General features: G+C 43.6%; 55 protein-coding genes, 1 tRNA gene and 1 riboswitch (2 of these 57 only partly in view). Of the genes, 37 read left to right on the top strand and 19 right to left on the bottom strand.

What is annotated here, in order from left to right; all coding sequences use genetic code 11:
- The 5 genes from FNC98_RS08995 to FNC98_RS08975 all read left to right on the top strand — a co-directional run.
- Positions 1-88: the end of an antibiotic biosynthesis monooxygenase family protein gene (locus FNC98_RS08995; RefSeq protein ID WP_143580911.1), read on the top strand. Its footprint begins 233 nt before the window's first position; only the last 88 of its 321 coding nucleotides appear in the window; its start codon lies beyond the left edge, outside the window; it ends in the stop codon at positions 86-88.
- On the top strand, positions 72-524 hold the full coding sequence (locus FNC98_RS08990) for a VOC family protein (protein ID WP_260680329.1): 453 nt from the start codon (positions 72-74) through the stop codon (positions 522-524). The genes FNC98_RS08995 and FNC98_RS08990 overlap by 17 nt, the downstream gene beginning before the upstream one ends.
- A gap of 215 nt (positions 525-739) precedes the next feature.
- Complete coding sequence (locus FNC98_RS08985) at positions 740-934, top strand: hypothetical protein (RefSeq protein ID WP_143580909.1); 195 nt, start codon at positions 740-742, stop codon at positions 932-934.
- Between the two features lie 233 nt (positions 935-1,167).
- Positions 1,168-1,560 carry a hypothetical protein gene (locus FNC98_RS08980; protein ID WP_143580908.1) on the top strand — a complete coding sequence of 131 codons (393 nt, stop codon included), beginning with the start codon at positions 1,168-1,170 and terminating at the stop codon, positions 1,558-1,560.
- Between the two features lie 69 nt (positions 1,561-1,629).
- Positions 1,630-2,550 (top strand): hypothetical protein, encoded by a 921-nt coding sequence (locus tag FNC98_RS08975; protein ID WP_143580907.1) that lies wholly within the window; start codon positions 1,630-1,632, stop codon positions 2,548-2,550.
- A 130-nt stretch (positions 2,551-2,680) separates the two neighbouring features.
- Here the strand turns inward: FNC98_RS08975 and FNC98_RS08970 are convergent, their stop codons facing one another.
- From FNC98_RS08970 to FNC98_RS08960, 3 genes are all read right to left on the bottom strand, one after another.
- Positions 2,681-3,160, bottom strand: a complete 480-nt coding sequence (locus tag FNC98_RS08970; RefSeq protein WP_143580906.1) for a hypothetical protein — start codon at positions 3,158-3,160, stop codon at positions 2,681-2,683.
- A 334-nt stretch (positions 3,161-3,494) separates the two neighbouring features.
- The gene (locus tag FNC98_RS08965) at positions 3,495-5,231 is read right to left on the bottom strand and encodes a thiamine pyrophosphate-binding protein (RefSeq protein ID WP_143580905.1); all 1,737 of its coding nucleotides are present in this window, start codon (positions 5,229-5,231) and stop codon (positions 3,495-3,497) included.
- A gap of 18 nt (positions 5,232-5,249) precedes the next feature.
- Positions 5,250-6,863, bottom strand: coding sequence for an FAD-binding dehydrogenase (locus FNC98_RS08960; RefSeq protein WP_143580904.1), 1,614 nt, complete (start codon positions 6,861-6,863; stop codon positions 5,250-5,252).
- A gap of 137 nt (positions 6,864-7,000) precedes the next feature.
- Between FNC98_RS08960 and FNC98_RS08955 the strand changes: the two genes are divergently transcribed.
- The 6 genes from FNC98_RS08955 (at position 7,001) to FNC98_RS08930 (ending at position 15,929) form a co-directional block, all read left to right on the top strand.
- Positions 7,001-8,014, top strand: a complete 1,014-nt coding sequence (locus FNC98_RS08955; protein WP_143580903.1) for a response regulator transcription factor — start codon at positions 7,001-7,003, stop codon at positions 8,012-8,014.
- A gap of 123 nt (positions 8,015-8,137) precedes the next feature.
- Complete coding sequence (locus tag FNC98_RS08950) at positions 8,138-9,118, top strand: universal stress protein (RefSeq protein ID WP_143580902.1); 981 nt, start codon at positions 8,138-8,140, stop codon at positions 9,116-9,118.
- Between the two features lie 138 nt (positions 9,119-9,256).
- Complete coding sequence (locus tag FNC98_RS08945) at positions 9,257-10,459, top strand: acetate kinase (protein ID WP_143580901.1); 1,203 nt, start codon at positions 9,257-9,259, stop codon at positions 10,457-10,459.
- Positions 10,459-12,570 carry a phosphate acetyltransferase gene (pta, locus tag FNC98_RS08940; protein WP_143580900.1) on the top strand — a complete coding sequence of 704 codons (2,112 nt, stop codon included), beginning with the start codon at positions 10,459-10,461 and terminating at the stop codon, positions 12,568-12,570. Before FNC98_RS08945 ends, pta begins: the two co-directional genes overlap by 1 nt.
- 923 nt (positions 12,571-13,493) lie before the next feature.
- Complete coding sequence (gene purU, locus FNC98_RS08935; RefSeq protein WP_260680328.1) at positions 13,494-14,468, top strand: formyltetrahydrofolate deformylase; 975 nt, start codon at positions 13,494-13,496, stop codon at positions 14,466-14,468.
- A 96-nt stretch (positions 14,469-14,564) separates the two neighbouring features.
- Positions 14,565-15,929, top strand: a complete 1,365-nt coding sequence (locus FNC98_RS08930) for a serine hydrolase domain-containing protein (protein WP_143580899.1) — start codon at positions 14,565-14,567, stop codon at positions 15,927-15,929.
- Positions 15,930-15,988: 59 nt separating this feature from the next.
- On the opposite strand, the gene FNC98_RS08925 is transcribed toward FNC98_RS08930, so the two are convergent.
- A tRNA-Val gene (locus tag FNC98_RS08925) sits at positions 15,989-16,065 on the bottom strand.
- Positions 16,066-16,208: 143 nt separating this feature from the next.
- Positions 16,209-17,582, bottom strand: coding sequence for an MATE family efflux transporter (locus tag FNC98_RS08920; protein ID WP_143580898.1), 1,374 nt, complete (start codon positions 17,580-17,582; stop codon positions 16,209-16,211).
- 48 nt (positions 17,583-17,630) lie between these two features.
- Between FNC98_RS08920 and FNC98_RS08915 the strand changes: the two genes are divergently transcribed.
- Complete coding sequence (locus tag FNC98_RS08915) at positions 17,631-18,260, top strand: riboflavin synthase subunit alpha (RefSeq protein ID WP_143580897.1); 630 nt, start codon at positions 17,631-17,633, stop codon at positions 18,258-18,260.
- Here the strand turns inward: FNC98_RS08915 and FNC98_RS08910 are convergent.
- The 3 genes from FNC98_RS08910 to FNC98_RS08900 form a co-directional block, all read right to left on the bottom strand.
- Positions 18,257-18,463 (bottom strand): CPXCG motif-containing cysteine-rich protein, encoded by a 207-nt coding sequence (locus FNC98_RS08910; RefSeq protein ID WP_143580896.1) that lies wholly within the window; start codon positions 18,461-18,463, stop codon positions 18,257-18,259. The genes FNC98_RS08915 and FNC98_RS08910 overlap by 4 nt on opposite strands.
- A 54-nt stretch (positions 18,464-18,517) precedes the next feature.
- Entirely contained in the window at positions 18,518-19,414 is an 897-nt protein-coding gene (locus FNC98_RS08905) for a fructosamine kinase family protein (RefSeq protein ID WP_143580895.1), read from the bottom strand.
- 215 nt (positions 19,415-19,629) lie between these two features.
- The gene (locus FNC98_RS08900; protein WP_143580894.1) at positions 19,630-20,343 is read right to left on the bottom strand and encodes a hypothetical protein; all 714 of its coding nucleotides are present in this window, start codon (positions 20,341-20,343) and stop codon (positions 19,630-19,632) included.
- Between the two features lie 336 nt (positions 20,344-20,679).
- Between FNC98_RS08900 and thrS the strand changes: the two genes are divergently transcribed.
- The 5 genes from thrS (at position 20,680) to FNC98_RS08875 (ending at position 25,111) form a co-directional block, all read left to right on the top strand.
- Positions 20,680-22,596 (top strand): threonine--tRNA ligase, encoded by a 1,917-nt coding sequence (thrS, locus tag FNC98_RS08895; RefSeq protein WP_143580893.1) that lies wholly within the window; start codon positions 20,680-20,682, stop codon positions 22,594-22,596.
- Between the two features lie 20 nt (positions 22,597-22,616).
- Positions 22,617-23,159, top strand: a complete 543-nt coding sequence (infC, locus tag FNC98_RS08890; protein ID WP_143580892.1) for a translation initiation factor IF-3 — start codon at positions 22,617-22,619, stop codon at positions 23,157-23,159.
- A 140-nt stretch (positions 23,160-23,299) separates the two neighbouring features.
- Positions 23,300-23,497: a 50S ribosomal protein L35 gene (gene rpmI / locus FNC98_RS08885; RefSeq protein ID WP_143580891.1), complete on the top strand. Its 198-nt coding sequence runs from the start codon at positions 23,300-23,302 to the stop codon at positions 23,495-23,497.
- Positions 23,498-23,515: 18 nt separating this feature from the next.
- Entirely contained in the window at positions 23,516-23,872 is a 357-nt protein-coding gene (rplT, locus tag FNC98_RS08880; protein WP_136737138.1) for a 50S ribosomal protein L20, read from the top strand.
- 135 nt (positions 23,873-24,007) lie between these two features.
- The gene (locus FNC98_RS08875; protein ID WP_143580890.1) at positions 24,008-25,111 is read left to right on the top strand and encodes a phosphoribosylaminoimidazolesuccinocarboxamide synthase; all 1,104 of its coding nucleotides are present in this window, start codon (positions 24,008-24,010) and stop codon (positions 25,109-25,111) included.
- A 339-nt stretch (positions 25,112-25,450) separates the two neighbouring features.
- Here FNC98_RS08875 and FNC98_RS08870 read toward each other — a convergent pair whose 3' ends face one another.
- Positions 25,451-26,428: a Solitary outer membrane autotransporter beta-barrel domain gene (locus FNC98_RS08870; RefSeq protein WP_185967916.1), complete on the bottom strand. Its 978-nt coding sequence runs from the start codon at positions 26,426-26,428 to the stop codon at positions 25,451-25,453.
- Positions 26,429-26,518: 90 nt separating this feature from the next.
- Here FNC98_RS08870 and FNC98_RS08865 point away from each other — a divergent pair, with 90 nt between their 5' ends.
- Positions 26,519-27,121: a glutathione S-transferase family protein gene (locus FNC98_RS08865; protein ID WP_143580888.1), complete on the top strand. Its 603-nt coding sequence runs from the start codon at positions 26,519-26,521 to the stop codon at positions 27,119-27,121.
- Positions 27,122-27,668: 547 nt separating this feature from the next.
- On the opposite strand, the gene FNC98_RS08860 is transcribed toward FNC98_RS08865, so the two are convergent.
- From FNC98_RS08860 to FNC98_RS08850, 3 genes are all read right to left on the bottom strand, one after another.
- The gene (locus FNC98_RS08860) at positions 27,669-29,276 is read right to left on the bottom strand and encodes a LysM peptidoglycan-binding domain-containing protein (RefSeq protein WP_143580887.1); all 1,608 of its coding nucleotides are present in this window, start codon (positions 29,274-29,276) and stop codon (positions 27,669-27,671) included.
- Positions 29,277-29,364: 88 nt separating this feature from the next.
- Positions 29,365-30,162: a hydroxyacylglutathione hydrolase gene (gloB, locus tag FNC98_RS08855; protein ID WP_143580886.1), complete on the bottom strand. Its 798-nt coding sequence runs from the start codon at positions 30,160-30,162 to the stop codon at positions 29,365-29,367.
- A gap of 82 nt (positions 30,163-30,244) precedes the next feature.
- Positions 30,245-31,009 (bottom strand): hypothetical protein, encoded by a 765-nt coding sequence (locus FNC98_RS08850; RefSeq protein WP_143580885.1) that lies wholly within the window; start codon positions 31,007-31,009, stop codon positions 30,245-30,247.
- Positions 31,010-31,216: 207 nt separating this feature from the next.
- Between FNC98_RS08850 and FNC98_RS08845 the strand changes: the two genes are divergently transcribed.
- The 6 genes from FNC98_RS08845 to FNC98_RS08820 all read left to right on the top strand — a co-directional run bounded on the left by FNC98_RS08845 (position 31,217) and on the right by FNC98_RS08820 (position 35,730).
- Positions 31,217-31,963 carry a class I SAM-dependent methyltransferase gene (locus tag FNC98_RS08845; RefSeq protein WP_143580884.1) on the top strand — a complete coding sequence of 249 codons (747 nt, stop codon included), beginning with the start codon at positions 31,217-31,219 and terminating at the stop codon, positions 31,961-31,963.
- 159 nt (positions 31,964-32,122) lie between these two features.
- The gene (locus tag FNC98_RS08840) at positions 32,123-33,661 is read left to right on the top strand and encodes a xylulokinase (protein WP_143580883.1); all 1,539 of its coding nucleotides are present in this window, start codon (positions 32,123-32,125) and stop codon (positions 33,659-33,661) included.
- Positions 33,662-33,748: 87 nt separating this feature from the next.
- A complete protein-coding gene (locus tag FNC98_RS08835) occupies positions 33,749-34,207 on the top strand; it encodes a YccF domain-containing protein (RefSeq protein ID WP_143580882.1) in 459 nt (152 codons plus the stop codon).
- Between the two features lie 19 nt (positions 34,208-34,226).
- Positions 34,227-34,559 carry a hypothetical protein gene (locus FNC98_RS08830; protein WP_143580881.1) on the top strand — a complete coding sequence of 111 codons (333 nt, stop codon included), beginning with the start codon at positions 34,227-34,229 and terminating at the stop codon, positions 34,557-34,559.
- Positions 34,560-34,668: 109 nt separating this feature from the next.
- A complete protein-coding gene (locus FNC98_RS08825; protein WP_143580880.1) occupies positions 34,669-35,427 on the top strand; it encodes a Nif3-like dinuclear metal center hexameric protein in 759 nt (252 codons plus the stop codon).
- Positions 35,428-35,493: 66 nt separating this feature from the next.
- Positions 35,494-35,730: a hypothetical protein gene (locus FNC98_RS08820; RefSeq protein WP_143580879.1), complete on the top strand. Its 237-nt coding sequence runs from the start codon at positions 35,494-35,496 to the stop codon at positions 35,728-35,730.
- Between the two features lie 26 nt (positions 35,731-35,756).
- Here the strand turns inward: FNC98_RS08820 and FNC98_RS08815 are convergent, their stop codons facing one another.
- Positions 35,757-36,752, bottom strand: coding sequence for an integron integrase (locus FNC98_RS08815; RefSeq protein WP_143580878.1), 996 nt, complete (start codon positions 36,750-36,752; stop codon positions 35,757-35,759).
- A 1,229-nt stretch (positions 36,753-37,981) separates the two neighbouring features.
- Here FNC98_RS08815 and FNC98_RS08810 point away from each other — a divergent pair.
- The 9 genes from FNC98_RS08810 (at position 37,982) to FNC98_RS08770 (ending at position 46,057) form a co-directional block, all read left to right on the top strand.
- Positions 37,982-38,227 (top strand): hypothetical protein, encoded by a 246-nt coding sequence (locus FNC98_RS08810; protein ID WP_143580877.1) that lies wholly within the window; start codon positions 37,982-37,984, stop codon positions 38,225-38,227.
- A gap of 473 nt (positions 38,228-38,700) precedes the next feature.
- Entirely contained in the window at positions 38,701-39,243 is a 543-nt protein-coding gene (locus tag FNC98_RS08805; RefSeq protein WP_143580876.1) for a methionyl-tRNA formyltransferase-like protein, read from the top strand.
- A gap of 102 nt (positions 39,244-39,345) precedes the next feature.
- The gene (locus tag FNC98_RS08800) at positions 39,346-39,636 is read left to right on the top strand and encodes a hypothetical protein (protein WP_143580875.1); all 291 of its coding nucleotides are present in this window, start codon (positions 39,346-39,348) and stop codon (positions 39,634-39,636) included.
- Between the two features lie 1,260 nt (positions 39,637-40,896).
- Positions 40,897-41,517: a hypothetical protein gene (locus FNC98_RS08795; protein ID WP_143580874.1), complete on the top strand. Its 621-nt coding sequence runs from the start codon at positions 40,897-40,899 to the stop codon at positions 41,515-41,517.
- Positions 41,518-41,619: 102 nt separating this feature from the next.
- Positions 41,620-42,030, top strand: a complete 411-nt coding sequence (locus tag FNC98_RS08790; RefSeq protein WP_143580873.1) for a hypothetical protein — start codon at positions 41,620-41,622, stop codon at positions 42,028-42,030.
- 446 nt (positions 42,031-42,476) lie between these two features.
- Positions 42,477-43,103, top strand: coding sequence for a suppressor of fused domain protein (locus tag FNC98_RS08785; RefSeq protein ID WP_143580872.1), 627 nt, complete (start codon positions 42,477-42,479; stop codon positions 43,101-43,103).
- A gap of 110 nt (positions 43,104-43,213) precedes the next feature.
- On the top strand, positions 43,214-43,531 hold the full coding sequence (locus FNC98_RS08780; RefSeq protein WP_143580871.1) for an immunity protein Tsi6 family protein: 318 nt from the start codon (positions 43,214-43,216) through the stop codon (positions 43,529-43,531).
- A gap of 579 nt (positions 43,532-44,110) precedes the next feature.
- Positions 44,111-45,487, top strand: coding sequence for a serine hydrolase domain-containing protein (locus FNC98_RS08775; RefSeq protein ID WP_143580870.1), 1,377 nt, complete (start codon positions 44,111-44,113; stop codon positions 45,485-45,487).
- 117 nt (positions 45,488-45,604) lie between these two features.
- On the top strand, positions 45,605-46,057 hold the full coding sequence (locus FNC98_RS08770) for a hypothetical protein (RefSeq protein ID WP_143580869.1): 453 nt from the start codon (positions 45,605-45,607) through the stop codon (positions 46,055-46,057).
- Between the two features lie 851 nt (positions 46,058-46,908).
- Here the strand turns inward: FNC98_RS08770 and FNC98_RS08765 are convergent.
- Positions 46,909-47,862 (bottom strand): class I SAM-dependent methyltransferase, encoded by a 954-nt coding sequence (locus FNC98_RS08765; protein ID WP_143580868.1) that lies wholly within the window; start codon positions 47,860-47,862, stop codon positions 46,909-46,911.
- A 164-nt stretch (positions 47,863-48,026) separates the two neighbouring features.
- Here FNC98_RS08765 and FNC98_RS08760 point away from each other — a divergent pair, with 164 nt between their 5' ends.
- A complete protein-coding gene (locus tag FNC98_RS08760; RefSeq protein WP_143580867.1) occupies positions 48,027-48,227 on the top strand; it encodes a hypothetical protein in 201 nt (66 codons plus the stop codon).
- On the opposite strand, the gene FNC98_RS08755 is transcribed toward FNC98_RS08760, so the two are convergent.
- The 4 genes from FNC98_RS08755 to elyC form a co-directional block, all read right to left on the bottom strand.
- Complete coding sequence (locus FNC98_RS08755; protein ID WP_143580866.1) at positions 48,213-50,696, bottom strand: ABC transporter permease; 2,484 nt, start codon at positions 50,694-50,696, stop codon at positions 48,213-48,215. The two genes, FNC98_RS08760 and FNC98_RS08755, sit on opposite strands and share 15 nt — an antisense overlap.
- Positions 50,697-50,719: 23 nt before the next feature.
- Positions 50,720-51,403: an ABC transporter ATP-binding protein gene (locus FNC98_RS08750; protein WP_143580865.1), complete on the bottom strand. Its 684-nt coding sequence runs from the start codon at positions 51,401-51,403 to the stop codon at positions 50,720-50,722.
- Positions 51,404-51,457: 54 nt separating this feature from the next.
- Positions 51,458-52,711, bottom strand: a complete 1,254-nt coding sequence (locus FNC98_RS08745; protein WP_143580864.1) for an efflux RND transporter periplasmic adaptor subunit — start codon at positions 52,709-52,711, stop codon at positions 51,458-51,460.
- A gap of 249 nt (positions 52,712-52,960) precedes the next feature.
- A complete protein-coding gene (elyC, locus tag FNC98_RS08740; protein ID WP_143580863.1) occupies positions 52,961-53,716 on the bottom strand; it encodes an envelope biogenesis factor ElyC in 756 nt (251 codons plus the stop codon).
- A gap of 249 nt (positions 53,717-53,965) precedes the next feature.
- Positions 53,966-54,137, top strand: a riboswitch (Lysine riboswitch).
- 143 nt (positions 54,138-54,280) lie between these two features.
- On the opposite strand from elyC, the gene lysC reads away from it, so the two are divergent.
- The gene (gene lysC, locus FNC98_RS08735) at positions 54,281-55,624 is read left to right on the top strand and encodes a lysine-sensitive aspartokinase 3 (protein ID WP_221932952.1); all 1,344 of its coding nucleotides are present in this window, start codon (positions 54,281-54,283) and stop codon (positions 55,622-55,624) included.
- A 532-nt stretch (positions 55,625-56,156) separates the two neighbouring features.
- Here lysC and FNC98_RS08730 read toward each other — a convergent pair.
- Positions 56,157-56,639 (bottom strand): glutathione peroxidase, encoded by a 483-nt coding sequence (locus FNC98_RS08730; protein WP_143580861.1) that lies wholly within the window; start codon positions 56,637-56,639, stop codon positions 56,157-56,159.
- A gap of 77 nt (positions 56,640-56,716) precedes the next feature.
- Here FNC98_RS08730 and FNC98_RS08725 point away from each other — a divergent pair, with 77 nt between their 5' ends.
- The gene (locus tag FNC98_RS08725; protein WP_143580860.1) at positions 56,717-57,595 is read left to right on the top strand and encodes an NAD(P)-dependent oxidoreductase; all 879 of its coding nucleotides are present in this window, start codon (positions 56,717-56,719) and stop codon (positions 57,593-57,595) included.
- A 51-nt stretch (positions 57,596-57,646) separates the two neighbouring features.
- Positions 57,647-57,671, top strand: the start of a protein-coding gene (locus tag FNC98_RS08720) for a hypothetical protein (protein WP_143580859.1). The gene runs 377 nt beyond the window's last position; only the first 25 of its 402 coding nucleotides appear in the window; the start codon lies at positions 57,647-57,649; the stop codon falls past the right edge of the window.

Raw genomic sequence — 57,671 nt, 5'->3', positions numbered from 1 at the left:
AAAGCTAGGGCAGGAGCGTTGGTATTCGGATTATCGCGTTCAGGTTGTACATGTTGAGCGGGAGTATAAATTTGCAAACCAAGATTAATCCTTTTCATTACGCCTTTAAGGTGAAAGATTTAGCAGGCACCAGAGCGTTTTATATCGATATTCTGGGTTGTAAAGAAGGGCGTTCGACCGATACCTGGGTTGATTTTGATTTCTATGGTCATCAACTATCAGCACACCTTGGCAAAGTTGAACCACTGGATTTCATCGGTAAAGTTGATGGCATCGATGTACCCATTCCACATTTCGGTTGTCTGTTAACCTATGAGCAATTTAATACGTTAGCCAAACGTTTAGAGAACGCGAATGTGGAATTTCTTGTTAAACCTCAAACCCGGTATGAAGGCAAAAGCGGCCAGCAGCAAACCATGTTTGTACTGGATTTCAGCGGCAACCCTTTGGAATTTAAATCCTTCAACGATGATTCAGAAATCTTCATGGGGTCAGAGTCAATTTCAAAAAAACAATATTCATAAATATCATTAGGTTAGTACCTATTGGTTGATGACTCTGACCCTTTAAATTTATATATACTTTTGAAGTTGTACGAACTCTTGCTCGCTAAACGATCCGATCTCAATAACTTGAAACAATAACTCGAGGAGTATCATTCAAGATGGTGTGGGACTTAAATTTTGCAATCGCCTGTGGCGTCATATCGACAATCATCTGTTGGCCGTTGTATAAGTACATGTTTAAGGCTATCAACCAAGCCAACAATGAATTTGATAAAGGTGCCAAGTCACTCAAGCTTTCAAATTTACGATCACAAGAAACAAAAGAAGGTTTTTGGTATGCGGCTGTCGCCGCCGCGATTCTGCCGAGTATTCCCAATATATTTGTTGCTTTTATAATTTATGCTTTGGTCAGCTTTATGTTGGGGTGATAATTTTTGAAATCTTCATGGGGTCAGAGTCAATTTCCAAAAAACAATATCTATATATATCATTAGGTTAGTGCCTATAGAGTGATGACTCTGACCCCATTATCATCCATAAAGGCTAAGCAAATCACTTGTTTGTCAGCTTAAATATCATGCATGCTTAAGAGGTTTACCTTAATCACCAGAATAGGTATGATGAGTTTCGTAAGTATCTGATAATAAACAAGGATTGTTTCATGTTTCGTAGTATTTTGATTTTAGCGTCTGCTGCTGTTCTGTCTGCCTGTGGTGGTAGCAAGGATGACACCGAAGAATGTCCAACCGTTGTCGAACCCGTCGTAATCCCAGCGATAAGTGTGAATTTCTTTGATATGGACATGGAAGCACTCAATGTCTGTGACGCCATCGTAACCATTTCCAGCCCTGACAATTCTGAAACCATTTATGGTTCTGCACTCAGTGATTGTGAAAACACTAATAGCATTGTCGGTGGTTATGATTTGGTTGGACACGACGTCCTTGTTGAAAAGGCGGGATTCGTCAGTCAATCCTTCGAAGAAATTACCCCTATCGAAACCACATGTTCCTACGAAACCTATGAGTTGGATGTGTATTTAGATAAAAACTAGTCGCCGCTATTGAATATATGGAAGCTTCCCCAATCAATTTACTTTACTAACTAAAAGAAAGGAGTTCTTATGAATGTTCGTGCTGTTTTACCTGTTTTAACCGGATTATTATTACTGGGCTGCAACGACGGCAATGATAGTGAAAGTATCGACAGTATTAGCTTTTCTTCGATGGCACTATCGGAATGCGTTAGCCAAAGCGCTTCCTATAATGATTACGAAAAAATTGGCGAGGTAGAAGTACTATCTTGTAGAAGCACGGATAGCGGATTGCTGGACCAAAATGCGCTTGAAGAAATGAGCCAGTTTTATAATCTGAAAACTCTGCATCTAGGTTATATGGGATCACAGGTTGATTTTGATGGCAGCCTATTTCCTAATCTACAAACATTCAGATGTGATGATTGCGGCATTCAGACCATGGATCTTAGCCAAAACCCAGAACTCACGTCATTTGAGATTTGGACAAATCGTTATCTTAACGAACTCGATTTTAGCCACAATCCAAACCTTACCAAACTCAATCTTGCAGGCGTCAGTATTATTGATTTGGACCTAGGCTCACAAGAATTTTTGCAAGAAGCTTATCTGGTGGGACGCAATCCCTACAGAGACTTACGTTTCCTGGATTTTTCAGAAGCAACGGCATTAGAAAAGTTAGATATGTTATTCATCGGGGCTGACTATCTGGATTTGTCCAACAATAAGGCTTTATCGTGGTTAGATATCCGCAATTCAAACTTGGAGTCTATTGTCATTGGCAGTCAAGTGCTACAACGTTATGCGGTGATGGATAGTTATTTATACAGCGTTGATGTTGAAGCTTTTCCAGAATTAAGATCTTTGGTTCTTTATGGTAACCAGATAGGTTATATAAATCTTGATCAAAACCCGAATCTGGAACTGGTAAATCTTGAGAAAAATCCTCTATCAACCGAAATGCTGAGCTATTTACAGTCCATTTCCTGGGTTGACAGAATCGTTTATTAATCAGGATTCTATCTACTAGAAAGGGTAAGAAAAATAGCGTTATAGAACTGTTTATACGGAAATAACGGTAACCTTTCAGTGGCTATGTCGTGATAAAATCAGTAATAAGCGCACGTCGAATCTATTCAGATTAGTGAGCAACAGCCATTAAACTCATTTCTTCTTCAATCACGATACAACGACAATCGTGTTGCTCTGCGGTAATCGTTAACAAGCGCAATTGTTGTTCAGTGAATTGCTGATCTGCAATCATTAATGTTGAACAGTTCCCAGCTTTAATTGTGTTAATTAGGGTAGCAAATTTCACTTCTTTTTTCGGGTTAACTGCCAACATATTGTTGGTGTTTTCGAGAATCGATAATGCCTTTAGTTGAGCCTTGTTGGCATTAACTACCATCACCCATTTGTCACTTTGATGGCGAATTAAATTCTGCTGATACACATCTTTCCAAGAACAAACTAACTGGCTTTTTTCACGTTTTTGAAAGTTATTACCTGGAAACGGAACGATATTTGCTGCCGGAGAAACTAGACCTGTATTTGTCACTAAAGCTTTATTTTCAATAGCTTGCATAGTTTCTTTGTTAATGTTTTTGGCTGCGTTAATCATCTGTATTTCCTTAAATGCAAATATACTGTATGGATGTACAGTATTTTAATTTTGCGCAGAACGCAAGCATTTTTTTTATAAAAAGTGAGCGGGAGAAAGAGGGAGGTGGAAGAGGAAGGTGGGAGGTGGAAGAGGAAGGTGGAAGATATAGCTGACTATATACGATGCTTTGGGCTATCGGTTTTCGTATATGCTGAGGAGCTGACAAAACACAGTGCTGTGGACTGCGAATTCTTGTGTTTGCTGACGAGTTTTTGTTTAGTTGGTTTTGCCGTTTGAGATCAAAAAAGGCTAGCGCAATGCTAGCCTTTTTGTTTTGGTTTTCACTTATCGCTTAGTCGGTGATTTTGCGATAAATCGCACGGCCAATCATTCGCACTTTAGTACTTAGTGGCATGCGTTTTAAGTTGGTTTTAACTATGCCCTGAGTAAATGCCGTGGCTTTTGAATAATCAATATTGATATCCAATATCACCGGACGATTGCGCTTGGCTAATTCTCTTGCCTCGCTAATGGCAACGTTAAGATCGTCATTGGTTTCTACTCTGACATAATCAGCACCGGTAGCTATGGCAATGCCTTGCAGTTTTGTCTGTGGCAAAACGGTACAGGTTTTACGGTTGTATGGAATTTGTTGAGCCTGAGATATTTGGGATAGCTCACCATCGTTAAAGACACCAATAATGACACCGATTTCGTTATTTACGGCAGTCGCCAGTTCCATGCAGGTCATCATAAACGCACCATCGCCAACGATGGCGACGGTTTCCTGCTCTGGGTGAGCAAAAGCGGTGGCAATCGCCGCAGGCGTTGCGTAACCCATGCAGTTAAAATCTGTTGGCGAGATGAATCCTCGGGCTTTATGAATCGGCATTAACTCTGCGGATAAGAACGTATGGTTGCCATCATCAACAACGATATTTGCATCATCATCTAATTGGCTACGTAATTCATCGAAGAACAGGGCGGGGTTAACACGTTCTTTGCTGTCATGATCGTACCAGCTTTTACGATATGCGGCCTTGTTAGCGGCAATTTCTGCAGCAATAGCTGCACTATCTTTGCTTTCACCCTGAGCCAGTAATTCGGTTAACAGCGCTTGAGCTACCTGCTGGGCATCGCCTTCGATTGCAATTTGGGTAGGAAAGTTTTTACCGAATACTTCCGGGTTGATATCAATATGAATTAGATTATCCGGAAGTTCACCACCGAAGCTTCCTGTTGCGATTTCTGCAAAGCGGGTTCCAATTGCTAATACACAATCGGCTTTGGCGAAGGCTTTTTGCGGTGCATCGGCTGCTGCCGTGCCAAAACAAAAACCTGCATGCATCGGATGATTTGCAGGAAATGCACTGATCCCTTGTAAAGACGTAGAAACCGGAGAACCAATATGTTCGGCAATTTTTACCAACTCATCGAATGCACCGACGGCGCCCCAACCAGCAAAGATAACTGGATTTTTCGCTTGATATAAACGTTGTGCAGCCGAGCGAATGGCCGTCATTTGTGGATCAGAAAGGTCATTTTTCGCTGTCTTAACATAAGAGCTTAGAGAAGATACCTCAGCTTTATCTAATTGTAGATTTACCGGTAGTTCAACAAATACCGGACCGGGCTCACCAGTTACCGCAATATCATAAGCCTTATAAATGGTATCGATAATCTCTTCATGGGTGGCAATTTTAAACTGTGCTTTGGTGAAACCTTCCACCAGTTTTAACTGGTCAAGCTGGTGTAATTGATAATCGAATTTAGAGTCATTACGGATGCCCCCTGATATTACCAACATCGGAATACCATCAAGATACGCTTCGGCAACACCACTTGCGGCGTGAGTAATACCTGCGGCCGGGACGATAAGCATAGAGCCAATACCGTCTGTGGTTCTGGAAATGGCATCGGCCATAAAGCCACCATGGGCTTCGTGGGTTACGAGATACGGAGTGATTTGCTCAGAATTATTAAGCTCATCATAAAGCTCGGTATTATGTACGCCCGGTATCCCGAACGTGTACTTAACGCCAACCTGTTCCATGGCGTAACGTGCTAACCAGGCACCTGTTTTCTTCATCGTAAATCCTATAAATTGTTATTCGTTTGTTGTAATCGCACGCGCTGCTTGTTGTGCGGTTAGAATACAGCCAGACAGGAAAGTTCCTTCTAACGACCTGGCACCACTGGCGCCACCGCCACCAAAGCCCGCCGCTTCACCAACCGCATACAACCCTGGGATCGGCTGCTGGGATAAGTCTAGTACCTGAGAGCTGAGATTAGTCTGAATGCCGCCCAAGCTCTTTCTGGAAATCAAAGCCACTTTTATCGCGATCAATGGACCATGCTTTTGATCCTGAATCGGATGAGGCTTACAGGTTCTCAGCTTATCGGCTTTCCATTTTCTGGCGTGTTCGATATGGCGAATTTGATCATCATTCCATTGACTCTCGGGACGCGCCAGTATCTCGTCATAGTCATCTAACGTTTGTTGTAGCACAACTGGATCGATATCTTCGCTGCCAGTTAGCTTATTCATCTCTTTGCAAAGTTCGTCAAGATTATCGGCAACGATAAAATGATCGCTGCTATCCTGCATTTCTTTAACGAATCTATGATTACCGAGTATGGTTTCTTTCAGGAAAGTTAAAAACTTCTTATCGCGGATCATGACATTGTGCTCAGAACCGGAAACGGCAAATTCTTTACTGGCAATTTTCCAGTTAAGAACATGCCAGGCATAACCTTTTTCCTGGTCAGCCATACGCTGGCAAAGATAGTTGGTATCAAAGCCGGTGACCAAAGGATCCGGTCCGATCCTTTTACCCTGATAGTCGAGCCAAAGGGCAGATTTACAAGGGATTAAACTCAAGCCGTGGCCTTCAAAGTGAGGCTTAGGGTGGGGGATACCTGCCGCATAGTTCCACATTTTATCCATATGGGTTAGCTGCCCACCATGACGATTCACTTCATCATGCATAGCGCCATCGCTACTCGGATGTGTACCATTTAATAGTTGCTCTGGTGCCTTTGACCAATGAGCTGGCCAGTTTGCTTTAACCTTTTCGATATTGCCAGTAAAGCCACCAGTTGCAACAACAATTTCCGTCGCATGGTATTCGCTAACCGAAGCAGGGTCGCCATCGGCGTTAATAGCAATACAACCGGCGATTTTACCGCCTTGATTCACTAGCTCAGTTACTATGCGATTGAACTCTATGGTTAATTTCTGTTGTTGTTGGAACGGCTCAAGCGCTTTTAGCACTACCTTGACCAGTTCCAGTGATGTACCCCAGATAACGTGGTAACGAGGTACTGAATTCCCTGGAGAGAACAATCCTCGTTCTACCCAGTTAACGGCAGGCAAAAACTTGATGCCAAGATCGCGAAGATAACAATAAACATCCTGATAGCTTCTGTTAACGTAAAACTCGGCCCATTGTTTGGGAAATACATCCTGGTCGGTAAAGTCGGCAAATGCCTGCCAGTCTTTTAAAGCAATTTCCGGCGTATCAATGATACCGTTGCGTTTTTGCTCGGGGGTACCCACTAAAGCCATGCCACCAAAAGCCCAACGCGCCAGGCCGCCAATCTCTGCTTCATCCTGGGCATCGATAATGTGCACCGTCTTGCCTTTGCGCAGTAATTCTAGGGCACAGGTTAAACCTGCAATGCCAGCGCCAACGATGATTACATCCGCTTTTTGTTCCATAAATAACCTTTTAATTCTTTAACGAATTTGTCTGTCTGTTGCGTGAATTCGCCCAGAAAGACATAATGCGATTAACTTCATAATAATAAATGCGTGCAACAGCGCTATAGTAAAAATTACCCAATGGTAGTTATTTAATGATCACACAAGACTCTAACGCAGCAACCACCTTGCCTATGCAACAACTTATTTCCCGCTTGTATACCGCAACCAGTCGCATCGAACTGCAGGAATTTCGCCATTGGGCGTTGGCGCAATTACAGGGTGTTATCGATTTCGATGGGGCCATTTGGAGTAATGGTCATCAGCAAACCTTAACTTTTCACAATCGAACCCGATTTAATGTCCCTGAGCAGCTGTCTGAGTTGTTATTAAAGTATTTGGCTATTAACCCGATGGCTGATGTGATGCTGAGCAATCTTGGTAAGCCCATCGATATGCAGGACTTACTTGCCGATGAAGAGTTTTATCAGTCGCAAATTTATCAAAAGTGTTTTCAGCCCTTAGGCATTGAGAGAATTCTTGCTTCCATGCACCTGGACGAGCGCAGCGGTTTATTCACCTTGTTAACTCTGTACCGCTTTGAACGAGATAAGCCGTTTTCAGCAGAGGATAAAGCCAATCAATCGATTGCTTTATATCATTTGCTGAAAAGTGCCGAGCACGCCTTGTTTATCACTCTGGAGCAGCAACCTGATAGCGCTAATCCAAGCCATAAAGGTATTTGTGATAGCCAGGGGTACTTTCATCAGGTGCAATCAAGCATGCTGGATTTATTGGAACAACACTATCCTCAGTTCGGTAAAAGTTTTGACCGATTGCCGGATGAGTTGCTGACTTCGTTCAACACACAATTGCAATCCGACACCGCCTTCGAAGATTTTTCCGCCGGTGAAAACCTGCAATTAAAAGTCACGGATTTTGACGAACTGTTTATTGTTGAACTGTGGCCAAATGGTCCTTTGGATATGCTGACTAATCGTGAAAAACAGGTCGTAAATGCAATCAACCAGGGGATGACATTCAAGCAGGCAGCTCAGGTGTTAAACCTATCACCGTCTACTGTCTCCAATCATCTTTACCGCATCTATCAAAAACTCAATATTGGCTCTAAGGCACAATTACGCTCGCTTTTGCAGGCTGATAAGTAAACTTTGTAAAGGGTTACGCGTAACCTTGTTTGCGTAAAAAAGCACTGAAAATGCCATGAATTGGCAAGCCTAAACATCCGCATATAGACTTAAATTAATTCTAACCGTAAGGAAGATGATATTGTGTGGCTGCCTAGTAAACTTCTGTTCATTTTCAGTGAAGAAAACGATAATCAACTCGCCCTAACTCAAGCGGTAATCATGGCAAAAAACAGCCAGGCGACGCTAACCATAGTAACGGTTGTACCGACCATTTTAGATACCGAGGCCATCCTACCCGATCAGGTATCGGAATCAGATTTGCATCTTTCTGTTGTTGAGAAACACAACCAACTGTTGCACAAGCTTGATGAAAGTTACGAGCAAATTCACATCGAACACAAACTCCTTCAAGGTGTCCCTTTTATCGAGGTTATTCGCGAGGCGAGCGCCGGTGAATACGACTTAGTGATTAAATCAGCTGACGACGAAGGATTATTGAATCGTATGTTCGGTAGCTCGGATATGCGGTTACTGCGCAAATGCCCGATTCCGGTTTGGCTGGTGCAGGAAAAATCGATGGCAGCTGAACCAGCGAAGTGCTCAGTGGTGTTAGCGGCGGTAGATGCCAGCGAAAATTATCCTCAGCAGGAATTGGAAACCCGCAACGCACTAAATTTAAACGTCATAGAAATCGCTGTGTCGATTGCTTTGGCTGAAAGCGCCGAGTTACATCTGGTGTCAGTGTGGACGGCTAACTATGAAAGCGCTATGCGTGGACCATTGATAGGAACGCCAAAGGAAGAAGTGGATCGCTATGTCGATGATCTGAAGCATCGCCATGATGAGTCGTTAAATCGCCTGTTAACCAACGCCTATGAATTGCTTGGCGAAGACGTCGAAAAGTTTATAAAACCTAAGATCATTTCCCTTAAAGGCTCTCCGCGAAAGAAAATTGCCGAATACGCTGAGCAAATCGACGCCAACCTGGTGGTTATGGGAACCGTAGCCCGCACTGGTCTCGCTGGATTTATTATGGGCAATACTGCGGAAAACATTCTCTTGCAACTGCAGCAATCGGTCATTGCAGTTAAACCCAAAGGTTTTATTTCTCCAGTACTCTAATGTGTCTGCCAGACTGAAAAAATATCAGCCATAACAGAGAGTTGATATGTATTTAAGCTTTGAGCCGGTGGTCAGTTGAATGCTAAACTTCAAGTACTATTGCTTAATAAATTTCCTAGCGAATACAGGACGCCTGAAATGACAAAAGATTGTGTGTTAGTCATCAATTGTGGCAGCTCATCATTAAAATTTTCCTTAATTGTGCCGCAAAGCGGCGAAACTCTTCTCTCCGGCCTTGCTGAACGCCTGCTTAGCAATGACGCCAGTATCACCATAAAAATGGATGGCGAAAAGAATACCTCGCGGTTACCAGACCCCTTTGATCATCAAAGTGCCTTATCCCATTTAGTGGCGTTTTTGTATCAACACAAATTCGAACAACGGTTGTTAGCCATTGGCCATCGAGTCGTACATGGTGGTGAGAATTACAGTAAACCAGAATTAGTAACCGAAGTTGTCGAAAAAACCATAGAAGCACTTTCGGCACTGGCACCTTTACACAATCCGGTAAATTTAATCGGTATCCGGGCCTCTAAACAGGCGTTTAGCCACCTTCCGCAAGTCGCGGTATTCGATACTGCATTTCATCAGACCATGCCAAAAACCGCATATTTGTACGGCTTACCCTATAAGCTTTATGAGCAGCACAGTATTCGTCGTTATGGTTTCCATGGCACCAGTCACTACTTTGTATCGATGCAGTTCGCGCAGATGAACAATAAACCTATTGAAGATACTCATGTCATAACCGCTCACCTTGGCAACGGTTGTTCCATTGCTGCCATTGAAGGCGGGCAATGCGTTGACACCTCTATGGGGCTTACACCGCTTGAAGGCTTAGTGATGGGTACCCGAAGCGGTAGTTTGGATCCTGGTATCGTTTTTCATTTGTGCAAGCAACTTGGCTATAGCATTGAACAGGTGGATAGCTTGCTGAACAAAGAAAGTGGTTTGCTGGGCATTTCTGAAATCAGCAATGATTGTCGTACTCTGGAAGAAGCCATTGAGAACGATGGTAACGAACACGCAAACCTGGCGATGGATATTTTCTGTTATCAAATCAGTAAAACCATTGCCAGCTATAGCGCATCACTGAGTAAGCTTGACGGCATTGTGTTTACCGGTGGTATTGGCGAAAACTCGTCGTTAGTCAGGGAAAGGGTGGTTAATCGCTTGAAACTACTAAACCTTGCTATTGATAACGAGGCAAATCTGGCCACTCGATTTGGCAAAAGCGGCAATATTGCAAAAGCTGGACACACCGGTTGTTGGGTCATTCCAACTAATGAAGAGTGGGTCATTGCCGAACAAACCTACCAACTAATTAATGAGGGCAACTAATGGCACGTCGAATCATGTTTGTTCCGGTCGGCTTTGGGGTTGGCCTGAGTAGTGTCTCCTATGGTTTCTATCATAAGCTTCAGCAATTAGGGGTTAATGTCGGCTATTTCAAACCGATTAACCAGCCATCACGTAGCGTCATGAAAGGCCGCAAAGGCCAAAAAGACAGCAAGGCTTCGATTCACCAGCATTCTATATCGCTTTCTTACGTTGAAGAGCAGATGGGGGAAGGGCAGCAGGACGTTATTCTTGAAGAAATTGTCGGTAATTGTCAGCAGTTTGACCAGGATGTTCTGGTTATTGAAGGATTGATCCCAACTACTCGTCAGCCTTATACCGCACGATTGAATCAACTGGTTGCGCAGACCTTATCCGCCGATGTCATTTTGGTGGCAACGCCAGATAGCGATACTCCAGAAGAGTTTGAAGATCGTATTGATGTAAGCGCGAAAACCTTCGGCGGTGTTGAAAACCCGCGTTTGTTGGGGTGTGTCATTAACAAGCTTAATTCACCGGATAAAGATGTATTTGGTTTGTTGCCCAGGGAAATCGACATCAACCGAGATTTCGACATACAACCCTGGCGGGATTTAGACATATTTCATCGACCAGGGTTTGATCTTATCGGTGCGATCCCATGGGAAATCGACTTAGTCGCTCCTAGGGTGATTGATGTTTGCCAATATTTGCAAGCCAGTATTGTCAATCGCGGCGACATAGAACATCGCCGTATTCGTTCTATCAGCTTTTGTGCCCGAACCGTTGCCAACTTGACCAGTCATTTGGCTGCCGGGCGTTTGGTGGTTACCCCTGGGGATCGAACCGATATCATTATTGCCACCTGTTTGTCAGCGATGAATGGCACCAAGGTAGGGGCGCTATTGCTCACCAATGGCATTCACCCTACAGGTAAAGTGTTAGAACTGTGCCAACAGGCATTTGATACCGGCTTGCCTGTGTTATCGGTGCCTTGGGATACCTGGCAAACATCCAGGCATATGATGAGCTACAACCCTGAAATCCCGGAAGAGGACGAGCAACGGATGAATAAGATCAAGGATTATGTTGCTGATAATCTTGATCATGAGTGGCTCAGCCAGTTTGCATCTCATGAAGGCAAACCGGGCTTAATGTCGCCACCAGCGTTCCGCTTTAAACTCACCGAATTAGCACGACAAGCTCAAAAACTTGTGGTGTTACCAGAAGGTAATGAAGTTCGCACCATTAAGGCTGCAGCGATATGTGCACAGCGTAATATTGCCCGTTGTCAGCTGTTAGGAAACAAAGAAGAGATTTTGCGTACGGCGGAGCAGCAGGGTATTCAATTACCTCCCGGGGTGATTATCACTGAGCCGGAAGCAATTCGCGAAAATTATGTCGCACCTATGGTAAACCTTCGAAAACACAAAGGCTTGACTGATATTGTTGCCAGAGAAGAGCTCAAAGACAATGTTGTGCTTGGTACCATGATGCTGCAACTAGGACAGGTAGATGGCTTGGTCTCCGGTGCTGTGCATACTACCGCCAATACCATCAGACCAGCACTACAGCTTATTAAAACGGCACCAGGAACCTCACTAGTGTCTTCGGTGTTCTTTATGCTGTTGCCTGATCAGGTCTTTGTTTATGGCGATTGTGCGATTAATCCGGATCCAAGTGCCGAGCAGCTTGCTGACATTGCAATTCAATCTGCGGATTCCGCAGCGAAATTTGGTATTGAACCTAAGGTTGCAATGATCTCCTACAGTACGGGTCAATCAGGAACGGGGCAAGACGTAGAGAAGGTGGCAAAAGCGACCAAGATAGCTCAGGAAAAACGTCCTGACTTGTTAATTGATGGACCGCTGCAATATGACGCTGCGGTAATGGAAAACGTTGCCAAGAAAAAAGCGCCGAAGAGTAAGGTGGCGGGTAAAGCTACGGTCTTTATCTTCCCGGATTTGAATACCGGTAACACCACCTATAAAGCGGTACAACGTTCGGCAGATTTAGTCAGTATTGGCCCCATGCTCCAGGGTATGAATAAGCCGGTGAACGACTTATCTCGTGGCGCCTTGGTTGACGATATCGTTTATACCATCGCTCTTACCGCTATTCAGGCTGGCGGTTAAACCTTAATTGGGTCTGGAGTCGTAATTGGCTCCAACCCATTTTTCACTCTGTTCCGATAAATGTCTCGTGTTAAACGAAACTAAATCGTTTTCTCGCCAAACTAAACCAAACCGAGCCAGGCCCAACTAATCCAAACTGACCTGTTAGCCAGAGTAGCAAAATTAGTTCGCAGCTTGGGCTTCGATTAAACCACCATCTCCACATTCAATACACGGAATACACTTGTTCGGTGCGTCGCAACCGTACACTTCGATTTAACCGCCTTGCTGCCCAGTAAATCGCATACGGCCATTCGCAATTAGTAATCCCGAAACTCCGCAAACCGTCACCCCGAAACTCCCAAAACCGTCATTCCGAAACTCCCCAAATTGTCATCCCGCAATTCCCAAAACCATCATCCAGAAACGCCTAAACTCGTCCCCAAAAAACTCCCCAAATCATCATCCCCAAACGCCTAAACTCTTCAACCCGAAATTCCTCAAATCATCATCCCAAAACTCCCCAAATCATCATCCTCAAACGCCTAAACTCTTCAACCCGAAATTCCTCAAATCATCATCCCAAAATTCCTCAAATCGTCATCCCCAAACGCCTAAACTCTTCAACCCAAAATTCCTCAAATCGTCATCCCCAAACGCCTAAACTCTTCAACCCAAAATTCCTCAAATCGTCATCCCCAAACGCCTAAACTCTTCAACCCGAAATTCCTCAAATCATCATCCCAAAATTCCTCAAATCGTCATCCCAAAATTCCTCAAATCGTCATCCCGAAACTCCCGAAACCGTCATCCCGTGATGTCTTTACACGGGATCTCAATTCAAACCGTTATATATTTTTGCTTACATATTATGAAAAAATAACCTTTGTAAATCGCTGATATAGCTTTTAAATTTCATAGTAAGGTTATCAAGGAGCAGTGTCGTGGCCATTTCAGAAAGTGATCAACAAGCCTATTCTCAAACGAGCAATAATCATTCGTATCCAGCGGGTGAACCACGAGTGTCTGCGAATACGGACTCAAACAATGTTATGTCAGGCGAACAAGCGACTAAGTCATATGTGTTGAAACTTACCTGTCCGGATGACCTTGGGGTGATGGCAAAAATCACCGGCCATCTATATCAGCACGGCGCGTTTATCATTAATGCCCGTCACTATGCCGATCCTGAAAAGCTGCTATTTAACATGCGTATTGAGTTCGACGACAGGCAGCTAACCTGCAGCGCCGAAAAGTTTGAGCAGGATTTCGCTGCGTTTGCAGAGTCCATGCAAATGACCTATCAGCTGCGCTGCGCAAAACAGCGTCCAAAAATCGTCATCATGGTAAGTCGCGACGACCATTGTCTGCATTTGTTATTAAACAAATGGCAATCTGGCGTTCTTAAGGCTGACATCAGTGCCATTGTTTCTAACCATCAAAGTGCCAGGAAAATTGCCGAGTTTTACGGTATCGATTTTCATTATCTACCCGTAGATAAAACCAATAAACCGGAGCAGGAAGCTCGCCTGTGGCAACTGTTTAGTGACTATCAGGCTGATTTGCTGGTGCTGGCGCGGTATATGCAAATCCTCTCTGATGATCTTTGTCAAAAGCTGCATGGCAGAGCCATTAATATTCACCATTCCTTCTTGCCAGGGTTTAAAGGCGCAAAACCATATCAGCAGGCCCATGATCGTGGTGTGAAAATTATTGGTGCGACCGCCCATTATGTGACAGAAGATCTCGATGAAGGACCGATCATCGTGCAGGAAGTAAAATCGGTCGATCACGCAACAACGGTGCGGGATATGATAGAGATTGGTCACGATATTGAAGCAACGGCGTTAGCCCGAGCCGTTCGCTGGCATATTGAAGACAGGATCCTGCTCAACGGACATCGCACTGTGGTGTTGTAGTAAGCCATCAATACAGCCTGATACGGGATAGGGCTCTTGAGGTTTTGTTGATCAGCTAGTACCATCGCTGAAAACAAAAACAACAGGATGAAGTTTATGGCCTGGCTGAAAACAATCTTTTTTACATTGATCGCACTTTTCGTAACGATCCTCTTTCTTCTTAAACCTATTGCTGGCGTATCGCCAATGGCGCTCGGTTCAGCGGCAGATGTTGCCACTGGCCTTGGTTCTAAAATTGCCTGTTCAGGGCGCTATATCACCGGTCTGGACGAAGACCAGGTAATGGCGGATTTGGCATCTTATTCACCGGCATATTCTCTAGTCGATGTTGAATACGATGATAAGCAGAAAAAAGCTTACGCAAACTTGCTAGGCCTATCACCGATGAGCGCTACATTCAGGGACGGTATCGGCTGTACTTTGGATATCGGCGATACTAAGGCGCTTGACGCCGTTAACGTTACAGCCATAACCGCGTCGGATGAAACCTGGCCATTGGGTAGTGCACTTAACGATATCGATACAGATTTACAGGCAAAGGTCGCTGAAATCGTTGCTGAGGATAATGCCCAGGGCTACCAAACTCGTTCTTTATTAGTTGTTAAAAACGGAAAACTATTGAGCTACGCGACGGGTGAAGGCTTTGAGCAACAAACGCCTCATCTGGGTTGGTCCATGGGTAAGAGTGTGACGGCAATGATGGTCGGTAATCTTATCTATCAAAAGCAGCTTGAATTGAAAGAGAACAATTTATTTGAAGCATGGCAGCAAGATGACAGACGAGAGATAGATTTAGAAAGCTTATTGCGGATGTCTTCAGGTCTGGGTTTTGATGAAACCTATGCGCCTGGCAGTGATTCAACCCGCATGTTGTTCTATACCTATTCCGCTTCTGATATCGCCATGCAAAGCCCACTAGTTTATGCCCCGGGCGAGCACTTTTCTTATTCTTCCGGTACCACAAATTTATTGTCCCGGCTGGTATATGAAACCTTAGGTGGCAACCTACAACAGCAAATGGATTACCTGTATGGACAATGGTTTAAGCCGCTTAATATGGCCCGTTCGACGTTTGAACCGGATCCAAGCGGTGTGTTAGTCGGTAGCTCTTACATTTATGCCAGTGCTCCGGATTGGGCGAAACTGGGCCAGGTAATGCTAAATGGCGGTGAATTAAACGGCACTCGATTTTTAAGCGAAGATTGGGTAGCCAAGGCTCAATCACCGAACGTTTCTAAAAACGATCCTCGTTACGGTTACCAGTTTTGGTTAAATGGCGGTGGCGATGAGCTGCGCTGGGAAAAATTACCGGAAGATGCTTATTCAATGTCCGGTAACCGCTCACAAATTGTTATGGTTATTCCGTCAAAAGAGATGGTTATTGTGCGCCTTGGCTGGAGTGCAGAGTCTTATCCTACCTCAGATAAACTTGCCAAGATTGTTGAGTTGGTAAATCTATAACTTTGTTAAATCAGAAACGAAAAAAGCAGCCATACGGCTGCTTTTTTTTAAATTCGATTTGGTACGACCGAGTGGACTCGAACCACCGACCCCTACCATGTCAAGGTAGTGCTCTAACCAGCTGAGCTACGGTCGTACTGTTAGTCAATTAAGCGTCGCTTTGTGACTCAACGGCGGCTATGTTAATGGCTGATATGAATCCTTGCAAGTGCTTTTATAAAGATTTTTGCAAAAACAGGTTTGTTTGCATAAATCTTCAGCAACCGTGATTGTCATCGATTAACTTGTCGCCAACAAACCTAATTTGGCGCGACGTTGAATCACCTTTAGACGCCAGGCCAGGAATATTGCGGCGTTTGTTAAACCGAGGATAAAGCCAATCCAGAACCCGGCAGGACCCATTTGCGGTACTATCCAGTCGGTTATGCCAAGTATTAAACCTAATGATAAACCGACAATCCAGTAGGATACAAAGGTAATGTAAAGTATCGATTTGGTATCTTTGTAACCACGTAATGCGCCGGCGGAAATTACCTGGATAAAGTCCGAAAATTGGAACAGAGCTGCCAGGAACATCAGATTCGCGGCAAGTGAGACCACAGCCGTTTCAGTCGTATAGATTAAGGCAATTTGCTCGCGGAAAATTATCGTGCCGCTGGCGGTGACTACAGCAATGAGAAAGCCTAGCCACATGCTAGTTGCACACATACGTTTTGCATCTTCCAGTTTATTCTCGCCTACGGCAAAACCGACTTTGATGGTAACCGCCATAGCAATAGACAGGGGAACCATAAATATCATGCCGGAGAAGTTTATCGCTATCTGATGGCTGGCAACGATTTCAGATCCAAACGGCGCCAGTATGATTGCCACCACTGAAAACAGTGACACTTCAAACAATAACGATAATGCGATTGGCACACCAAGTTTTAAGATACTGATAATTTCCTGAAAATCCGGCCAGTTAATGGCCGAGCGAAGCTGAACTTTTTTAAGGTTTTTAGACAACCACACATAAACAAGCATGCCTAAAAACATCGCCCAATAAACGATGGCGGTTGCAATCCCGCAACCAGCACCACCTAATTCAGGGAAGCCAAACTCTCCATAAATAAACACATAGTTGGCCGGTATGTTGATGATTAAGCCGATAATAGAGATGATCATTGTCGGTTTGGTGTAGCTCATGCCTTCGGCAAAATTACGCAGCACAACATATAAACAAAAGCCCGGGCCACCCCAGACAATGTAGCCCAGGTAATCAAGCATCAGTTGCTGCAGTTTTGGCTCCAGGCTCAGATGCGGTTCGATTAAAGGCTTCAAGCCATAAAATAACCCGATCACCAAAATGGATAGGATCACCGCTATCCAACCGGTTTGAATGGTAGCTCTGGCGATACCAGAATAATTTTTTCGTCCTGAATGTTGCGATACTATGGCCGACAGCGCCATGATCACCCCATAGATGGTGAGAATTATTGGCAACCAGACACTACTGGCTACCGCAACAGCGGCCATATCAGTGGCGCTGACTCTACCTGCCATAACGGTATCGGCAAAGCTCATTAAGTTTTGAATAAGCTGGGCGATCAAAATTGGGTAGGCCAATTTTATGAGAGAACGGGTATCGGAGAAAAATTTATCTAGAGTCATGCGATTAAAGATAAGATAATAACGGCAATTGAGGAATGAGGATCATATATGTTTACAGGAATTGTGCAAATAAAAGCGCAAGTTATCGAGGTTCAAGAGCGTAAAGATTTTCTTCATATTCGGGTATCTGTGCCTCAGTCGTTTAGTGAAAATTTACAACTTGGCGCCAGCGTTGCCTGTAATGGCGTTTGTTTAACCGTGGTTGAGGTTGAACAACAATGTGAGACGACGGCTATTTTGCACTTTGACGTGATTGACGAAACGCTGCGGTTGACTAACCTTGGCGAGCTAAACCAGGGCAGCTGGCTCAATCTTGAACGTTCAATGCGCTATGGCGATGAGGTTGGTGGTCATATTGTCAGTGGACATATCCACGATCAGGCGACATTGAAAGACGTAGTAAAGACCCAAGATAATTATCAAATGACGTTTTCATTTGCGCCACAATGGCGTCCGTATATTCTTCGTAAAGGCTTTATTGCCGTAAACGGTGCGAGCCTGACGTTAGGGAATGTCGCAGAAGATACATTCGACTTGCATCTAATACCGGAAACACTGGAGCGTACCAACCTGGAAAGTTTCAAAATAGGGGACAAAGCCAATATTGAAATTGACCAACAAACCATGACCATTGTCGATACCATTGAGCGTATCATGGCCGAGAAAAAGTTAACCTAAAAGATCTGCTCGTCGTCGGCGTCGATTCTCAACATTATCGATTGATGATAATCGTCGATGTGCATGTTCATATGAATATCATTGCAACAAGTGGGACAGGATTCGTAGTAATTTTGATCCCCTTGTGTGGTGTCTATGGTAACCGCAAGATGGTGACCGCAATGGGGACATTCTATAATTTTTCGGCTGATATGTTGTGGCATGACCAACTCCTAAAACACAAGGTACAGCAGTAATTATGGGCCTAATTTTTTAAATTACCCAATCTCCATTTTACGAATCGTGACAATAATATCTTTGGCTTGCTCGAGATAAATGCCGCCAAACAAATTGGCGTGATTGAAAATATGGTAGGCGTTGTAAATAAGCTTACGCTTTTCATAATTTTTTCTTAATGGCGTAACGCTTTCATAGCCTTGATAAAATGGAGTCGGGAACTGTCCAAATAGCTCGCTCATGGCAATGTCTACTTCGGGATCGCCGTAGTAACAGGAAGGATCGTAAATACTTGGGCCTTTGTTGGTAAATCCGACGTTGCCTTGCCAAAGATCGCCATGCAGCAGACAAGGCTTAGGGTGATGATGGCTGAGTAATTGCTGACAGTGCTGCACAAACATTTCAATATTTGTGAGTTCGATGCCGCGGTTTGCCAGCTCCTGAAGTTGCACACCTAATCGTTGCTCGGAAAAAAACGTGCTCCAGTTTTTCTGCCAGGGGTTTGCCTGAGCCGTGGTGCCGATAAAGTTATCTTCGCTCCAACCAAATTCACCTTGCTGATTATTTTGATGCATCAACGCCAGGCTTTTACCCATGTTGAACCAGGGGCTGTTGGCGCCACTTTGTTCGCCATTGACAGGATGAGGTAACAGCTCTAAATACTGCAGTACTAAGAAACTCGCATCATCCGATAACCCACAGCAGATGACATCTGGGATCACAAAATCGCTGCCCTGGCTCAGATGCTCAAGTGAATACATTTCGGTCTGAAAATTTAGCAATTGAGCAGGATTATTGGTTTTAACGAAGAAGTGTTGTTCGCCGGCAGATAATCGGAATGAGGCGTTGATATCGCCACCAGTGACTTTTTCCGGTTCGGTAAAGGCTAAATCAAGCTTTAGGGTTTGTGAGATCTCATCAGCAATGGCAGACCACATACTTACTCCGTTGTGACGAATTATTGATATACGAAATTGTTTAAATTATAGAAGAGTTCCCATGCTCTCTCGGCGCTTTTTATGAGGATTGTCGCAAACAGGGAAAAAAGTTTTCATCCTCAGTTCTTAATTCGACTTCTTGCGCATTCCTTGCTGACCACTATTTGTTACGTCTGAAGTTCAGATTCAACAAATAGCGTTGCAAAAACAACGAGTTAAGGTGTTGGAGAGGTTTTTGAACTGTCACTTATATTTGATTGCGCCACCTGAGTGCCCTCGACAACGCCCTTTAAGTTAGCAAGGCTGTCGCTTATTAAGATTAAAAATATCTCGTTGCTCAGCCATGCCGGCAGGCTTCCTCCAGGCTGGAAATAACCGCGATACTGAACATCGACAATATTGTCTTCGGTTTGTTTAACCTGCCAGGTGACGTTAACCTGTTCGACGCGAATGCGGTTTGGATTGGGCTTAAGGTATTGATTATGATCTTCAACCTCAATCATAAACTCATCATCGCTTTCACGAATGGTGTTGCTAGTAAGCATTTCTCTGGGTTCAACCGGCCAAATTGGATCTAACACCACCAGTTGCACGCGACTACCTTGTTGCTGTTCAAGCACAACGATTCGTTTCACGCCTTCGACCCAGGTCAAAGCGGCTGTTTTATCTGTCAACAGATATCGTACTCGTTTTAACTTGGCATTAAGGGTGAGGTTCGCTTTTATTTGCACAAATCCGGTTTCAGGGTGGTCGCGATACTGGATCCAGGCCCAGTCATTTTGAGAGTGGGTATACCAGGGCATCGATACTTGTGCTTTGGTTTTTTCTGTTTCAGATGCTTTGTCTGCTGCAGTTGCTTTATGAACGCCGAGTGCAGGCGTGAGAAACAATGAGATCAATAGAAGCTTTAAGAGCGCTTTGATTATCATGTTTACCTCCTGCAGTTAACACAGCATCTGATCGTTAACGATTAGTGATGAGCCGTAATGAGTATAAGACCGTTATATCGGTGAAAAAATTATTTAGCAAGTCGAACGAATCAGTCAGGAGACTATGGGAATCCAGCAAACTATTTGTTATCCATTGCAAATTAACGGATTTTCCCCTATATTGCTCGCCTTATTCCTGTACGTAATTGATGGCAATGTAAGTTCATCGCGCGTCGGGAAATCAAAATTTATTATTTCTTCAGGCTCTGTGCCTGATTATTTGTTTAATTAAAACAAGTGGCATTACGTATGTGTCACCACTGTTGAGGATTTTTTATGCCAATCATTACGCTTCCTGACGGCAGTCAGCGCAGTTTCGAAAACGACGTTTCTATCATGCAAGTCGCATTGGACATCGGCCCGGGTCTTGCAAAAGCAACCATCGCTGGTCGTGTTAATGGCGAGTTGAAAGACGCTTGCGAATTAATCACCGAAGATAGCAAACTGCAACTTATCACCTCTAAAGACGCTGACGGTCTGGAGATTATCCGCCATTCATGTGCTCACTTATTAGGGCATGCAATTAAGCAGTTATGGCCGGATACAAAAATGGCAATTGGTCCGGTTATCGACAATGGCTTTTATTACGACGTAGATCTTGAGCAAAAGCTTAATGATGAAGACTTGGAAAAGCTTGAAAAGCGTATGCTTGAGCTTGCCAAGACAAACTATGACGTTGTTAAAAAGACCGTTTCATGGCAACAAGCCCGCGATACGTTTGAACAACGTGGCGAAACGTATAAGATGGAAATCTTAGACGAGAACATTTCTCGTGATGACACGCCAGGTTTGTACCACCACGAAGAATACATTGATATGTGTCGTGGCCCACACGTACCGAATATGCGCCATTGCCATCACTTTAAATTAATGAATGTCTCCGGTGCATACTGGCGTGGCGACAGCGACAACAAAATGTTGCAGCGTATCTACGGCACAGCCTGGGCAGATAAGAAGCAATTAAAAGCTTATATCCAGCGTTTAGCGGAAGCAGAAAAGCGTGATCACCGTAAAATCGGTAAAGCCTTAGACTTATTCCACTGGCAGGCGGAAGCACCGGGTATGGTGTTCTGGCACAACGATGGCTGGACAATCTACAAGACGCTTGAAGATTACATGCGTGAGCAATTAGTGAAGTACGGCTATGAAGAAGTTCGTGCGCCGCTCATTCTTGATGTTGGCATGTGGGAAAAATCCGGTCACTGGGACAAGTACGGCGATATGATTTTCTCAACGGAATCTGAGAAGCGTACTTACGCGGTTAAGCCGATGAACTGTCCGGGTCACCTACAGATCTTCAACCAGGGTCTGAAGTCTTACCGTGACCTGCCATATCGTATGGCAGAATTTGGTCTGGTACACCGTAATGAACCATCGGGTTCTTTACACGGTCTGATGCGCGTGCGTTCATTCACTCAGGATGATGCCCACGTATTCTGTACCGAAGAGCAGATCCAGGATGAAGTATCGGCATGTATCGAGATGGTATTTGATACTTACAAAACGTTTGGTTTTGAAGACATTGATATCAAGCTATCAACGCGTCCGGAACAACGTGTAGGTTCTGATGAAATCTGGGACAAAGCTGAGCAGTCTCTGGCACACGCGCTTGAAGCAAACGGCATCAAGTACGAAATCCAGGTAGGTGAGGGTGCATTCTACGGTCCGAAGATCGAGTTTACGCTTCACGATTGTCTTGGTCGTGCATGGCAGTGCGGTACTATCCAGCTAGATTTCTCTATGCCGGGTCGCCTGGGAGCATCTTATATTGGTGAAGACGGTGAGCGTCATGAGCCGGTAATGATCCACCGTGCAATCTTAGGTTCATTAGAACGATTCATCGGTATCCTGATTGAAGAGTACGAAGGTAAGCTACCATTATGGTTAGCACCGACTCAGGCAGTGGTGATGAATATCACCGATAAGCAGTCAGATTACTGTAATGATGTTGTAAAAAAATTGAAAGAAAACGGTTTTAGAGCCAAAGCAGACTTGCGCAATGAGAAGATTGGCTTTAAAATCCGCGAGCATACCTTAAAACGTGTTCCATACTTACTAGTTGTAGGTGATAAAGAAATGGAAAACGGCGAAATTGCCGTGCGTACACGTAAAGGTGACGATTTAGGAAAACTGTCGGTGGATGATTTCATTAAGCAATTGAATAATGAAGTTAAATCACGGACGCAAGCATAGTTCTTTAGGAGGAACCGACTATTAAAGGTGGTCAAAGAGGCGGACAAAAAGAGCCGCAACACAAACTGAATGGCGCAATTACCGCTCAAGAAATTCGTTTGATTGATATTGATGGAGAAGCAGCAGGTATTGTTTCTCTGAATGAAGCTCTCGATAGGGCAGAAGCTGCCGGTGTCGATCTGGTTGAAATCAGTCCTACAGCCAAACCACCAGTATGTCGAGTAATGGATTACGGTAAGTTCCTTTACGAAAAGAGTAAAGAGCTTAAAGAACAGCGTAAAAAGCAAAAGCAGATCCAGGTTAAGGAAATCAAATTCCGACCTGGAACTGATGAGGGCGATTATCAGGTCAAACTACGCAACCTGAAGCGTTTCCTCGAAGGCGGCGACAAGGCCAAGGTTACATTGCGTTTCCGCGGTCGTGAAATGGCGCACCAGGAACTGGGTATTGAACTTCTGACTCGCGTTAAAAACGATTTGGAAGATATTGCTCAGGTTGAGTCTTTCCCTAAACGGGTGGAAGGCCGACAAATGGTGATGGTCCTAGCCCCTATTAAGCGATAATAACTGGTCTAAAAGTAATACCAGCTTGCTGGTATTCACCACTATTATCGATTCGTTGGTAACCGAGGCCTACAAGTAATCGTTTACGATTCGCCCCAGGTTACTTTATTTTTTGGCATTAACAATGCGGAGTTATTTCCATGCCTAAAATGAAAAGCAATAAAGGTGCTGCAAAGCGCTTTAAGAAAACTGCTTCTGGCGGTTTCAAATGCAAACAAGCCGGTCTACGTCACATCTTGACTAAAAGACGTACCAAAGTTAAGCGTCACTTACGTGCGAAAAGCATGGTTGCTAAGTCTGACATCAAGTCAGTCGTATCAATGTTACCTTACGCTTAATTAGAGGAGTAGACACAAATGGCTAGAGTAAAACGCGGTGTTGTAGCACGCGCACGTCATAAAAAAGTTCTTAAGCAAGCGAAAGGTTACTACGGTGCTCGTAGTCGCGTATATCGCGTTGCTTTCCAGGCTGTAACCAAAGCTGGTCAATACGCTTACCGCGACCGTCGTCAACGTAAACGTCAATTCCGTCAACTTTGGATTGCTCGTATCAATGCGGCAGCTCGTCAAAACGGTTTGTCTTACAGCAAATTCATCAACGGTTTGAAAAAAGCGTCGATTGAAATTGATCGTAAGATCCTTGCTGACATCGCAGTATACGATAAAGCAGCTTTCACGGTTCTAGTTGAAAAAGCGCAAGCGGCTTTGGCTTAATCGTAAAGACTTTGACAGATAAGGACGCTTCGGCGTCCTTTTCTATTTTTCGGTAAGGTTTTTTTAATAAAAGCTTTACCAATAAATAGAACAATCTTTACTATATCGCCCAGATATATTTGTTAGGAAAGAGTGATGAACCTTGCCGATAAAGTTTTAGCTGTAAACAACGACCTGCCAATTCGCACCGACGCGCCAGTTCACAGTGGTAAAGTGCGCAGTGTATACTGGTTAACCGCCGAAGATTCTGCCCGTCTTATTAAAGAAAAGGGTTATCAAGTACCCGCTGATACGCCACTTGCTATTATGGTCATTTCTGACCGTATCTCTGCATTTGACTGCATCTGGCGTGGTGAAGGCGGTATTCAGGGCGTACCAGGAAAGGGTGCCGCGCTAAACGCTATCTCTAACCATTGGTTCAAACTCTTTAAAGAAAATGGTCTGGCCGACAGCCACATTCTTGATATTCCCCATCCGTTTGTATGGATCGTACAAAAAGCTAAACCGGTAAAAATTGAAGCAATTGCTCGTCAATACATTACCGGTTCTATGTGGCGCTCCTATGAGAAGGGCGAGCGAGAGTTCTGTGGTATCGAAATTAGCGATGGTTTAGGTCGCGACCAAAAACTTCCAGAGCTGCTGATTACGCCGTCTACCAAAGGTATTTTAGAGGGTATCGAAGGGGTTCCTGCTCAGGATGATGTAAACATTACCCGCAAAAATATTGAAGACAACCACCAGGCGTTTAACTTTGAATCGGTAGCGGATATTGCCTTGTATGAAAAGTTATTAAAAGAAGGCTTTTCGTTAATCAGTGGTGAACTTGCAAAACTTGATCAAATCTTTGTCGATACCAAGTTTGAGTTTGGTTACGTTAAAGATGTTGATGGTAATGACAAGCTGATTTACATGGACGAGGTTGGCACGCCCGATTCGTCGCGTATTTGGGACGGTGAACAGTACCGCCAGGGTAATATTGTTGAGAATTCGAAAGAAGGCTTCCGTCAGCTACTATTAAGCCACTTCCCGGATCCTGACATTCTTTTAAACAAAGATCGTATGGATGAGCGCGAAGCGTTAGCTCGCGACAATGCTCTACCGGCAGAGGTGTTGATGCAGGTTTCTAAAACCTATGTGGGTATTGCCGAGAAGATCACTGGCGAAGATATCGTTATCAGTGATAATCCGAAAGCGGAAATCGTCGAGATTTTAAGCAAAGATTATGGCTTGATTGATTAAATCCATAATCTTTAGCTTTTAGCCGCAGCGGCAAGCCTTCATATACCGTCATACCAGCGAAGGCCGGTATCTGTATACCTAACTTGAGATTCCGGATCGAAGTCCGGAATGACGAGTTGAGCCGCGGGCTAAATGCAGAAGGCTCAATGCGTCGGTAGACAAAGATCGGCGTTTAGCGACAAGCTACAAGTCGCTAGTTAAGTTGTTTGCTTGTCACAAAACACGTCTAGACTGTTCTTAAAGACTAAAGACTAAAGACTAAAGACTAAAGACTAAAGACTAAAGACTAAAGACTACAGACCTCAGCCCTCAGCCATACAGCAACGCTAACGCTGTTAGCTACCACTCATTAATATACAACACAATACTGCCACCACTGATGGCGCTGCCGTGGTTGATGTTAATGCCAATGCCTACGTTTTCAACCAAATCGGTTAATTTTCGAATGTCCCAGAGAATGCCAAAACCGATCTTATAGTAATGCTGAGTTCCCAGTGTATGAACGGTATCGCCACGAATATCGACGCGGTGTGCTTTAAAATAAAAGTCATTGGCAAATAATTTTGCTTCTTTAAAGGTATTTTTTACCTTTACCCCGTTGATGATGCGCCAGCCCTCCGGCCGGGCGTAACTTCCATCAGCAAGCGCCGATGTGGTTCGTCCTGACATAAAATACGCTTCACTGGTAAATTCCCAGGCGCCCCAATCATTATTTTTCAAATAAGCAAGTTCAATACCTGGTTCTAACAAAATTGCGTTCTTTTTCTGATTAAACAAAATTCCATCGAGTTGCGGTTGAAATGCCCTTGTTTCTTCACTGTTGTAAAGGTGGGTGTTCTTGTAGTGAATGAAGTAAGCGGATAGTGCTGGCGCCAGGGTCCAGTTTTTATTGAGAAACCATTTACGAGAGTAGCCTACGCTTAAACCATACGCTTGCTCTTTGTCGAAGTCTGGTTCGATATCTTCAAACAGCGAGACTTCAGCCTCCTGTTTTACATAGGCAAGTTGAATATTAAGGTGATCTTCATAGGTTTCTAAATCCGTGCCTAACTCAATGGTGTAAGGTATGGCGAGAACCGATATTTGATTACGTAAATTTAATGCTTCGTTTACCGTGTCATCATCGTTTCGTCGCAATAATTCTTCCGGATCAAAATTTCCGACACCAAATGACAGGGCATCACTATCCATTAATACAACGGTGGTGGAGTAGATTTTTTCAAATTCACTGGCAATGGATATATTTGCCTCCTGTGCTTTGCCACTGGACACAAACAATACTGATAGTAACAGGACAATAAAAAAATATCTGGACATGCTTAAACCAATTGAGTGCTCGATTATCATTTTAGTTGAACCAACAAGGCTATACTCATTCTCATCATTGAATTCTTTTCGGAGTGGCTAATGAAAATAGTGCTGTACGAATACGCACCGACCAGGAGTGCCCGAGTTCACTGGGTATTGGCGGAGTTAAAAATTCCCTATGAAAGTAAAGCGGCAAAGCAATTGTTTGGTAGTGACGAGTTAAAGCAAGTGCACCCGCTCGGTAAAATTCCAGCAATGCTGGTTGATGGCCAACCATTGATAGAATCTGTGGCTATGTGCACATTTCTCGCCGATTCTAAACCAGAAGGCAACCTGATCCCGTCAACAGGAACATTTCATCGGGCGCAGCACGAGCAATGGTGTTCGTTTATCTTGTCAGAGGTGGAAGCTCATCTTTGGAGTGATGCCCGAAACACTTTTGTTTATCGGGAAGACAGACGCATTGACGCAATATTCAAGCAAAACAAGTTTGAGTTATCTCGCTCGTTAGCGGTGATTGAAGCACATCTAAATGACAATGCCTTTATGCTCGGCGACCACTTCTCTGTCACCGATATTATTGTCAGCTACACCACCTTGTGGGCGGAGAAAACCGGGCATTGCGAAAACTTCCCTGCAATTAAAGCCTATCATCGCAAACTCCTAGAGATGGAGCATTGTCCTTATACACCACCTGAGTAAGGTGGAAGCCTTTAGTCGTCATACCGGAGTAATCCGGTATCTCTGGTCAGAATTTAGAATCCCTTTCGAGGATTGGAATGACGTTTTGTGTTGCTGGAATGACGTAAAAACTTAAATTCGTCATGCCGGGGTAGCCCGGTATCTCTGGTCAGCCACTTAGATTCCGGTTCGGGGACCGGAATGACGACTTGGTTAGGAATTCGGAATAGCTTTGAACTAACTCGGAATCTGGAATGACACAAAAGCCTGTGACGTCATACCGGAGTAATCCGGTATCTCAGGTCAGATACTTAGATTCCGGAACGGAGTCCGGAATGACGTTTTGTGTTGCTGGAATGACGTAAAAACCTAAATTCGTCATGCCGGGGTAGCCCGGTATCTCTAACCAGAACTTAGATTCCGGAACGGAGTCCGGAATGACGTGTAGAGTAATTCGGAAGCTGGAATGACGTTTGCTGCAGTTCACAATCCACAGATTAACTCAACAACTATGAACCTTAGATCAAAAAAGCGGCTGGAAGCCGCTTTTTGGGGTGCTTGTTAAAACTTAGATCGAGGTGATGTTGACCGAAAGTTTTAGCATTTGGCCAGGCTGCAAGTAGTTATTACGGCTCAGATTATTCCACTTTTCAATGTCGGAAATCTTGACATTGAACTTGTTGGCAATGCGTGCCAGTGAATCGCCAGACTTAACCTTGTAGTTAATATTACGCATGGTGTTGCTGTTGCCAGCGCTAACAGAACTTGCCTGCGCCAACTTGGTGTAGATAGTTAGCTTTTGACCAAGGCGCAGGGTATCTTTTGGCCCAAACCCGTTCCATTTTGCAATATCTCTGCTGCTCACCTTATACAAACGGCCAATATCCCACAGGGTATCGCCTTTCTTAACGGTGTAGGTTAACTTGTTGCCAGAGCCTTTTTTACTCGCTTTAGCTACTGCTAGTTTCTCTAACGATTCATAACGATCAAGAGACTTTGTTGCGGTAGGGATCAACAGGTATTTACCAGCACGAATTCTGTTGCTGGATAGTTTGTTTACCTGCCTAATCACTTTAGTGGTCGTATTGTACTTGCTAGCGATTACGCTCAAGCTATCACCAGAGCGAATTTTGTATCGTTGCCAGGTAAGACGCTTTTCATCCGGTAACTCACTTAATTGAGATTTGAATGATTCAACTTTGTGGTTAGGTAACAATAGGTAGTGTGGACCATCAGGTGCTGTTGCCCAACGGTTAAAGCCAGGATTTAGTGCATGAAGCTCTTCAATCGTTAAGCCGGCCATATCTGCCGCTAAAAGAAGATCCAGCTGTGATCCAATCTCAACTTTACTGATCACCGGTTTGTTAGCGATTGGCTTAAAGGTGATATTGTACTTTTCCGGCTCTTTTAAAAGCGCAGTGAGGGCAAGAAGTTTAGGAACGTAGTCGCGAGTCTCTTTGGGAAGATCCAGGCTCCAGAAATCCGTAGGTAAACCTTTTTTCTTGTTACGTTTCATTGCCCGAGAAACGCGGCCCTGACCAGAGTTATATGCGGCTAGAGCCAATAACCAGTCACCATCAAAACGCTTGTTCAGATATTTCAGGTAATCGATGGCCGCTTGCGTAGAAGCCGCAACATCGCGTCGACCGTCATACCACCAGTCTAACTTCAGACCGAATTGTTTACCGGTTCCCGAAAGAAATTGCCACATGCCAGCGGCGCTGCCATGGGAATATGCGAATGGGTCGTACGCACTTTCAACGATAGGCAATAGTACCAACTCCAATGGCATATCGTTCTTTTCAAGCTCTTCAGTGATGTAATAAAGGAAAGGTTCGGCACGTTTACTGACGCGATCGAGATAGCTTTGATGACGGGCATACCAGTTTCTGTGGACGGCAACGGTACGGTTTTCTGGCACTTCAAAGGTTAACTGGTTTTGGATCCTAACCCAGATGTTGTCGCTGGCTAATATACTATTGTCGCCAAGCGGAATATCTACGTCGGCAACCGGGTGTACAACATCCGCGGTTTCATCGACGATAAGTGCCTGGTAAATGTCTAAATTGTCAGCAGCGTTCGGGTTATTAGCTAAATCCCTCTGAACAGACTGCTGCTCTGTCGTCTGACAAGCCGTAAGCAGAGTAAACGACAGTGGAAGTATTAGTTTTTTCATAACAGCTCTATTTGTTATTGAATGCGCAGAGGAAGACCCCTAATTTATAACGCGCATGATATCTTGTTATTAAGCAATAGAAAATAAATTAAAAGTTATCTTTTAGTAACCGAGTTGCGGCAAAGACTTCTACAGCAGTGGAATAGGTTTTGCCAGTAATGCTCTGTACCTGTTTTTTTACCTCATCGACATGACTACGTAAAAACGGATTTATCTGCGATTCAGTAGAAATACTGGTGGGGATAGTCGCAATATCCAAATTTCTGAGCTTTTGAACTTTTAATTCGTATTCAATTAGTTGACTGTTTTCAGGCTCAATAGTTCGCGCAAAATTTAAATTAGCCTGAGTATATTCGTGTGCACAGTATACCAAGGTCGACTCTGGTAACTGTTTCAGTTTGTTAAGACTGTGTAACATTTGTTCTGCGGTACCTTCAAACAGACGACCACAACCGCCAGAAAACAAGGTGTCACCACAGAATAGGGTGCCTTTATCTGCTCCATTGTAATAAGCGATATGGCCACGAGTATGGCCCGGCACATCGATAACAGAGAAGGATTGATCAAGATAGGGAAGTTCTACGACATCGCCCTGTTGTAGGTGATGATCAATACTTGCGATATCTTCTCCATCCGGACCATATACGATAACGTTCCAACCTTTGTCATTGGCGTATTCGAGGAGTTCCTGCACACCACCGGTATGATCGCGATGGTGATGGGTTATCAGGATGGTTGCCAGTTGTAGTTTGTTTTGTTCGATAAAGTCGATACAAACTCTGGCATCACCGGGGTCGACCAAAGCACATTTACTTTGGTCTGCCTGTTTGGCATGAATCGCCCAGATATAGTTATCGGAGAATGCGGGTATCGCAGAAACTTGCATAAAAAGCCCTCAGGCAGTCGACAGTGCAAGTCCTATTATAACGAGGCGATTGAGAAAGAAAACCGGTGTGATTCGCTAATGATTAAAAGGTGAACGCCAGGCCCAGAACCGGGCCATGAGTTACCGTGTCATAAGCAAAAAATCCCGGCTCTCCGGGTGTGCCGTCTTCGTAATCTACCCAGGTTGCTTTATATTTTACATCCAACGTTAGAAGCTCAGTCATTTTATACTGCATGCCGATTTTTACTGTCGATGTAAACTCTGAAGATAAATCTAAACCGCCTACATCGCCATAGAGTTCAAACGTCCAGTTTTCATTGAGATAAGAATACCATCGAAGGCCGACAACAAAATCTACCCAGTCTTCTTCAACAGACGCGGATAATCGTTGTTCGAGATTAGGTAAATCAACATCAATGTCTACATCGTTATCCCACCAGCGCACACCGGCGATGTAATCAATAGAGGCGTTTTGTAAGTCGTTTCTATAGAACACTAGCCCTTCTAAAACGCCTTGCCTTACCCCTGCATCCAACTCCTGGCCGTTCGCAAATGTTTTACTACCACCTTGGTCCATAAAACCATAATCCAAAGCAAAGCCTATATTTGAAGGGCTTATCGCTTCGAAGCGTATCATTCCAGCAGCTTCCAGGTTTTCCAGAATATCGCTAAAATCAACATCTATTTCAGCTTGTTCAATTCTGCCAGAACCAAAGTCTCCCTCAATGTTTGTTGCCATTAAATAAGGTTCAATCGAAAATTCCCAATCGTTCGCCTGGATTTGGGAGGATAACAATATGGAAGTGGTGATTATGCTGGCGCAGGTGAATTTGGCTTTGACATTCATAGCAAGTACCTCAGAAATACGACCGAAGGACAAACGAAATTTCGGACGCCTAAAGTATAGACGAGCAATCGCTATTATCTATTTGGTTGGCCACAAAGCTTAATCATTCCAGATAATTACTTAGTTACCGTGATTAAAACTTGGCGTTTATCGGCTATCCTCAGTATGCTAAGAACAAGTGAATTACCAATAACTTATCAAAATTGAATGAAACCTGCATTAGCCTTTAAAGATCCTCAAGTCCCGATTAAATGGGAAGATATGCCCAATGGCGTGCTTGTTGCGGATACGATTAGCGACTATATGCAGCCCTGGTGGCCAAGAATATTTGGTTACCACTTACTGAAATTGGGTAGTTTAAGTGCGCAACTAGATACGACCAAAGCGATGATCAATCATCAAGTGAATGTTTGTCATTCACACCCATTTGGTGATGTGCTAGCGGAAATCGATGATTTGCCGTTCCAGCTGCATAGTGTTGATGCTTGTGTTTTAGCGCACAGCTTAGAATTCGCGCTGGATCCACACCATATTCTTCGTGAAATCGATAGGGTCCTAATTCCCAACGGCCATTTGCTTATTAGTGGTTTTAACCCAATTTCTCTAGCGGGTTTAAATCGCTATATTCCGTTTCGCCGTCAGGCCGTGCCCTGGCAAGGACGTTTTTTCACGCCGATGCGTATTAAAGACTGGTTACACCTATTGGGCTATGAAATTCTTGCCGATGAGCGATTTTTGCATTCATCTTTGGTGAAGCCTCTCGATCAGAAAGGCTGGGCCGGCAGGCATTGGCAAAAGTTTGCCAGCAATTATCTCACCATGTTTGGCTCAGTGTTTCTGATTGTCGCCAAAAAACGCGTACACCCGTTAACACCGATTCGCCCTAAATGGCAATTGCGTCCAAACTTTCAACCCGTTAAAGTGACGTCCATGCAAGGCCATAGCCGTCAATAGTAATACCAATCACTCTAAGTTTTTGCGCAACTCAGAGTTAGGGCAGAGGTTCAGTAACAACATAGATTTCATTGATATAGCCATTCTATTTTACGGTGGTATAAGGCTTTATCCGGCGTATAAAATATAATAAAAATAACATGCTTTTGGAGTGCTCGTTTGCAACATTCTTCTGCTCAATCACATGTTGAACCATTATTTGCCAGTATCGACTTTGGTAGCCAATCAATTCGCAGCTACCTGTATGACCTGCAGGGAAACATGGTGTATCGCAGCCACATCGACATGGATATCACTGGCAGTAGTACCTATCAATGGCAAAGTGATCCAGCGCAATTAGCTGAGGTTGTGGCGTCGATGACTGACGATTTACTTAGTCAGACCATTGAGGGGGCGCTTCAAAAACATCAAATTAGTGCCGTTTCATTAACCTGCCTTCGCAATAGCTTTGTTTATCTGGATAAAAACAATAAACCTCTGTTGCCTGTACTTTATTGGTATCAGGGGAGAAGAGCGGAACAACTGCCGAAACTCCCCTGGTACTGGCGTGCCGCCTTTGCTGTGGTTGGCCAAACATCCACTATTAAAAAACTGCAACGGCAAGCTGCGGTTAACTGGGTGGCAGAGCACCATCCTCAGGCGCAATCGAATACCAAACACTTGTGTCAGCTATCGGGGTATTTACAGGCTAGCTTAACGGGTAACTATCGCGATAGTTGGGCCAATATGATCGCCCATTTACCATTTAACTTTAAACATCGAAGGTGGTTATGGCCGCTAGCCTGGCAGTGGAGCGCACTTAATCTTAAACCAAACTGGTTGCCAGAGTTATGCGATCCTGGGACTGAGCTGGGTCTGTACTCAACGCAAATTCATGGTAAAGAAGCAGACGTTAGTGTAATCGCCGGCGCGGCGGATAAAACCTGTGAATTGCTGGGGGCAGGTGTTATCGATGCCGACACCTTGTTTGTAAGCCTAGGTACGGCAATTACCATCAATTGCCTGGTCAGCAAATTTAAAGGTCCAAAACGTTTTTATCCGGCATATCCTTCATTTAGTAAAAACTACTATCTGGCAGAAGAGATGCTCGACTTTGGCTGTCGCGTGTTAAGAGAGTTTGTGGCCTGGAAACGGGAACATATGATTGACGATGTTGAGGTGAACGAGGACACCTTGTCAGAAGCGCATTTAGAAGAGTGGATTTGTCATCATCTGCTTGACGCAGAATCCGGTATTCAATTGTCTGCTCAGATTAGCGATATTTGTTCTCAGTTAACTATTGTTGAAACCTTTGATCTTAGTGCCTGTTGCGTCGCAGATATCTTTAATTGGCAACAGGACGAACCTTCGGTAAATCATCGTGACCCCGAGTCCATGGAACAGATTGCCAAAGAATATTTGCTTCTGTTGCATTGGTTAGCCATCCAGATTCAGGACGCCAAAGGGCGAATCGAGCGGCGACACAATAGAGAATTCAAAAGAATATTGGTTAGTGGTGGTGGTCAGCAATCCAACCTATTGCTAAAGCTCATTGCCGATATGTGTCAGTTACCAGTACAAAAAGCCAATCAGGTTCATACTGGCGGACGCGGTGCTGCCATCATAACGGCAGTGGCTAAAGGGCATTATACCGATTTCGAATCGGCTGTTTCCGCCATGTGTACAGCAGGAAAAGTTATTGAACCTAATACATTGTAACAATGCCTCGCTTGTCGATGTCACTGCTGCTTGGTATCCTGCTGTACTTCAAAAATAATACAGTAACAAGCGTATAAAGGATGTGATATGCGAACGATAGGTAACTTAATCTGGTTTATATTTGGCGGTGTGATGATGGGGCTGGCGTGGTGTTTTTTCGGCCTGCTGGCGTTTATCAGTATCGTTGGTATTCCCTGGGGTAGAGCCTGTTTTGTGATGGCTGGATTTTCGTTTTTCCCGTTTGGAAGAGAAGCGATTGGCCGCGATGAGCTTACCCTCAATGAAGATATCGGCACATCTGAATTTGGTGTGGTTGGTAATGTTATCTGGTTTATTTTTGCTGGACTCTGGCTTGCTTTAGGGCATTTTGTTTCGGCAATTTCCTGCTTCATTACCATTATCGGTATTCCATTTGCCATTCAGCACCTAAAACTAGCCGGAATTTCCATCGCTCCGATTGGTAAAACCGTGGTTTCTAAAGAGCTGGCCGCTGCTGCACGTCAAGCTGGGGCTCAAGTAGAGTTAGAAAATATTCGCGCTCGCTAAATAGGCGTCGACAATTATCATGCGTAAGAGTGATAAGAAAACCGATAATGCAATCCGTAAGGTGCTCACTGAAGCCTGCGATCAGGCTTTAGAGGAGTACCCGGGATTCAAGTGGTTAACGCATACCGTAAACTACGACCGGTTCCCTGAATCATTGGTAGTGATTTGCGTTTTTGAGACCAATGAGCAAATCACCCAGGTTGATATCGAAGAAATCCGCAACCTAATGCAACGTAAGTTATCCAGCATAGGTATTAACCTTAAAAAAGCCCACAAACAAGTGCGCATTGATAGTGAGGAAAGTTGTGAGCAGCAGAATAATGGCAACTGGAGTCAGCGGTTAAATCAATAGTATCAGCTATCACGCTCAAGTTTTCTTGCAACTTAGCGGTTCTTCCTTTTCATGGTATTATCCTTGCCATTCACGCATTAAATTTTCTATTTTTATCTGAGATTTGCACATGCAACGTCAACAATTTGAAAAGATTTTAACTGAGCTATTACAACCTGGTCGTATTAAGGATTTTTGTCCGAATGGCTTACAGGTTGAGGGCTCCGATACGATAAAGAAAGTAGTAACGGGGGTGACAGCAAGTTACGCGTTACTAGAAAAGGCCGTAGAAAAGGGCGCTGATGCAATTTTAGTGCACCATGGATACTTCTGGAAAAACGAAGCTTACCCAATCGTTGGTATGAAGCAAAAACGCATCAAGACGTTATTGGATAACAACATCAATTTGTTTGCGTATCACCTGCCATTAGATATCCATGAAACCTTAGGCAACAATGCCCAACTCGCCAAACTATTAGGTATCGAAGTTACCGGTCCTTTGGAGCTGGAAAACCCGTTAAGTGTAAGTTTGCGCGGTGAACTTAACGACGCCGTTGATGGTGAAAACTTTGCGTCGCGTATCCAGGAAACCCTGAATCGTGAGGTCTTGCATATTCCTGGTAGCAGCAATCGTCCAATTAAAACTGTCGCCTGGTGCACTGGCGGTGGCCAGGGCTATATCGATTTAGCCGCAGAGCAGGGCATCGATGCCTTTATTACCGGTGAAGCTAGCGAGCAGACTACCCATGTTGCCCGGGAAATGGATATTCATTTTTTTGCTGCAGGACACCATGCGACCGAGCGATATGGCATTAAAGCCGTAGGTGAGTATTTGGTGTCAGAACACGGACTCGATGTTGAGTTTATCGATATCGACAATCCGGTTTAAGGTCGAAATCAAAAAGACATAAAACACACCTAACTATATAAGAAACAAGTTCTCGAGGAGAGTTCTATGGCAGCTAAGCGATACCCATTACCAAAACGGTTAAGTGTCGGACTATCGACAAAAGCCTATGACAATCTTCGAGAACTTAATAGCCAATATCACTATTCAAACAATTACCTTCTAACCATTCTGCTGGAAAATCTCGATACCATTGTTGATTATGACGCGTTAGAACAAGTGATGGCTGAGTTTAAAAACGAGTATGGGGCGCCCGCTCCTGCGAAGATGAAGAAAGGAAATTAACGTTTTTAGCTTTGATCAAATTACATTCAGACATCGTTGTTGGTTATTTTTTGTATTAGTTGGTTCCTGTCAATGGGGCTTAATGTCCCTGACGAATGTTGACCTATGACATGGGTGTATATTTGCGTGGTTTTTAAGTCCGTATGTCCTAGTAGCTCCTGAACTGTTCTGATATCTGAACCACTGAGTAATAATTGGGTTGCAAAGCTATGGCGAAATGTATGGGCGGTGACATGTTTGTTAATTCCACTTTCTTTTACGGCTTTTCTTAACACTTTCGACAGTGCTGTCCAATGCAAATGGTGCCTGCAATAATAACCATCAGTCGGATGTTTGCAACGCGACGACGAAGGGAACAGGTATTGCCATTTTAATTCGGTGATCGCGTAAGGGTATTTCCGCGCTAACCCTGTGGGTAAACTGGTTTTTCCTTCTCCCTCGGCTACGTCTTTTTGGTGGATACGTTCAACAATTTTAATTTGTTCTTTCAGGTTCGGAATTAAAGACTGCGGCAGCATGGTTACTCTGTCTTTTTGCCCTTTTCCTCGAAAAATAAAGATAGAACGGTTTTCAAAGTCTATGTCTTTTACTCGTAATCTCAGTAATTCAGCCTTTCTCAAACCACAACCGTATAAAATAGAAAACATTAATTGATAGGGCGATTTCATTGCCAAAATCAAATCCATGGCTTCCTTATTCGATAAAACTACTGGCACTCGTTTTGGCGCCTTTGCCCGAACAGTGTCATCTAGCAAAACTAATTCACGATTTAAAACGTGTTTATACATAAATACGATAGCGCATAGCGCCAGGTTTTGAGTTGACGACGTCACCTTGCGCTCTACGGCCAGATGAGATAAAAATCGACTCACCTCTTCTTCACCCATATCCGCAGGATGGCGCTTTTGATTAAATAGGATGAACCGTCTGATCCAGGTTAAATACGTTTTTTCTGTTTGGATACTGTAGTGTTTGGTTCTTAGAACATGACGAATGTTCTCAAGAAAAGGGGATTTATTCATAATAGACTCACTATAACTGTATGTATATACAGTTATAGTTGTGGGAGATATTTTTGCCAAATTTTTCTTGGCGAATTACTGAGAACTCCAAGTAAATTTCCAAATAATACATCTAAGATGATACTAACCAATTGAAAAGTAAGTGTTTAGCCTTTTTAGGGGACGTATTTACTTAGCAGGCCTAGTAATTTCCATTAATCGTTGCAATGGATTCATGTAATCCTCTGTATTTAATATATTAATTGTAATATTTAGGAAGATTTACCGAGACCGCTTAGTAACAAGCTTTAATTGTGATGAGAATTTCTAATAACGATATGAGTTTGTTGGGGTTTTATTGAATGAAAAGTGATATTACTATGCCGGCTCAGTAATAGCTGGTGAAATTACTTGTTTTGGTTCTGCCTGTTGATTTAATTATTTGAATTAGGATGCTTTTCTGATAGCTTTAGGAGACATTCGTAGATGGGATTTACTAAGCCGTCTACATAATAAACTGTTAGGTGTATGAATTATCTAGTCCGCCAGAAAATCGAAATTACAGTGATTGCACTGATTAACTTAGTGGCATTTATACTATTTTTCATTAACAGTTCATCTTTGTTCACTGCAACATTGGCATTAGTATTAGGGTATTTTTCTTTCCAAGGCTCTGTGCTTTTGCTTGCTACATTTAGAGTAGATGATACTGAGGACTCTTACGGATCATATTTGGACTATATAGCGCCCATAGTAATTAGTTCGGCGTACATTTTAATGTTGTGGGCGTTGGTGTAAAAATACACCTAACAAGTTACTCAAAAGGACGCAAAACGCTTGGCTTGTGCTCCTTCGTCGCTAATTTTAGCCAAGCATTTATGCGCCCATTAGTAAGGCGTTATATTTCCAATCAGCGATCTTTCGAAGAAAATTAGGATAGTGGTATCGTCAGGGAATGGCGTAAGAAAGTAAGTAAATTCATTCAGCGTATCAATTCCCAGGCAGCGTAACTTTTCTTGCGCAAAATATCAGAGTAAAGTGGTAAAAATTAAGATAGTGTAAGTTTACTTTGCGCACCGAACGAGACAGCGCAAAACGAATAGAAGTTGGAAAAATAACAAGCCAATAAAGAACGGACGTATAACAGTTGGCTACGGTCGTTCCTCGAAACTATAGCCAACTATTCTCCGCCGCTTATTGGGGCGTTAGGTGTAAATGCAAGTCGGCACGTTGATTATTCGAGGGTGGTTATGAACGGAGAACTAAAGCTTTCGAGTGAAGCTACATATATCTTTAATACTTTTAAAGTGAGTGCCGAAGAAGCGAGTAAATTAGCATTAGAGTATAAGTCCTTAATAACTGCAAAAGGTGGTGTACCTAGCCAGTTTTCAACAACCGAATTCAATAAGCTCGTTACAAAAAAGCTTCAAGTGCGCTACGAATGGAAATGCGAACAAAAAAAGAAGAGTGGACAAAAGAGCAAAATGAAAAAGTAAAAGGTTATAATTCATACATAAGTACAGGTAAAAAAAGGCATTTCGTGTAAATTACACCTAACAAGTCACTTAAGCGGGACTAAAAACAGTTGGCTAGTCTCACTTCGTTCGCTATTTTAGCCAACTATTTATTAGCCCCTTAGTGGGGCGTTATATTTACCACCAGCGATTTATCGCAGATACCAGGAATGGTTGAAATGTCAGGGAATGGCGTAGGAACATAAGTAAATTCACTCCGCACATTAATTCCCAGCGAACGTATCTATTCAAGCGTATATATCCAGACATTGCGTATAGAAATCGGGATAGCGGAAGTCGCAAATAGTACATAGCATAGGGCAGCGTAAATTCCTAAAAAATGGAAATATAACAAGTGCCTTAAAATCGGACGTAAAACGCTTGGCTACGTTCGATAAACATTATAGCCAAGCATTTTCCGCCGTTTAGGCGGGCGTTATGCACATGGAGAGTAAATGAATATCGAGCAATTACTAAGCGATGCCACGAGTGCGATTGGAGAAAATTATTTCCAATTACCTATTGATGGCCGTGAAGATCCCATTTATCGGGAGCGAGTATATTGCTATGAGCTTTACCACCAGCTGCGATTAATATGGCCTGCTAATGAAGAGTATGAACTAAGCGGTGAAATTGATAAGTCCGGTCATCCTCTTATAAGAGGCAATGATCTTGATAATGTTAAGCCTGACCTACTTGTCCATGTTCCTGGTGATATGGATGGTAATCACACCATAATTGAAGTTAAACCAATAACAGCAGCTATAAATGGCATTGCTAAAGATCTAAGCACTCTCACAGCATTTAGAAGGCACGCAAATTACCAAAAAGGGATATATCTATTTTACGGATATGGAAATTTGAATCGCATAATTGAGCAAATACAAGAGCTACAATTTCGCGATAGAGAAGATAAGATAGATATAAATCTTATAGAAGTTTGGGTACATGAGAGAGTCGGAGAGCCTGCTGTTAGGGTGAATTTACAAGGTGCATAACAAGTGGCTGCAACCGACCGCAAAAACTGTCACTTGTTTTGCCAAAAAGCAGGCAAAACAACCGCCAGTTATTGCGGCGGCTGAGCCAGGCGTTAGGGATATATGAATAATAAGCTCAGTACTTCAGAAAAAGGGCTATATCGTCGAGTTGATGAAATCCTATTTTACCTTTGGGATCCTATAGGTGTTTGCGATATACCGATGGCTCGTGATGAGTACCAATCCTATTTACCGCAAGTTTTTAAATTGTTACTTAACAACTCGAAAGATCATGAGGTTTCAGCTTATTTAATTAAAGTAGAGTCAGGCTCAATGGGAATGTCCGCAAATAGTAAAAAGGCACTTGAAGTTGCTCGCTTACTCATTGAAACTAAAGAGGCTATGTTGGAGTAATATCCCTAACAAGTCGTTTAAAAAAGGACAAAAAACTGTTGGCTTTTACTCCTTCGTCGCTTAATTTAGCCAACAATTTTATTGCCTCTTAACGAGGCGTTATGCGTAAAGGAAAGTTTCGTTGAGCAACGAAGATTGGTATCGAAATAGAATGGAATGAAGAAATAGAAGAAGCGTTCTATCTCAAGCTGAAGCGTGCTCGTAGAAAGGAGCAATATTTAAGAATCCAAGCATCTATTTTATCTACAAAATATCCTGATATATCGCTCGCTCTTTTAGATAAATACTTTGAGTTAAAAGACGACTTTGATCATGCCCAAGCTTATTGTGATATGGCATCCGCATTTATATCCAAAAATATGGTAGAGGATGCGTTAAATTCATACGAAAAAGCGTTAAATAGAGAGCTTGAGTTTCCTAATTTAAAAACGGACGCATATATTCTATTTCCGCTGACAATTGTCAAAATAAACTCGTGCACTTGTATTCAAAAGCAGAAACGGTGTTAAACGCCAACCAAAGCAGGCTAATGTTCCCTATCGATTTTTTTCGTTGGCATGCAGCTTTAGCTATCATAAACGCAAATGATGGTAATGACGGCTCAGCATCTAAGCATGCCCAAATAGCCCTTGATTCGGCTCAAATAAAAAGTCTGGATTTACTTTTCATCAAAACTTAGGTTTAGTCGGTAAAGAGTATAAGGACATAGTTAAAGAATTGCGTGAAATTTACGCATAACAAGGTGCTCAAGGACGGACACAAAGTTTGGCTTGTGCTCGTACCTCGCTAATTTTAAGCCAAACTTTTTTGCCGCTTAGCACGGCGTTATATTTATGAGCAAGATCAACAATAAAATTCGAAAATATACTCTGATGTATGTATTAGCGTTAATTGCTTATGCTATCTCGCTTTTTACGCTCATGGGGCGTCTTGAACATGAAGGAATACAGTTTGCCACATTTCTAGTTGGAGGTTTCTTTACCATTCCAATTTATGTTGTCTTTTTGCATAAAACGACTAGCTTAAAATGCCCCAAATGTAGCAAACCAGTGTTAACTAAAACACCTTCATTTTTTGACTTTTTTTGCTTACGAAGGCTTATGAAAAGTGCTATTTTTGTAAAAGTAGGTTTGAATAATAAAAATATAACAAGTCATTAAAGCAGGACAAATTAAACTTGGTTTTTGTCACTGTGTTCCGGAATTTTAACCAAGTTAAATTTGCCTCTTAATGAGGCGTTATGCGTAAAGGAAAGTTTCGTTGAGCAACGAAGATTGGTATCGAAATATAGAATGGAATGAAGAAATAGAAGAAGCGTTCTATCTCAAGCTGAAGCGTGCTCGTAGAAAGGAGCAATATTTAAGAATCCAAGCATCTATTTTATCTACAAAATATCCTGATATATCGCTCGCTCTTTTAGATAAATACTTTGAGTTAAAAGACGACTTTGATCATGCCCAAGCTTATTGTGATATGGCATCCGCATTTATATCCAAAAATATGGTAGAGGATGCGTTAAATTCATACGAAAAAGCGTTAAATAGAGAGCTTGAGTTTCCTAATTTAAAAACGGACGCATATATTCTATTTCCGCTGACAATTGTCAAAAATAAACTCGTGCACTTGTATTCAAAAGCAGAAACGGTGTTAAACGCCAACCAAAGCAGGCTAATGTTCCCTATCGATTTTTTTCGTTGGCATGCAGCTTTAGCTATCATAAACGCAAATGATGGTAATGACGGCTCAGCATCTAAGCATGCCCAAATAGCCCTTGATTCGGCTCAAATAAAAAAGTCTGGATTTACTTTTCATCAAAACTTAGGTTTAGTCGGTAAAGAGTATAAGGACATAGTTAAAGAATTGCGTGAAATTTACGCATAACAAGGTGCTCAAGGACGGACACAAAAGTTTGGCTTGTGCTCGTACCTCGCTAATTTTAAGCCAAACTTTTTTGCCGCTTAGCACGGCGTTAGGCCTCATCGAATGAAATACACGATTATTTACTTAGCCTTATTACTATGTGGCTGTTCGGATCTATCAAAAGAGGAACAAGATCTTGTCGGGTATTGGGAGTGGAACCTTGAAACAGATGGATTTTCTGAGTCCGGGTTTATTGATTTGCGTCCAGACCGTACATTTGCATATAGAATCAAATCAACAAACCCAACTGAATCACTAATTGATAGTAAACCAGATTATAAACCTTCATTGTGGCGGGTAAACCAAAATTCCATTTGCACTGCTACCCATTGGTCTGAGGGCAACTTATTTACTAAACCAACAGTCCATGAGGAAAACTGTTTTTGGAGTGTCATTAAATCAGAATCCGGTGAAATTCGGCTAACAATTGATGGTGGTTTTATTCAACAAGAAATTAAACTTCAAAAAAAGTAGCATAGTGAATTCGCGGTTGTTTCAAAATATGCCTAACAAGTTGGTCAAGTACACTCTGGGCCTTCGGCCCTACGCGGGACGCGCTAAAGCGCGCCCCTTACCAAAGCGTTAGGAAGACTGATCTTCCGTGTAAAAATTTAAGGGAAGCGGTAACATCAGGGAAGGGTGTCTTTTCAGATAATAATCAATCCAGCACATCAACTCCCAGGCAGCGTATTGTTTCCATAAGTAAATAAATCGAGCGTATGAAAATAGAGAACGTATATCTTTTCTCAGCGCAAGTTTATGAGTAAAGTGTTAGCAAAGAGAAAGTAGCAGTCGACAATGGCGCTGGCTTTCCTAACAAGTGCCTTAAAATCGGACGTAAAACGCTTGGCTACGTTCGATAAACATTATAGCCAAGCATTTTCCGCCGTTTAGGCGGGCGTTATAACTAAAGGAAGATTATGAGTCTGCTGGAAGATTCGTGGGAACAAAGAGAAGAACAAGTATATCCAGAATTATTTGGCGGTACTGGTGAAGGTATTTACCCGTTAGATGCCTCTCTATTCAAAAATCAATTTGGCATCGACAGCATTGATCCTAGATGGTTACATTTTGGTGTTTTCAAATGTGCTCCAACGAGTGACAGAAAAACTTGGGTTTATGTCACCTCTGGCATGTCTAATACATGGGAATCAGATGACCCGCAAGAGTATTCAGGTTTCGGAACTGAGTTTATTCTCGAAACAAATGAGGAAAGTGATTGGGCTATAAATGCGTTACGTAGTTTAGTAGCTTTCAATATTCTTGTGTCCGTTGGTCATTACGGTGATAAACCTCTAGTTGACTATGGAGACCGTATTCCAATGAAAATTGAGCCGAATATTTCAAGCTTAATGGTTGTAATGCCAAATCAATTCCCTGAATCATTCGACTTAACATCTGGAAAAGTCGATATACTGCAAATTACAGGTATTACAGCTCAAGAATTGGATTACGCAAAAGAGAATAGCTCAGAGGAATTAGCAAATAAGCTATTCGAATCTCAGGGTTCATTTACTTTAAAACCTGATAGGTTAAGTGTAATTTAGTTATAACAAGTTGCTTAAACGGACAAAAAACAGTTGGCTTTTGCTCGTTCCTCGCTAATTTTAGCCAACAATTTTTTGCGCGCTTAGCAAGGCGTTATGTGTAAATGAGAATGGATCAGAATCAGATAAAGTTAGATGTTTGTATGAAGGCGTTGCAGGCAACGGAAGCAAAACTCAAGAGCCGTAATGCTCTGTGTGGAATGTACGAGTCTGTAAAGAATCAACTGGTTTTTCTAATTGACTATTTTGATGGCAACCATACCGATTTAAATCGTTTCAAAGAGCTGAGTTTAGGTACTATTGCAGTTCGTGAAGTAGAAGATTCAGATCCAGAGTATGCTCACTTATTAAAATGTGCTTATTACGTCGCGTACCAAACAATGAACCGCAAAAGGCTTTCAGCAGAGTTCATCAATGAAAACACATAACAAAGTTATCAACCACCGCCAGCACGCTGGCTGGACCTCCGTTGCGTCGCTTGTTTTGCGGTTTTACGCTACGCTACCACAAAACAACCAACGCAACTCCGGCCGGTTATAACGGCGTTGGTATAGGGAAGTTCGGTGGGGTATTTAGTTTTAGGTGTTTTTCTTTTCGTTCATTTCTACATATCTTTTTTGGTATGCGGTTACTTTTCAAAATCATACGAACAAAAGCTTAATCGTGTTTCTAAAACCATTATCACTTTACTTACGGGGCCGCTAACTTTCATTCTTATGATGTTAGTTATATTTATAACTCCATTGAGAAATACCGACGCTGGTTTAATGGATGGTGGGCTGTTTTTAATATTTATCATATTTACGCCTTTGTTCCCTATCGTCAGTTTTGGTTTAGTTAAATTGGCTCATCGATTTAGGTTCTGCGTAAAATACGTATAACAAGCCAATTAAGTGCGGGACTGCTACAGCTTGGCTCAGTTCCGCTTCGCTACACAAGTTTAGCCAGGCATTATCAGCCCCTTAACAGGGCGTTGGGCGGACAGAATAGTTCCAAGGGAGATTCTCATGCGAATTGCCAGGTTGATAGTCTTGATTGGGTGGGTGTCCACTTTCTTCATCGGCGTCACTGGAGCCACACAAACCGAGCAATCGGATGCTGTATCTGATCTGACGTCTGAAATAGACCGTGCTGTGGCTCCGTACGTTGCCGCTGGAGATTTCATGGGCGTAGTTGCCGTTCAGCGCAGCGAAGAGCCCCCTCTGATCCTCTCCTACGGACTTGCCAGTATCGAGCTGGGGGTTCCACACCGGCCAGCAGGAAGATTCTTGATCGGTTCCATATCGAAGCAGTTCACTGCCGTGGCAATCCTGCTTCTTGAGCAGGAAGGCAGACTGAAAACGAGCGACTTGATCAAACTGTACCTCCCTGACTTCAAGCCGGGCGAGCCTATTACGATCGAGCAACTACTGACTCATACATCGGGAGTCGCTGATGTCTATTCACTGAAGCGATTCGGCGAGACTGGAGGGAAAGGTGGATCCTTTTCCGACGTTATCCAAGATCTCGGGGAAATGCCTCTGACACATCCGCCTGGCTCGACCTATGCCTACAGCAATGGCGGCTATTCCCTGCTAGCAGCCATCATCGAACACGTCTCAGGGATGACCTATGGCGACTATCTGGCAGACAGGATCTTCAAGCCACTGGGCATGGCCAGCACGTCTGACGACCGACAGGTTCCGGCCGTGAGAAATCGGGTTCCGGGTTACGATCCGTGGGGTCGACACGATCTGGTCCGTACGGTACCTATGGCCGAAGCGTACAGCAAGGGCTCGGGGTCATTGTGGTCCTCAGCGGCCGATCTGCTAACCTGGAATAACGCCCTGCATGGCGGACGGTTGCTGAGCGGAGCGTCATACGCAAAGCTCATGCATGACTATGGGCACGCGTATGGGTATGGCGTAAGTGTGTTCAAGAGATTTTCACGAGATGTCATCAGTCACGACGGTCGCGTCTCGGGATATGCCAGCGACACTGCCAGATATCTGAATGAACAGACGACTGTCGTGATTTTGAGCAACGTCCAGTCTGTCGCGCGCGACGACATCCGTCGAGCCGTGGCCGCCATCGTTTTCGACGAGTTGCCCCCGAAGCCGGAAGTTCGTATCTTTGCCGAACGACCGCTAGATCCGTTGGTCGACTTTGTGGGGGAATACTCATTCGGCCCTGGATTCAAGGTAACAATTCTGGAATCGAACGGGCGTCTGCTGGCGCGTGCAAACCAAGGCGCTGACTCTGAACTCGTACCGATGTCCGACGGAACATGGTTTTCGCGCATGCTCTATGCGACGGTCCGATTCGAGCGCGGCGACAGAGGGCGAGTGAACATGTTGGTCTGGGGTCGAGGAGATCAAGCACCGATCGGGACACGAATTCGGTGAGTGACGTGACTGCAGTCGTGGTTTCACCAGGATTCGATAGCCCCAACAAGCCGATGCAGCGGACTGGACTTCGACCGGCGGCTGATCGACACAACGTTGGCTCCACAAGGAATAATCGTGAATCATTCTGCATTAGATAAATGGTTTGTTGAAATAAATGATGAGGAAGAGGAATTTCCATCTATTGTTGAAGTTTTAGAGTTTCTAAAAAGTGTTGAGAATCTAGAAACTTGTAAGATTTGGGTCGGAAAAGATGGTGGCAAAAGACCTTGGTGGCATAGATTATTCGGTTTACAAAAACGATTTGTCGATAGCTTGTTCGCTCTTGAATGGTACAATCAAATTGCAAATCTAATTTTCCATGATGAAAACTGGAGTGAATACCGGGCTATCGATCAAGATAATCCGATATCTGCTAATGAACATGATAGATTAAAAGTGGCACAAGGTGAGAAAATCGCGCCATCAAATGAAGAATGTATTAGTAAACATCGAGCGCTAACTGCAGTCAGGGAATATTTAATCACCAATGAGCGTCCAGATTGGTTAGTTTACAACTTTGTCGAGTAATGGCCTAACAATCAGTTGTAAGAGAAGCACACTTTTTACCCGCAAAAGCGGGCGGGCTTTGGACTCGCTTACGCTCGCCCTTAAACAAAAACGTTGGTATAAGGAAGTTTGCTGGGAAATTTAGTTTTAGGAGTCTTTCTTTCGGGCAGGGAAGCGACATTAACGGAAACGGTAAAGCATTATAAAATCTGTTACCACTTCCGCATCCTTCTCCTCGAAACAACATCTGGAAAAAGAAAAACCCCTGGTTTGAACAGGAAGTAGTTCCTGAAATGCAACGGCTTTTAAGTATGTATTTTAACAAGCCGAAAGTTAGCGATAGTGCACTTTAAACTTGCTATTGCCAATGAACTAGCGAAAATACAATAATGTGGCTGAGATAGGATTCATACCAACTACTTGGACAGTGAACTTTGTTGTTGTCGATAGGGAAAATACGTTGAAAAAATCAGGAAAAGCTAGGGCTATTATATATTTTTGTACGTTTTTACTCCCCATTTTATTCGCTTCAAATTGTCAGGGATGGGATGCTGCTGACATGAGTGTTGAGAGTTGTATAATCGAAACTCAATTTTTCATGGATGCTGCTAATTTCATTATATCTATAGTGTTTATAAGCTCCTTTATGGGGTTTATACCTATCTTGATATACATTTTTGTGATTGTTTTATCTGTTGAGATGTCTATTTTTATCGCGAAAATAATATCTGGCAAGCCACTCATAAACACATAAGGTGTACAACAGTATGTGTACTAGCTCAGACCTGATCTGACAGGTTACCCTATGCCCCTATTCAAAGAACGATGTCCGGGGCACCTAGGTTCCAATGAACGAGTTCCCGCTATGCCTATCAACTTACTTTCTTAAACTTAACGATCCAGGCGAGAAGATTGTTTTTATCGCCGATAAGTTCTTCGATACTGTGCAAAACCAGACCAGCTTGTTTTGCCTGAGCTTCTAACAGTTCCAGATTCTTACTATTGAGTGCTGCTTTCTTTAAGTCCGCAAGGCGTTGCAAATGCGCCCGGGCTTCAATTTTGAACTCTTCAATTTTCGCAAGCTTAGTCTTTGCTGGCAATCCGCTACCTTTTTGAAAAAGTCCAGATATCAAATCCTGTACATTGGTGTCGAAATAGCTGGTTTTATCTTCTGCCTCAAGGCTGCGGATTTTCTGATTTAACTTGTTTCGCAACTTTTCACTTTTATCGTCGTGAAGCGGGGCGCCGTCACCTAGTTGTTTTACCAGTTTGGTGATGATTGATAGCAAGCCAGAATTACTGAGGATCTTATTTAACAATTGAATGGTTTTATTGTTACGTTGCAAAATTACCGATTCGGCATGGTGGGTTACTAGTACAACCTCACCATCCACCTTGCATACCCTGGATATTTGCTCGATGGTTTTTGCCTGATTACTGTATTCAAACCCGTATTGAGACGTAACACAGTCAAAGCTTTGGTCGGCAAAAGGGAGCTTGGTGGAACAAACACCGGGCAGGATATTAAAGGCGTCTTTGGTGTAATCCGGTAAGTCCTGCAACTTAGATTCAATTAACGATACATCAACGGAGGCCAAATCGGTTCCAGTGAAAGTATGTTCTAATTGCAAATCGTGTGAAATATTGATGCCTATCAGAGGCAAAGAGGCATTGCCGGTGGCAATGTCGAGCACGTTTGACTTCTTTGGCAGTGACGAAAACGTCGAGTGCCAGAAATCTAAAAAGGCTCCTTCATAATTGTCTGAAAATGCGTTACCGAATGATGTAACAAAACCGCACTTCCAATATGCATCCCAATGCTGCATAACTACTCCATGCAAATGTTTAACATTTAAATTACAGCTACTACGATATGAAAATAAAAATGGTTTGGCAATCGTTTAAATAAGATTCGACATGTTTACAGTTGAGTGTTTTTTGCTCACTGATAAGCCCTCTGCGGCTGCAATCGTTGCAAAATGGTACTTTGATGAGTGGTGCAAGGGTACTGGCAGATATTGGCTTGAAGATGGATAAAACCAGGTTACTTATGCGATTAGCTGTGAATCAGTATCATTTGGCGCTGAACTTGTTAATGATGATTTGCTTCGAGCAGACCTCTGGAAAAAGTGGAACAGAGCCAGTAAATGACATCTGTCCCGCAGGTTACCTATTGTTATTCGTATCGTAGTGCCTTGATAGGGTTGGCACGGGCAACACGAATGGAGTTGCTGGCAACGGTTATCCAGGCAATACACAGAGCGAATAGGGCAGCGACCGCACACATAGCGATGATCAAGCTGGTATCGATACGATATACGAAGGCTTCCAACCAATCGCTCATAAAGTAGAAAGCTACTGGCCAGGCAATTAAGCTTGCGATCATGACTGGCTTACTAAATTGCCACATCAACATCTTCACAATATCGAATACACCAGCGCCCATTACTTTGCGGACCCCAATTTCTTTGGTACGTCGATCTGCGGTAAAGCTTGCCAGACCAAACAATCCTAATGATGCAACCAAAATGGCTAATGCAGAGAAGGTGGCGAACATGGTTGCTTCACCTTGTTCTGCCTGATAAAGCTCAGCGATATCATCTTCGACAAAGCTATGGGCGAATGGAATTCCAGGGATCTCCTGACGCCATAGGTTTTCAACATCGGTTTTTAGTTGCTCTGGCGAACCATTAAAGCGCACGCTGATGCTGTTGACGAAATCCAACCCAAGTGGGTATACCTCAGGGCGTATGGTCGAATGCAAACTGCTGAAATGGATATCTTCGACAACACCGATAATGGTCAGGTTAACGTAAAGCTCTTCACCCGGATCGCCACGGCCAGTAATCAGAGTTTTACCCAGGGCACTTTCAGCGTCTGCAAAACCAAAGCGACGTAGTGCAGATTCATTGATAACAATGCTGCCCGGGTGGGTTGCACCTTCGCGCAGTTCTTCGGTTGATGGTCCAACGTCGTTGCGATTTTTATCATAGGCTCGACCGGCAACCAGGTTAATCTCGTAGGTTTTGAAAAAGTTATAACCGACACTGCGTTGACCCATAATCAATGCATCTTCTTCGGCCATTTCCGGCGTGCGCATGGATGTATTGTTTTCATTGGCATTGCCCGGCGTTTCGCTAGAGAAGGTTACGCTGGTAACTTGCGGGTGCTTCTCAATCTCCTGTAACAATACGTCACGCTTGTTTCCTGCTTCTTCACGATTGATACGGTGAATTACCATCATATTTTCTTTATTAAAACCAGCATCCATTTCCATCGCATACTGCATCTGGCTATATACCACACTGGTGGAAATAAACAGGCCGATAGAAACCGCAAACTGAAAGATAACTAGTGCAGCACGAAGCTTTAAGGATGCACCAGTTTCTGCCGATTTGTTGGCTTTAAGCACAGTGGCAGGGCGAAAGCCCGATAGGATAAACGCTGGATACAGTCCGCTTAATACACCAACACTAACCGCTAAGCCAAGTAAGGTCGCTATGGTGTTAATGTCATAATTTACAACAAGTTCCTGATTCAGTGTTTCGTTATAAAACGGTAGCGCAAGCTCAACCATGGCAAATGCCAATAGCACAGAAATCAATGTCATCAATACTGATTCGCCCAAAAACTGAGTGATCAGGTTGCCGCGTGTTGCACCCAATACTTTTCGCAAGGATACTTCTTTAGCACGTTTGGCTGCATGTGCAGTCGAAAGGTTCATGAAGTTAATACAGGCAATAAGCAAGATTAAAACCGCAATCGCCGAGAAGGTAATTACCGTCGTTTTGCTGCCTTGTGGACGCATTTCGCCAAATCCAATGGCATTCAGGTGGAGATCCTGAATGTTCATTGCCGACAGTTTGATAAAGTCTGAAGCTTTAGCGTCATCACCACCAATTGGCATCTGTGGGAAGTTGCGGTTAGCAAAGTCATCTAGCTGCGAGTTAATGAGCGCAAGATCCGTTGCTTGCTTAGTTTTAAAATAAAGCTGCGAATTAACCGAGAACCAGGCGTTGAACATGTAATTCTGGCTTTCCCACGCAGTTTCATCGATTAGGATCATCGCGGGTAATTCTATTTGGCTGTTTCTCGGGCTATCAGCGATCACAGCGCCAACCTTGAAATCTTTTTTGTAGAAGTTGAAATCCAGCGCCAATACCTGACCTAACGGGTCACTATCTCCAAAGTATTTTTTGGCGACGGTTTCGCTAAGTACAATTGATGAGTTGTCACTTAAGGACTGCTCTAAATCGCCGGCGATAACGTCAATGTCGAAGATATCGGTAAAGTCGCCATCCACCATTTTAATGGGTTCAACAAATACCTGGCCATTGTGTTTAATGGTTGGTCCCCAGCCTGCAATTCGCGAAGCAGCTTCGATCTGCGGGAAGTCCTTTTTCAGGGCGTGAATCAATGGCCCAGGTGAGGATACCGCATGCATAGGATCCCGGCCTGGAATGGCAAAGGTAATGTGAGAACGATGAATGGTCTCGGCATTTGCCCAGAAACTATCGTAGCTGGTTTCGTGCTTTACAAACATCAGGATCAGTGCACATGCGGCTAAGCCAATGGCCAGGCCGACAATGTTAATCATTGAAAACAGCTTGTTTTTAAGCAGGTTACGCCAGCCTGTTTGAAAGTAATTTGCTAATAACATAGGGTTTCTTCCTTAAAACTGACTTAGGATACGGCGCGCAAATCTTGCACAACGACTTCGCCATCAAATAAATTAATGACGCGATCGGCGTATTCGGCGTGTTCCGGAGAGTGGGTAACCATAATTATCGTGGTGCCTTCTTTGTTGAGTTGCTGCAGCATCTCCATCACTTCACGACCATGTTCACTATCAAGGTTACCGGTTGGCTCATCCGCAAGGATTAGCCCTTGTTTGCCGACTACCGCACGGGCAACCGCGACACGTTGCTGTTGACCACCCGAAAGCTGGCTTGGCATATGTTTGGCACGATGGGAAATACCGACTTTCTCCAGTACTTCGGCGACGCGGCGCTTACGTTCACTTTTTGAAATGCTGTGATAGAGCAGGGCAAGCTCAACGTTTTCTGCCACGTTTAGCTCATCAATCAGGTTAAAGCTTTGGAAGATAAAGCCAATATTTTGCTTACGAATCACCGCAAGCTGGCTTTCGGAGTAACCGGCAACGTCTTCAGAGTTGAAGTAGTAGTGTCCTTCCGAGGGGCTGTCTAACATGCCAAGAGTATTCAGCAGGGTAGACTTACCACAACCGGATGGTCCCATGATGGCAACAAACTCACCTTGTTTGATCTCGAATGAGATGCTGTTTAACGCCGTGGTTTCTACTTCTTCCGTGGTAAATCTCTTACTTAGGTTTTTAAGTGCTAACATTTCTCGTGCTTCCTCTTATAAATTTTTATCTTATTAATATTCAATCGATTAGATTTATGATTTCAGGTTTAGTCGGTCCATATCGATGAAACTGGCATAGGGTGACGTGATAACTTTTTCATTCACTTCCAGGCCGTCCAATATTTCGATAAAGCGGTTATTTCTTCTTCCTAAGCGAACGTTGCGACGAATCGCACTGCTACCATCTTCGCTAACGACAAATACCCAGTGTCCGCCGCTGTCTTGATAAAAAGCGCCGTTCGGGATCAAGGCAACTTCTGCCGGATCGCCCAGGGTTAATTTGGTTTGTAGTGTCTGGCCACGGCGTATGCCTTTAGGTTGTTGCTCTGCAAACACTAGATCGATGCGGAATTGGCCGTTATTCACCTGCGGATAGATTTTAGAAACGCGAAGGGTATAGTCATTACGATTGCGGGTAATGGTCGCTTGCTGGCCTAGATCAATGCGCTCCAGGTAGAACTCATCGATGGACGCCTGCAATTTAAAGCTGCTGGGATCGTCAATCTGACCGATGCGTTCGCCACGTTCTATGGATTGGCCAATCTCAATATCAAACCCGGACAACTTACCAGCTACAGGTGCTGTCATGTTCAGGTTGTCCATGTTCTTGCGGGCAAACTTGAGGCTATCGTTTAAGCGATTGCCGGTTTCCTGCAAAAACGCCAACTGCTGTTCCTGCAATCGCGTATCGGTTTTCTGACTCTCAAGCGTTACAACTTTACGTTGCCGATAATATTCGAGCAGATCTTCATTCTCTTTCAGGGCGCTATCGGAAATACTGCCTTGTTGATAAACCACGCGCTCTCTTTCAACCTGACGAGTCAGGCGTTTGATCTGATAATCGATTTCAATGAGATTGCGTTTGTGGCTCAGTTTGTTCTGCTCTAATGAAAGCTCGATGCTACGCATGTTGTTTAGCTGCTCAGTTACCGCCGCTTCATTGCGCATAACATCCAGTTGCAGCTGCGTATTGCTTAACTTAACAATTGGCTGACCAGGTTCTACGATGGTGCCATCTTCAATCAACACCTGTTCAACTCGGCCACCTTCAATCGCATCAAGGTAAACGGTGCGAAGCGGGGTGACTTTGCTTCGAACCGGAATGTAGTCTTCGAAAGTACCGTTCTTGACGGTAGATATGGTGAGATTTTGCGGGCTTACCGCCAGAGCTTTGCCATCTTGTTGTGCGGAGTAAAGGCGACCAACGATAGTGACAGCGGCAATCGCCAGGATCACTAATGCAGCGTTCTTCCAAGGAAAGGTTTTACGTTCTATTTTTCTATCCATGTTGCAATCTATTTCATAAATTATTGGAAGCCAGTGAGCAAAATACTCACTAGCGCGAATTACATGAGTTAGATAGCACCATGCGTGCCAGTTTTTAAAAGCCTTATTTAATAGGGGTTGTGGAGGTTTGTGGTGTTATTACAGTTTTATAATAAATGTAAATATTGTGATATTTGCTAACAATTAGTGATTTTTGCTAATAGTGCTCGTTTGCTATTCAATGTGGTTTTAGATGTCAGCTTTCAGCACTTAACTGCGGAGCCATTGCCATATTCTGCCTAACGTCTCATGCCAGGCGCGTTCGGTTTTAGAAATGTTCGCGGCATCCGGAATAAAGTTAAACCAGACACTGGTGCCTTCTGGGTCTTTAACCAGAAAGCCTGTGGGAGCCGGGATAGGATCAAGACCTTCAGCGATGAAATACTGGATGGCGCGAGGCATATGGTTGGCATTGGTTACCAATACGAATTTACTGTCTTTCACGATGGGAGCTACCATCATGGCTTCGTCGGCGGTATCCCGGGGTTTAGATACGGTAATTATCTGATCTGGTGTTAAACCAAGCTCTACAGCGGCCTGTTTGAGTTTAGTGGCATTAGAGACATTATCGTAAGGATTAAAACCGGTTGTGATTAATTTTGCCTGGGGTTGCTCTCGAAGAATGCGCATACCTTCCGTCAATCGTTGTAAGGCGCAGTTTTTTAATTCCTGTGAAGGATTAAGGCGGGCATCAGACGTATGGCCGCAGCCAAGTACGACGACGTATTCGACTTCACCATACTGATTATGAAAAACCGGAAATTCCTGTTCATACTGGACAATCAATTTATCGGCGATAGGCATAAATGAAATGATGGCTAACAACAAGGTACCTGCAACAATGAAGCCTTTCGCCAGCTTAGGCTTTCGATTAAATAGAATGATCCCCAGAGCGAGCAAGATGATAACGATGGGCAGGGGCATTAATAAACTGCCAATGATTTTTTTTAATATGAAGAAATCCATAACATTCCATTCCAAAATACCAACGAAGGGTTGCCATACGGCATTGTCATTTGCGCACTAATGACTCACTAAACTATATGTAATAGCTGGGATTTTTGCCATTTAATCGCAAGGAGATTGGGTTTTGTCATCGATTAGAGCAACAATTCAATTATTTTCATTTAGACGTCTATCTGTCTATTGCAATCAAAATCGATATCGGTTTTAATAGGCGCGTTATTTATGACGCAGCCAGTTCTGCGGTCATGAACAACCAGAAGAGGTGCATTAACCAGGTAGGTGATCTGAGGAACCATATCCGCAGACGATTACTGAGGGGGTCTAATGCCGAGGACAAGTGAAGATATGGTTCCAGCTTGTTCGGGTGTTAAGGTTGAATCCTTGCAACTGTCACCATTAGTGGTGGAGGGCTTCTGGCTGATAGTTAAACTCTTTTCTACGTTCGTTTCTCTGCTCAGTCGTGCTCTTCCTTGCTGTAATTAGCTATTTAGGGAGATTTTCCGTGAACAACCATACTATTAAGGCTTTGCCGTTTTCGCTGTATCAACTGCAAAACAGGAGGCCATCATGTTAACTGTGGCCAAATTCGGTGGTACCAGTGTCGCTAATTTCGATGCCATGGTCCGTTGTGCCAATATCATAAAAAATCGCGCCGACATTCGTGTTGTTGTGGTATCGGCCAGTGCCGGTGTTACCAATCATTTGGTAACCTTGTCTCAGCAGTCGTTATCCGGTGTTGAACAACAGGCGATTATCGATGAAATCGCAACGATTCAATATGCCATTACTGAATGCCTATTTGATAAAGACGAAGCGAACCAAGAAGTTAACGAAATTCTTGCGCAGTTAACGCAATTGGTAGCCGAGCAAAATACCTTACAGACGGCAAAAACTGCCGATGCGATTTTATCCTGTGGTGAACAGATGAGCTCGCGTTTGTTTGCTCGGGTATTGCGTCAGCTAGAATGCCAGGGTGCATACTTTGATGTTCGCGATGTGATGACAACCAACAGTTTATTCGGTAAGGCCGTGGTCGATACCCAGGCATTAAAGATGAACTGCCAGCAGTTATTGAGCCCGCAATTACAAGATGTGGTTACGGTAACCCAAGGCTTTATTGGCCGTGACGGGTTAGGCAGTACTACAACGCTAGGCCGCGGTGGTTCCGATTACAGCGCGGCACTGCTAGCTGAAGCGATAAACGCCGATGACTTGCAAATATGGACGGATGTTGTCGGTATCTTTACTACCGATCCGCGTATTGCTAAAAGTGCCCATGCCATTGATGAAATCAGTTTTGGTGAAGCCGCAGAGATGGCCACCTTTGGTGCTAAAATACTGCATCCAGCAACCTTGATCCCGGCAATCCGCAGCTCTATCCCAGTTTTTGTTGGCTCAAGCCGCGAGCCGGATGTCGGCGGTACGCGGATTATGGAAACGGTTTCTTCAAAACCTACCTATCGCTCGATTGCCCTGCGTCGCCAGCAAACCTTAGTGACGGTGAAAAGCCCGGCGATGTTACATGCCAGTGGTTTTCTGGCCAAGGTATTCGCAATCCTTGCCAGTCATGAGCTAAGTGTCGATTTGATCACCACGTCAGAAATCAGTGTTGCATTAACCTTTGATAATCCTCCGGGTTCAACTCAAGCAGTTATTACAGAAAAAGTGGTAGAAGAGTTAGAACAGCTTTGTGAAGTGCAGGTTGAGAACAACTTGTCATTGGTTGCCGTTATCGGTAACGGATTATTGCGTAGCCAGGGGGTTGGTACGCAAGTGTTTGACGCCATTCCTGAGGCAAATGTGCGAATGATTTGTCACGGCGCCAGTGATAATAACTTATGTTTTCTGGTACCTGAGCAGGAAGGGGAGCAGGTTGTACAGACGTTGCATGATAACTTTTTCGTTTAAATTAGGTTAAACGAAAAAGAAGGAGTCAAGACAGAATACGTCTTGATGGTGGAGTCGAAGTAAACTGCACTTCGAGGGTGGAGTTAAAACGAACAACGTTTTAATGGTGGAGTCACGGCAAACGGCGCCTTGAGGGTGGAGTTAAAACAAACAGCGTTTTAAAGGTGGAGTCAAAACACGAGTGTTTTGATGTTGGAGAAAATACTCCATTGCGTCGTATTTTGGGTTTTGGCCAGGGATGGTCTATATGCCGAAAATGCACAAGGACATGGATGTACGCAGGTAGAATAACGCAGGAGCAGTTATCGAGGAGCAATATTCGGTTTTGGCCAGGGATGGTCTGTATGCCGAAAATGCATGGAGCAATTTTCGGTTTTGGCCAGGGATGGTCTGTATGCCGAAAATGCATGGAGCAATTTTCGGTGGAGTCTACCGAAGCGTCATTTCCAGCTACGACTGGAAATCTAGGCCCCAAACAGAAAAAGGGAAGCCGACTAAGCTTCCCTTTTTGTTTTGGTATAGGAGAATTCGCTTATGCTAATGCGCTTTCAATATCGCCTTGGATTTGTTCAGGCTTCACCATGCTGCCATAGCGTTTTAATACTTCACCGTCTTTATTAATCAAAAATTTGGTAAAGTTCCATTTGATTCGCTTTGAACCTAACAGGCCTTTGGCTTCGTTTTTAAGATAGGTAAAAAGCGGATCGGCATTGTCACCATTAACGTCAATCTTTGAGAATAAATCAAAGCTGATATTAAAGTTCAAATCACAAAAACCTTTGATTTCCTCATTACTTCCGGATTCCTGCTTACCGAATTGGTTACAGGGAAAGGCCAACACTTCAAAACCCTGATCCTTATATTTTTCATAAAGATCCTGTAAGCCGGCATACTGAGGCGTAAAGCCACAGGCACTGGCGGTATTAACTATCAAAAGCACTTTGTTCTGATAGTTAAGCATTGGCACGGTTTCACCTTTGTTATTGGTAACCGAATAATCATAAATTGCTGACATAGCATTCCTTTTAATAGGCGTTTCTTTTCATTACACTATCACTTTTTTCACTGAAGTAAAAAGAAGTGGTAGTTGCCATGGCTAAAGTTAAGGTTGCATTTATTGGTTTAGGGGTAATGGGTTATCCCATGGCTGGTCATTTGTCGAAGGCTGGTTTTGACGTCAATGTTTATAACAGAACTGCTGCAAAAGCAGAGCAGTGGGCTAAAGAATACCAAGGCACCGCGTATTCGACGCCAAAAGAAGCCGCAACAGGTTGCGATGTGGTATTTGTTTGCGTTGGTAACGATCAAGATGTATTACAGGTTTGCGAAGGCGAAAACGGTGTTTTAGCCGGGTTAAAATCTGCAGCGATTTTAGTTGACCATACCACGGCTTCGGCAGAGTTAGCAAAGCAGTTAGCAGCCTCCTGTGAGCAGCAAGGTAACGACTTTATTGACGCGCCAGTATCTGGTGGCCAGGCTGGCGCTGAAAACGGTGTGCTCACCATTATGTGCGGCGGTGACGAACAGGTTTTCAAAAACGTTCAGCCAATCATGGATGCCTATGCTCGCTTTAGCCAGTTAATGGGTCCTGTGGGGGATGGCCAGAAAGCAAAAATGGCAAATCAAATCTGCATTGCCGGCGTAGTTCAGGGATTATCTGAAGCCCTTAACTTTGCAAGCCGTGCTGGATTAGATACCGATAAACTTGTGGAAACCATATCCAAAGGTGCAGCAGGTTCCTGGCAGATGGAAAATCGCTCAGCGACTATGGTGAAAGGTGAGTTTGAATTTGGCTTTGCCGTCGATTGGATGCGCAAGGATCTAGCCATTGCGTTTGAAGAAGCGAAAAAACATCAGGCAGACCTGCCAATGACAACCATGGTGGATGGATTTTATGAACAAGTTCAGGAACTTGGCGGTAACCGCTGGGACACCAGCAGCTTAATCGCATTATTACAAAAGAAAGGGTAATATAACCCAGCATTTATTCAGGAAGTTCAATAATAAAAAAGGAGTAACATAGTGACTGAACTATATACTGCACCGG

The sequence above is a fragment of the Thalassotalea sp. PS06 genome (assembly GCF_007197775.1).
Classification (GTDB): domain Bacteria; phylum Pseudomonadota; class Gammaproteobacteria; order Enterobacterales; family Alteromonadaceae; genus Thalassotalea_A.
This window is presented reverse-complemented; position numbering and strand designations above follow the sequence as displayed.

Bases quoted from the DNA above. Each gene is read 5' to 3' on its own strand.
- FNC98_RS08825 (WP_143580880.1), top strand. From the start codon at position 34,669: ATGCAACGTCAACAATTTGAAAAGATTTTAACTGAGCTATTACAACCT.
- FNC98_RS08860 (WP_143580887.1), bottom strand. From the start codon at position 29,276: ATGAAAAAACTAATACTTCCACTGTCGTTTACTCTGCTTACGGCTTGT.
- FNC98_RS08800 (WP_143580875.1), top strand. From the start codon at position 39,346: ATGAATAATAAGCTCAGTACTTCAGAAAAAGGGCTATATCGTCGAGTT.
- FNC98_RS08875 (WP_143580890.1), top strand. From the start codon at position 24,008: ATGAACCTTGCCGATAAAGTTTTAGCTGTAAACAACGACCTGCCAATT.
- FNC98_RS08930 (WP_143580899.1), top strand. From the start codon at position 14,565: ATGGCCTGGCTGAAAACAATCTTTTTTACATTGATCGCACTTTTCGTA.
- FNC98_RS08805 (WP_143580876.1), top strand. From the start codon at position 38,701: ATGAATATCGAGCAATTACTAAGCGATGCCACGAGTGCGATTGGAGAA.
- elyC (WP_143580863.1), bottom strand. From the start codon at position 53,716: ATGGATTTCTTCATATTAAAAAAAATCATTGGCAGTTTATTAATGCCC.
- FNC98_RS08830 (WP_143580881.1), top strand. From the start codon at position 34,227: ATGCGTAAGAGTGATAAGAAAACCGATAATGCAATCCGTAAGGTGCTC.
- FNC98_RS08730 (WP_143580861.1), bottom strand. From the start codon at position 56,639: ATGTCAGCAATTTATGATTATTCGGTTACCAATAACAAAGGTGAAACC.
- FNC98_RS08865 (WP_143580888.1), top strand. From the start codon at position 26,519: ATGAAAATAGTGCTGTACGAATACGCACCGACCAGGAGTGCCCGAGTT.
- FNC98_RS08820 (WP_143580879.1), top strand. From the start codon at position 35,494: ATGGCAGCTAAGCGATACCCATTACCAAAACGGTTAAGTGTCGGACTA.
- FNC98_RS08980 (WP_143580908.1), top strand. From the start codon at position 1,168: ATGTTTCGTAGTATTTTGATTTTAGCGTCTGCTGCTGTTCTGTCTGCC.
- FNC98_RS08845 (WP_143580884.1), top strand. From the start codon at position 31,217: ATGAAACCTGCATTAGCCTTTAAAGATCCTCAAGTCCCGATTAAATGG.
- FNC98_RS08965 (WP_143580905.1), bottom strand. From the start codon at position 5,231: ATGAAGAAAACAGGTGCCTGGTTAGCACGTTACGCCATGGAACAGGTT.
- FNC98_RS08755 (WP_143580866.1), bottom strand. From the start codon at position 50,696: ATGTTATTAGCAAATTACTTTCAAACAGGCTGGCGTAACCTGCTTAAA.
- FNC98_RS08745 (WP_143580864.1), bottom strand. From the start codon at position 52,711: ATGGATAGAAAAATAGAACGTAAAACCTTTCCTTGGAAGAACGCTGCA.
- FNC98_RS08750 (WP_143580865.1), bottom strand. From the start codon at position 51,403: ATGTTAGCACTTAAAAACCTAAGTAAGAGATTTACCACGGAAGAAGTA.
- FNC98_RS08920 (WP_143580898.1), bottom strand. From the start codon at position 17,582: ATGACTCTAGATAAATTTTTCTCCGATACCCGTTCTCTCATAAAATTG.
- rpmI (WP_143580891.1), top strand. From the start codon at position 23,300: ATGCCTAAAATGAAAAGCAATAAAGGTGCTGCAAAGCGCTTTAAGAAA.
- FNC98_RS08905 (WP_143580895.1), bottom strand. From the start codon at position 19,414: ATGTGGTCTGCCATTGCTGATGAGATCTCACAAACCCTAAAGCTTGAT.
- gloB (WP_143580886.1), bottom strand. From the start codon at position 30,162: ATGCAAGTTTCTGCGATACCCGCATTCTCCGATAACTATATCTGGGCG.
- FNC98_RS08945 (WP_143580901.1), top strand. From the start codon at position 9,257: ATGACAAAAGATTGTGTGTTAGTCATCAATTGTGGCAGCTCATCATTA.
- FNC98_RS08960 (WP_143580904.1), bottom strand. From the start codon at position 6,863: ATGGAACAAAAAGCGGATGTAATCATCGTTGGCGCTGGCATTGCAGGT.
- FNC98_RS08835 (WP_143580882.1), top strand. From the start codon at position 33,749: ATGCGAACGATAGGTAACTTAATCTGGTTTATATTTGGCGGTGTGATG.
- FNC98_RS08775 (WP_143580870.1), top strand. From the start codon at position 44,111: ATGCGAATTGCCAGGTTGATAGTCTTGATTGGGTGGGTGTCCACTTTC.
- FNC98_RS08900 (WP_143580894.1), bottom strand. From the start codon at position 20,343: ATGATAATCAAAGCGCTCTTAAAGCTTCTATTGATCTCATTGTTTCTC.
- FNC98_RS08975 (WP_143580907.1), top strand. From the start codon at position 1,630: ATGAATGTTCGTGCTGTTTTACCTGTTTTAACCGGATTATTATTACTG.
- rplT (WP_136737138.1), top strand. From the start codon at position 23,516: ATGGCTAGAGTAAAACGCGGTGTTGTAGCACGCGCACGTCATAAAAAA.
- FNC98_RS08985 (WP_143580909.1), top strand. From the start codon at position 740: ATGTTTAAGGCTATCAACCAAGCCAACAATGAATTTGATAAAGGTGCC.
- FNC98_RS08870 (WP_185967916.1), bottom strand. From the start codon at position 26,428: ATGTCCAGATATTTTTTTATTGTCCTGTTACTATCAGTATTGTTTGTG.
- FNC98_RS08955 (WP_143580903.1), top strand. From the start codon at position 7,001: ATGATCACACAAGACTCTAACGCAGCAACCACCTTGCCTATGCAACAA.
- FNC98_RS08970 (WP_143580906.1), bottom strand. From the start codon at position 3,160: ATGATTAACGCAGCCAAAAACATTAACAAAGAAACTATGCAAGCTATT.
- FNC98_RS08780 (WP_143580871.1), top strand. From the start codon at position 43,214: ATGGATCAGAATCAGATAAAGTTAGATGTTTGTATGAAGGCGTTGCAG.
- FNC98_RS08760 (WP_143580867.1), top strand. From the start codon at position 48,027: ATGAGTGGTGCAAGGGTACTGGCAGATATTGGCTTGAAGATGGATAAA.
- FNC98_RS08910 (WP_143580896.1), bottom strand. From the start codon at position 18,463: ATGCCACAACATATCAGCCGAAAAATTATAGAATGTCCCCATTGCGGT.
- FNC98_RS08765 (WP_143580868.1), bottom strand. From the start codon at position 47,862: ATGCAGCATTGGGATGCATATTGGAAGTGCGGTTTTGTTACATCATTC.
- FNC98_RS08850 (WP_143580885.1), bottom strand. From the start codon at position 31,009: ATGAATGTCAAAGCCAAATTCACCTGCGCCAGCATAATCACCACTTCC.
- FNC98_RS08810 (WP_143580877.1), top strand. From the start codon at position 37,982: ATGAACGGAGAACTAAAGCTTTCGAGTGAAGCTACATATATCTTTAAT.
- pta (WP_143580900.1), top strand. From the start codon at position 10,459: ATGGCACGTCGAATCATGTTTGTTCCGGTCGGCTTTGGGGTTGGCCTG.
- FNC98_RS08790 (WP_143580873.1), top strand. From the start codon at position 41,620: ATGAAATACACGATTATTTACTTAGCCTTATTACTATGTGGCTGTTCG.
- FNC98_RS08725 (WP_143580860.1), top strand. From the start codon at position 56,717: ATGGCTAAAGTTAAGGTTGCATTTATTGGTTTAGGGGTAATGGGTTAT.
- FNC98_RS08815 (WP_143580878.1), bottom strand. From the start codon at position 36,752: ATGAATAAATCCCCTTTTCTTGAGAACATTCGTCATGTTCTAAGAACC.
- FNC98_RS08785 (WP_143580872.1), top strand. From the start codon at position 42,477: ATGAGTCTGCTGGAAGATTCGTGGGAACAAAGAGAAGAACAAGTATAT.
- FNC98_RS08915 (WP_143580897.1), top strand. From the start codon at position 17,631: ATGTTTACAGGAATTGTGCAAATAAAAGCGCAAGTTATCGAGGTTCAA.
- thrS (WP_143580893.1), top strand. From the start codon at position 20,680: ATGCCAATCATTACGCTTCCTGACGGCAGTCAGCGCAGTTTCGAAAAC.